This window comes from Aliihoeflea sp. 2WW, assembly GCF_000497755.1.
GTDB lineage: Bacteria > Pseudomonadota > Alphaproteobacteria > Rhizobiales > Rhizobiaceae > Aliihoeflea.
In genome coordinates this window covers 1-57,671 of sequence record NZ_AYOD01000029.1, presented here as the reverse complement: position 1 = coordinate 57,671, position 57,671 = coordinate 1, and the positions used below count along the sequence as shown (strand labels likewise).

The 57,671-nt window shown below is 65.1% G+C and carries 47 protein-coding genes (1 of these 47 running past the window's edge); 38 read left to right on the top strand and 9 right to left on the bottom strand.

What is annotated here, in order from left to right; all coding sequences use genetic code 11:
* From ALII_RS0113590 to ALII_RS0113555, 7 genes are all read left to right on the top strand, one after another.
* On the top strand, positions 1-379 hold the 3' portion of the coding sequence (locus ALII_RS0113590; RefSeq protein ID WP_024587857.1) for a GntR family transcriptional regulator. The gene continues 320 nt to the left of window position 1, outside the view; the window shows 379 of its 699 coding nt (coding positions 321-699); the start codon falls outside the window, past its left edge; the stop codon is at positions 377-379.
* A gap of 40 nt (positions 380-419) precedes the next feature.
* Positions 420-1,397 (top strand): TRAP transporter substrate-binding protein, encoded by a 978-nt coding sequence (locus tag ALII_RS0113585; protein WP_024587856.1) that lies wholly within the window; start codon positions 420-422, stop codon positions 1,395-1,397.
* 66 nt (positions 1,398-1,463) lie between these two features.
* Positions 1,464-1,970, top strand: coding sequence for a TRAP transporter small permease (locus ALII_RS0113580; RefSeq protein ID WP_024587855.1), 507 nt, complete (start codon positions 1,464-1,466; stop codon positions 1,968-1,970).
* Between the two features lies 1 nt (position 1,971).
* On the top strand, positions 1,972-3,252 hold the full coding sequence (locus ALII_RS0113575; RefSeq protein ID WP_024587854.1) for a TRAP transporter large permease: 1,281 nt from the start codon (positions 1,972-1,974) through the stop codon (positions 3,250-3,252).
* A 17-nt stretch (positions 3,253-3,269) separates the two neighbouring features.
* On the top strand, positions 3,270-4,328 hold the full coding sequence (locus ALII_RS0113570; RefSeq protein WP_029660527.1) for an L-idonate 5-dehydrogenase: 1,059 nt from the start codon (positions 3,270-3,272) through the stop codon (positions 4,326-4,328).
* Positions 4,329-4,915: 587 nt separating this feature from the next.
* A complete protein-coding gene (locus ALII_RS0113560) occupies positions 4,916-9,523 on the top strand; it encodes a MupA/Atu3671 family FMN-dependent luciferase-like monooxygenase (RefSeq protein WP_024587851.1) in 4,608 nt (1,535 codons plus the stop codon).
* Positions 9,524-10,246 carry a 4'-phosphopantetheinyl transferase superfamily protein gene (locus tag ALII_RS0113555; RefSeq protein WP_081718997.1) on the top strand — a complete coding sequence of 241 codons (723 nt, stop codon included), beginning with the start codon at positions 9,524-9,526 and terminating at the stop codon, positions 10,244-10,246. It begins immediately after the preceding gene.
* On the opposite strand, the gene ALII_RS0113550 is transcribed toward ALII_RS0113555, so the two are convergent.
* Complete coding sequence (locus ALII_RS0113550) at positions 10,240-11,679, bottom strand: undecaprenyl-phosphate glucose phosphotransferase (RefSeq protein WP_024587849.1); 1,440 nt, start codon at positions 11,677-11,679, stop codon at positions 10,240-10,242. The two genes, ALII_RS0113555 and ALII_RS0113550, sit on opposite strands and share 7 nt — an antisense overlap.
* 343 nt (positions 11,680-12,022) lie before the next feature.
* On the opposite strand from ALII_RS0113550, the gene ALII_RS0113545 reads away from it, so the two are divergent.
* Positions 12,023-12,877 carry a glycosyltransferase gene (locus tag ALII_RS0113545; protein ID WP_024587848.1) on the top strand — a complete coding sequence of 285 codons (855 nt, stop codon included), beginning with the start codon at positions 12,023-12,025 and terminating at the stop codon, positions 12,875-12,877.
* Positions 12,878-13,003: 126 nt separating this feature from the next.
* Positions 13,004-13,792, top strand: coding sequence for a WecB/TagA/CpsF family glycosyltransferase (locus ALII_RS0113540; protein ID WP_024587847.1), 789 nt, complete (start codon positions 13,004-13,006; stop codon positions 13,790-13,792).
* Positions 13,793-13,802: 10 nt separating this feature from the next.
* Here ALII_RS0113540 and ALII_RS0113535 read toward each other — a convergent pair whose 3' ends face one another.
* The 3 genes from ALII_RS0113535 to ALII_RS0113525 are packed head-to-tail and all read right to left on the bottom strand — an operon-like array spanning position 13,803 to position 16,076.
* A complete protein-coding gene (locus tag ALII_RS0113535; protein ID WP_244437436.1) occupies positions 13,803-14,810 on the bottom strand; it encodes a glycosyltransferase in 1,008 nt (335 codons plus the stop codon).
* 4 nt (positions 14,811-14,814) lie between these two features.
* Entirely contained in the window at positions 14,815-15,768 is a 954-nt protein-coding gene (locus tag ALII_RS0113530) for a glycosyltransferase family 2 protein (protein ID WP_024587845.1), read from the bottom strand.
* Positions 15,765-16,076: a hypothetical protein gene (locus tag ALII_RS0113525; protein WP_024587844.1), complete on the bottom strand. Its 312-nt coding sequence runs from the start codon at positions 16,074-16,076 to the stop codon at positions 15,765-15,767. Before ALII_RS0113525 ends, ALII_RS0113530 begins: the two co-directional genes overlap by 4 nt.
* Before the next feature lie 215 nt (positions 16,077-16,291).
* Between ALII_RS0113525 and ALII_RS0113520 the strand changes: the two genes are divergently transcribed.
* The 10 genes from ALII_RS0113520 to ALII_RS0113475 all read left to right on the top strand — a co-directional run bounded on the left by ALII_RS0113520 (position 16,292) and on the right by ALII_RS0113475 (position 33,760).
* Positions 16,292-17,206, top strand: coding sequence for a hypothetical protein (locus ALII_RS0113520; protein ID WP_024587843.1), 915 nt, complete (start codon positions 16,292-16,294; stop codon positions 17,204-17,206).
* Positions 17,196-19,292 (top strand): hypothetical protein, encoded by a 2,097-nt coding sequence (locus ALII_RS0113515; RefSeq protein ID WP_024587842.1) that lies wholly within the window; start codon positions 17,196-17,198, stop codon positions 19,290-19,292. The genes ALII_RS0113520 and ALII_RS0113515 overlap by 11 nt, the downstream gene beginning before the upstream one ends.
* A complete protein-coding gene (locus ALII_RS0113510; RefSeq protein ID WP_035449926.1) occupies positions 19,289-20,539 on the top strand; it encodes a polysaccharide biosynthesis/export family protein in 1,251 nt (416 codons plus the stop codon). Before ALII_RS0113515 ends, ALII_RS0113510 begins: the two co-directional genes overlap by 4 nt.
* Positions 20,540-20,580: 41 nt before the next feature.
* Positions 20,581-22,176 (top strand): hypothetical protein, encoded by a 1,596-nt coding sequence (locus tag ALII_RS0113505; protein WP_024587840.1) that lies wholly within the window; start codon positions 20,581-20,583, stop codon positions 22,174-22,176.
* Positions 22,164-22,955 (top strand): hypothetical protein, encoded by a 792-nt coding sequence (locus ALII_RS0113500; RefSeq protein ID WP_024587839.1) that lies wholly within the window; start codon positions 22,164-22,166, stop codon positions 22,953-22,955. Before ALII_RS0113505 ends, ALII_RS0113500 begins: the two co-directional genes overlap by 13 nt.
* Positions 22,956-23,085: 130 nt before the next feature.
* Positions 23,086-23,958 (top strand): AAA family ATPase, encoded by an 873-nt coding sequence (locus tag ALII_RS0113495; protein WP_024587838.1) that lies wholly within the window; start codon positions 23,086-23,088, stop codon positions 23,956-23,958.
* 115 nt (positions 23,959-24,073) lie between these two features.
* On the top strand, positions 24,074-24,310 hold the full coding sequence (locus ALII_RS0113490; RefSeq protein WP_024587837.1) for a hypothetical protein: 237 nt from the start codon (positions 24,074-24,076) through the stop codon (positions 24,308-24,310).
* Between the two features lie 218 nt (positions 24,311-24,528).
* Positions 24,529-25,710: a Gfo/Idh/MocA family oxidoreductase gene (locus ALII_RS0113485; RefSeq protein WP_024587836.1), complete on the top strand. Its 1,182-nt coding sequence runs from the start codon at positions 24,529-24,531 to the stop codon at positions 25,708-25,710.
* 180 nt (positions 25,711-25,890) lie between these two features.
* Positions 25,891-27,198, top strand: coding sequence for a glycosyltransferase family 4 protein (locus ALII_RS0113480; protein WP_024587835.1), 1,308 nt, complete (start codon positions 25,891-25,893; stop codon positions 27,196-27,198).
* A gap of 139 nt (positions 27,199-27,337) precedes the next feature.
* Positions 27,338-33,760 carry a type I polyketide synthase gene (locus ALII_RS0113475; protein WP_024587834.1) on the top strand — a complete coding sequence of 2,141 codons (6,423 nt, stop codon included), beginning with the start codon at positions 27,338-27,340 and terminating at the stop codon, positions 33,758-33,760.
* A gap of 14 nt (positions 33,761-33,774) precedes the next feature.
* On the opposite strand, the gene ALII_RS0113470 is transcribed toward ALII_RS0113475, so the two are convergent.
* Complete coding sequence (locus ALII_RS0113470; RefSeq protein WP_210163446.1) at positions 33,775-35,031, bottom strand: glycosyltransferase family 4 protein; 1,257 nt, start codon at positions 35,029-35,031, stop codon at positions 33,775-33,777.
* Between the two features lie 846 nt (positions 35,032-35,877).
* Here ALII_RS0113470 and ALII_RS22990 point away from each other — a divergent pair.
* Positions 35,878-36,498, top strand: a complete 621-nt coding sequence (locus ALII_RS22990) for a glycosyltransferase family 4 protein (protein ID WP_210163445.1) — start codon at positions 35,878-35,880, stop codon at positions 36,496-36,498.
* Between the two features lie 33 nt (positions 36,499-36,531).
* On the opposite strand, the gene ALII_RS0113460 is transcribed toward ALII_RS22990, so the two are convergent.
* Positions 36,532-37,920, bottom strand: coding sequence for a membrane protein (locus ALII_RS0113460; protein ID WP_024587831.1), 1,389 nt, complete (start codon positions 37,918-37,920; stop codon positions 36,532-36,534).
* Positions 37,921-38,184: 264 nt separating this feature from the next.
* Between ALII_RS0113460 and ALII_RS0113455 the strand changes: the two genes are divergently transcribed.
* Positions 38,185-38,568 (top strand): hypothetical protein, encoded by a 384-nt coding sequence (locus ALII_RS0113455; protein ID WP_024587830.1) that lies wholly within the window; start codon positions 38,185-38,187, stop codon positions 38,566-38,568.
* Positions 38,569-38,575: 7 nt separating this feature from the next.
* On the opposite strand, the gene ALII_RS0113450 is transcribed toward ALII_RS0113455, so the two are convergent.
* Positions 38,576-39,943 carry an oligosaccharide flippase family protein gene (locus ALII_RS0113450; RefSeq protein WP_024587829.1) on the bottom strand — a complete coding sequence of 456 codons (1,368 nt, stop codon included), beginning with the start codon at positions 39,941-39,943 and terminating at the stop codon, positions 38,576-38,578.
* 182 nt (positions 39,944-40,125) lie between these two features.
* Positions 40,126-41,037 carry a LysR family transcriptional regulator gene (locus ALII_RS0113445; RefSeq protein ID WP_024587828.1) on the bottom strand — a complete coding sequence of 304 codons (912 nt, stop codon included), beginning with the start codon at positions 41,035-41,037 and terminating at the stop codon, positions 40,126-40,128.
* Between the two features lie 152 nt (positions 41,038-41,189).
* Between ALII_RS0113445 and ALII_RS0113440 the strand changes: the two genes are divergently transcribed.
* The 5 genes from ALII_RS0113440 to ALII_RS0113420 are packed head-to-tail and all read left to right on the top strand — an operon-like array spanning position 41,190 to position 45,451.
* On the top strand, positions 41,190-41,969 hold the full coding sequence (locus ALII_RS0113440) for a 5-oxoprolinase subunit PxpA (protein WP_024587827.1): 780 nt from the start codon (positions 41,190-41,192) through the stop codon (positions 41,967-41,969).
* A gap of 12 nt (positions 41,970-41,981) precedes the next feature.
* Entirely contained in the window at positions 41,982-42,224 is a 243-nt protein-coding gene (locus tag ALII_RS0113435; protein WP_024587826.1) for an acetyl-CoA carboxylase, read from the top strand.
* A gap of 5 nt (positions 42,225-42,229) precedes the next feature.
* Complete coding sequence (locus ALII_RS0113430; RefSeq protein ID WP_024587825.1) at positions 42,230-43,618, top strand: acetyl-CoA carboxylase biotin carboxylase subunit; 1,389 nt, start codon at positions 42,230-42,232, stop codon at positions 43,616-43,618.
* A complete protein-coding gene (locus tag ALII_RS0113425) occupies positions 43,615-44,490 on the top strand; it encodes an allophanate hydrolase subunit 1 (RefSeq protein ID WP_024587824.1) in 876 nt (291 codons plus the stop codon). The genes ALII_RS0113430 and ALII_RS0113425 overlap by 4 nt, the downstream gene beginning before the upstream one ends.
* Positions 44,480-45,451 carry a biotin-dependent carboxyltransferase family protein gene (locus ALII_RS0113420; RefSeq protein WP_024587823.1) on the top strand — a complete coding sequence of 324 codons (972 nt, stop codon included), beginning with the start codon at positions 44,480-44,482 and terminating at the stop codon, positions 45,449-45,451. Before ALII_RS0113425 ends, ALII_RS0113420 begins: the two co-directional genes overlap by 11 nt.
* Here the strand turns inward: ALII_RS0113420 and ALII_RS0113415 are convergent.
* On the bottom strand, positions 45,448-46,446 hold the full coding sequence (locus tag ALII_RS0113415; protein WP_051375892.1) for a GntR family transcriptional regulator: 999 nt from the start codon (positions 46,444-46,446) through the stop codon (positions 45,448-45,450). The two genes, ALII_RS0113420 and ALII_RS0113415, sit on opposite strands and share 4 nt — an antisense overlap.
* A 335-nt stretch (positions 46,447-46,781) precedes the next feature.
* Here ALII_RS0113415 and ALII_RS0113410 point away from each other — a divergent pair, with 335 nt between their 5' ends.
* The 12 genes from ALII_RS0113410 to ALII_RS0113355 all read left to right on the top strand — a co-directional run bounded on the left by ALII_RS0113410 (position 46,782) and on the right by ALII_RS0113355 (position 57,611).
* Positions 46,782-47,855 carry an ABC transporter ATP-binding protein gene (locus ALII_RS0113410; RefSeq protein WP_024587821.1) on the top strand — a complete coding sequence of 358 codons (1,074 nt, stop codon included), beginning with the start codon at positions 46,782-46,784 and terminating at the stop codon, positions 47,853-47,855.
* Positions 47,855-48,784 carry an ABC transporter permease gene (locus tag ALII_RS0113405; RefSeq protein ID WP_024587820.1) on the top strand — a complete coding sequence of 310 codons (930 nt, stop codon included), beginning with the start codon at positions 47,855-47,857 and terminating at the stop codon, positions 48,782-48,784. The genes ALII_RS0113410 and ALII_RS0113405 overlap by 1 nt, the downstream gene beginning before the upstream one ends.
* 4 nt (positions 48,785-48,788) lie before the next feature.
* Positions 48,789-49,634, top strand: a complete 846-nt coding sequence (locus ALII_RS0113400; RefSeq protein WP_024587819.1) for an ABC transporter permease — start codon at positions 48,789-48,791, stop codon at positions 49,632-49,634.
* Positions 49,631-50,368 carry a glucose 1-dehydrogenase gene (locus ALII_RS0113395; RefSeq protein ID WP_024587818.1) on the top strand — a complete coding sequence of 246 codons (738 nt, stop codon included), beginning with the start codon at positions 49,631-49,633 and terminating at the stop codon, positions 50,366-50,368. The genes ALII_RS0113400 and ALII_RS0113395 overlap by 4 nt, the downstream gene beginning before the upstream one ends.
* Positions 50,369-50,387: 19 nt before the next feature.
* Positions 50,388-51,158, top strand: a complete 771-nt coding sequence (locus tag ALII_RS0113390) for an SDR family NAD(P)-dependent oxidoreductase (protein ID WP_024587817.1) — start codon at positions 50,388-50,390, stop codon at positions 51,156-51,158.
* 32 nt (positions 51,159-51,190) lie between these two features.
* Positions 51,191-52,417, top strand: a complete 1,227-nt coding sequence (locus tag ALII_RS0113385) for an extracellular solute-binding protein (RefSeq protein ID WP_024587816.1) — start codon at positions 51,191-51,193, stop codon at positions 52,415-52,417.
* Positions 52,418-52,489: 72 nt separating this feature from the next.
* Positions 52,490-53,581: an ABC transporter ATP-binding protein gene (locus tag ALII_RS0113380; protein ID WP_024587815.1), complete on the top strand. Its 1,092-nt coding sequence runs from the start codon at positions 52,490-52,492 to the stop codon at positions 53,579-53,581.
* A gap of 36 nt (positions 53,582-53,617) precedes the next feature.
* Entirely contained in the window at positions 53,618-54,499 is an 882-nt protein-coding gene (locus ALII_RS0113375) for a polysaccharide deacetylase (protein WP_024587814.1), read from the top strand.
* A gap of 22 nt (positions 54,500-54,521) precedes the next feature.
* Positions 54,522-54,848 (top strand): hypothetical protein, encoded by a 327-nt coding sequence (locus ALII_RS0113370; RefSeq protein ID WP_024587813.1) that lies wholly within the window; start codon positions 54,522-54,524, stop codon positions 54,846-54,848.
* Positions 54,845-55,888, top strand: a complete 1,044-nt coding sequence (locus ALII_RS0113365) for a GTP-binding protein (protein WP_024587812.1) — start codon at positions 54,845-54,847, stop codon at positions 55,886-55,888. The genes ALII_RS0113370 and ALII_RS0113365 overlap by 4 nt, the downstream gene beginning before the upstream one ends.
* 8 nt (positions 55,889-55,896) lie before the next feature.
* Positions 55,897-57,144 carry an extracellular solute-binding protein gene (locus tag ALII_RS0113360; RefSeq protein WP_024587811.1) on the top strand — a complete coding sequence of 416 codons (1,248 nt, stop codon included), beginning with the start codon at positions 55,897-55,899 and terminating at the stop codon, positions 57,142-57,144.
* 20 nt (positions 57,145-57,164) lie between these two features.
* Positions 57,165-57,611 carry a GNAT family N-acetyltransferase gene (locus tag ALII_RS0113355; protein WP_024587810.1) on the top strand — a complete coding sequence of 149 codons (447 nt, stop codon included), beginning with the start codon at positions 57,165-57,167 and terminating at the stop codon, positions 57,609-57,611.
* Positions 57,612-57,671: the final 60 nt, after the last annotated feature.

The window sequence follows — 57,671 nt, the reverse complement described above, 5'->3', positions numbered from 1 at the left end:
CGAACGCTGCGATGCGGCGATCGAGACGGAACTGAAGCGCCAGATCGCGGCGCAGAAAAACGTCGCCGAAGACGATTCCGACGCCTTCGTGAAGCTCGACGAGCATTTCCACCGGACGCTCGCCGACATGGCCGGCAAATCCTATGCGTGGCGCGTCGTCGAGGAAGTGAAGGCGCAGATGGACCGCGTGCGGTATCTCAGCGTCGAGAAACTGCATGTGCGCCTCCTGATCGAGCAGCACGAAGCCATCGTCGCCGCCGTCACCGCCCGCGACGTGGCCGGCGCCGATGCGGCAATGCGCACGCATCTGCGCGAAATCCTGAAATCGCTGCCCGAAGTGGCGCGGGCGCGGCCCGACCTCTTCGGTGCGGTGCGATGAGCGAACAGCGAACATCCAACAATCCAAAGGGAGGATCGACATGACCTTGAAGACGACCATGAAATCGCTTGCAGCCGGCCTTGCGCTGGCCGCACTCGCCACGTCCGGCGCGCTGTCGCAGGAACTGACGCTCAAGCTCGGCCATCTCGCCAACGAGCAGAACTCCTGGCACAAGGCGTCCGTCAAGTTCGGCGAGGAATTGTCGGCGCTGACGGACGGACGCATCGCCGTCGAGGTGTTCCCGAACGATTCGCTCGGCCGCGAGATGGACCTCATCAACGGCATGCAGCTCGGCACCGTCGAGATGACCATCACCGGCGAAAGCCTCCAGAACTGGGCGCCGATGGCAGCCCTTCTGGCCGTACCCTATGCCTATACGACGCTCGAACAGATGGACGAAGTCGCCAGCGGCGAGATCGGCGACCAGATCGAGGCGCAGGTCATCGAACGTGCCCAGGTGCGTCCGATCGCCTATTTCGCACGTGGTCCGCGCAACCTGACCTCGAACCGCGAGATCAAGGCGCCGTCCGACCTCAACGGCTTCCGCATGCGCGTGCCGAACGTGCCGCTCTTCGTCGACACCTGGTCCGCGCTCGGCGCCGCGCCGACGCCGATGGCCTTTTCCGAGGTCTTCACCTCGCTTCAGAACGGCACCATCGAGGGCCAGGAGAACCCGCTGGCGCTGATCCAGTCGGCTTCCTTCAACGAGGTCCAGAGCCACGTCAACCTGACCGAGCATGTCCGTTCGTGGATCTATCTCACCATTTCCGAGCAGGTGTGGAGCCAGCTTTCGGAAGAGGATCAGGGCCATGTCATGACGGCCGCAGCCGCGGCGCAGGAATTCGAGCGCGAGCAGTTTCTGGCCGACGAGCAGGCGATCCGCGACGATCTGGAGACGAAGGGCATGACCTTCGTCGAGGTCGACGCGGACGCCTTCGCCGAAGCCGCGCGCGAGCCGGTCATCAACTCGGTCGACGAAAGCATCCGTCCGATCGTCGAAGACCTGTTCAGCCGCTAATTGCGCAACGAAACGGGCGCGGCTCCTCGCGGGCCGCGCCCTGTCACCGAAACGAGGCGATCGCCCATGAGAGCCGTCAGTACCTTCATCGCCGGATTGAGCCTTGTGTGCCGCATCGCGCTCGGGTCGGTCTTCGCGATCCTGATCGTGACCGTCGCGATCCAGGTCTTCACCCGCACCTTTTCGGCCAGTTCGCCGATCTGGACGGAAGAGTTGTCGCGTTTCGCGCTGCTCTATCTTGCGGCGTTCGGCGTCGGGCTTTCGTATCGCAGCGGCGATCTCGTCAATGTGGACATCCTTCAGGAAGCCGTCTCTGAACGCAAAGCCTGGTGGATGCGCTTCGTTTCCGCCATCGCGACGGCTGGTCTCGCCTTGCTGATGATCGCACCCGCCTGGCGCTTCACCACCATCGGCGCGATGCAGACCTCGCCCAGCCTGCGCTGGTCGATGGACCTCGTCCACGCCAGCGTTCTCGTCCTTGCCGTCACCCTGTTCGTCTTCGCGCTCCTGCGGGTCATCGGCATGCTCGTCGGTGTCGATGACGGGCGCACCCAGTTCGCCGAGGAGGAATAGCGTGGATCTGTTCTGGCTGTTTGGAACGTTTCTGATAACGCTCGCGCTGGGCGTGCCGGTTGCCGTCTGCCTCGGCCTGTCGTCTCTGGCCTACATCGTCGCCGCCGGCCTGCCGCTCGTCGTCATCCCGCAGCGCATGTATGCCGGCATCGATGTGTTCGTCCTGCTTTGCATTCCCGGCTTCATCCTTGCCGGCAACCTGATGAATGGCGGCGGCATCACCGAGCGCATCATCCGCTTCGCCAATGCGATGGTCGGCTGGATGCGCGGCGGGCTCGGCATGACGAACGTGGCCGGCTCGATGCTGTTCGGCGGCATTTCGGGAACCGCCGTCGCCGATGCGGCCTCGCTCGGCTCGGTGCTGATCCCGGGCATGAAGAAATCGGGCTACCCGGCCGATTTTTCCGCTGCCATCACCGCCGCCTCCTCGACGGTCGGACCGATGATCCCGCCAAGCGTGCCGATGATCATCGTCGGCGCTCTTTCGGGCATCTCGGTCGGACAGATGTTCCTGGCCGGCGCCATCCCGGGCATCCTGCTTGGCGTCGGCATGATGATCACCTGCTACATCATCTCCGTGCGCCGTAACTTTCCGCGGCAGGAATGGAAGGGCCTTCGCGAACTCGGCCTCTCCTTCTTCGGTGCCTTCTGGGCGCTCGCCATGACGGCGCTGATCGTGGGCGGCCTCATGACCGGCATCGCGACGCCGACGGAAACCGCGATCGTCGCGGCGATCTACGCGTTCGTCGTCGGTGCGTTCATCTACCGCGAACTGCCGATCAAGCGGGTTCCGAAGATCCTGATCGACAGCGCCGTTTCCTCGGCCGGCATCCTCGCGCTCGTCGGCTTCGCCAACGTGTTCGGTTCGATCCTGTCGGCCGAGCGCATCCCGCAGATGATCGTGTCCGCGGTGCTGTCGATCACCGACAACAAATATCTCATCATCATCCTGATCAACGTGCTTCTCCTGTTCGTGGGCATGTTCATGGAGACCATCGCGGCGCTGATCATCCTGTTCGTGCCGCTCCTGACGCTCGCGACCGCGGTCGGAATCGATCCCTTGCATTTCGCGACCTTCGCCGTGCTCAACCTGATGCTCGGGCTGACGACGCCGCCGGTGGGCGTGTGCCTGTTCATCTGCGCGAACATCGCCCGCCTGCCGCTTCTGCCGGTGGTCAAGGCGATCATGCCCTTCCTGCTCGCCAACATCATCGTGCTGATGCTCGTCTCGTTCATTCCGCCGCTGGCGACATGGCTGCCGACGACGCTGATGGCGCGCTGATTCCAGGATCGTATTCGATGAAGACACGAATCTGCCGTCTCCATGCCAAGGGCGATCTGCGGATCGAGGAAATCGACGTCCGCGAGCCCGGCCCCGGCGAGGTTCTGATCGCGATGGGGGCGGGCGGCATCTGCGGTTCCGACCTTCATTACTACCAAGATGGCGGCTTCGGTCCGATCCGCGTCAAGGAGCCGATCATCCTCGGCCATGAGGTCGCCGGAACGGTTCGTGCGACGGGGCCGGATGTCGAAGAGCTGCATGTCGGTGATCGCGTGGCGGTCAATCCCAGCCGCCCGTGCAACCAGTGCCGCTATTGCCGCGAAGGCCTGCAACAGCATTGCCTGACAATGCGCTTCTTCGGCTCGGCGCTGCGCTATCCGCACGAGCAGGGCGGTTTCCGCGACCTGATGGTGGTCGATGCCTTGCAGTGCGTGCGGATCGAAAATCCTGAAATCTCGCTGGGCGAGGCGGCCTGCGCCGAACCGCTCGCGGTCTGCCTCCATGCCCTGAACCGCGCCGGCATGTCGGCGGGCAACCTTGCCGGAAAGTCGGTGCTCGTCACCGGAGCCGGTCCCATCGGCGCGCTGGTCGTGGCGGCGCTGCGCCATGCGGGCGCGGGCCACATCGTCGTCACCGACCTGCAGGACATGGCGCTCGAGACCGCCCGCCGGATGGGCGCCGACGAAACCATCAATGTCGGGACCGAAGTCGAGCGCCTCGACGCCTATGGCGCGGGCAAAGGCACGTTCGACGTCGTATTCGAATGTTCGGCCGCCGGCCCGGCTATCCGCTCCGCCATCGCCGCCACCCGTCCGCAGGGCACGCTGGTCGAAGTCGGCGTCGCCGGCGACGTCGCCGTGCCGCTCAACCTGCTCGTCGGCAAGGAAATCGCCTTTGTCGGAACGCATCGCTTCGTCGGCGAATACGCGCAGGCCGTCGGCCTGATCGCTTCGCGCCGCATCGACGTGCGCCCGATCATCTCCGCAACGCACGATCTCGACGACGCCGCGACGGCTTTCGCAATGGCTGCGGACCGCACGCGCTTCACGAAAGTCCAGCTTTCCTTCGACGACTGACGGCCAATGACTTGCTGATTTCCACACAAGTCTAGACTGTTGTGTCAGACTGGCAAAATCTCCACTACACGGACATTTTCTACTGGGAGCACCGTCTGCCAGTTAGTTATGGCGCTCTCTATCGAGATGGCCGAGCGTACTTCGAGACGTATATGATTTACAACTGCCGAATCATTCTGGAGATGATGCTCTCTACCAGTATCGAGAACAGGACAAGTGCGGCAGTGGTTTTCGCGCTGATCGAAAAAATGTGGCCCGAGACACTGGAAGCACCAATATTCAGCGGATCGAAGTTCTTGGACACCAGCCGATACCGCACCGCTCAGGCGACGATTAGATCGGCGAACGAGCAGGTGTAATTAATGTCCGTTGTACGACAGATCTGATGACGTAAGCGAGCTTGCGTCATCGCGACTTCGTCTCGGCTCCAAGCGACCTGTCGTGCCTGGTCATCGTGTCGACGATCACTTGAGTAGATCATAATCAATCATACGATTGATGGAAATGTATTGGCCCCTTCGTCATAAATGTTGGTGTCGCTTCTTGGGAGTGACTTGAAGCATCGGGCGTCGGGGGTTCGTCAGCCAATGTCGAAATTCGCAGCCGTACTTGTCGGCGATGAGTCGCTGCTCGTTCAATGCGGCGAGGTTCTCGTTCAGCGTGGCCATTCGATATCGATGGTCGTGACCCAGGCGCCCGCAATTGCGGATTGGGCGCGCTCCCGGAATCTCGATGTCGGTGCTTGGGGCGACGATCTGGCGGCCAGCCTTCGTCCGGTCGCGTTCGACTGGCTCTTCAGCATCGCCAATCTGCGTCTCGTCCCTGAAGACGTCCTGCGCGTCGCGCGGGCAGGTGCGGTGAACTTCCATGACGGCCCGCTGCCGCGCTATGCCGGCCTGAACACGCCGTCCTGGGCAATCCTCGAAGGAGCGCAAAGCCATGGCGTGACCTGGCACGCCATGACGGGCGGGATCGACGAGGGCGATATCCTTGCCACACGCAGCTTCGAAATCGATGCCGACGAAACCGTCCTCACCCTCAACGCGAAATGTTTCGAAGCCGGCATCGCAAGCTTTGCCGAGCTGATCACCTCGATCGAGAATTCGACGCTGGATCATCGGCCGCTGCAGCGTGAGGGCCGGGTGCTCTATCGCCGGAGCGCACGGCCCGCGGGGGCGGGGCTTTTGAACCTCAGCCGCAGTTCGGCGGAACTTTCGCGCATCTGCCGGGCGCTCGATTTCGGCGTGCGCTACGCAAACCCGCTCGTCGTCCCGAAGGTCGCAACGCCCGACGGCATCCATGCGGTCGAGCGTCTTGCCATCCTTGACGAAGGGCAGGGCGCCCGCGCGCCCGGAACCGTGATCGCCGTCGACGCCGAGGGCATCGTGGTGGCGACAGGCGACCGGCCGGTGCGGATCGAGGGTCGGTCCCTGGATGGCGGGAAGCGGCTCGGCGAAGGGCTCGTCTCGGGGCAGGTCCTCCCCGCCGCGGGCGCGGACTTCCTCCATGCGGTCGACGAGATCGTCGCCCAGGTGGTTCCGCATGAGGCGCATTGGGTCTCGGCGCTCGCCAGCGTGGTCGATCTCGATCCGCAATGGACCGGGGAAGTCAGCGCCACGCCGCAGACGATCACGCTGCATCTGCCGGAGAGCGCCACGCTCGCCGATATGATGGCCATCATCCCCGCCTTCCTGGCGCGCCTGTTCGCAAAGTCGCGATATACCGTTGCCTATGGCAATGACACGTCGCGCGGACTGGCGCGAACAAGCCGGGGGCTGGTCGCCGACAGCGTGCCCGTCGACATGGCCTGCGATCTCGACCTCTCGCCCGCCGAACTTCGCGACCGTCTCGCACATGGCTTCGAGCGGGCACGTTCCAAGATCTGCTTCCTGACCGACATCTTCATGCGTCGCCCCGATCTGCCTCGGCCTTCCTTGTCGATCGGCATCGTGGAGACCGCCGATCCGAACGGTGCGCCCGCGATTGCGGGATGCGCGATCACTTTCGTCATCGGACCGGACGGCCAGGCGCGGGCAGTCTGCGATTCCGGACGCATTTCTCCGGCAAAAGCGCAGGACCTGACGGACCGGCTCGCGATCTTCGCGAAGGCCTTCGTCGATGGCGGTCGCAGCGTCGGTGAGATGCCGGTCGCCTCCGCTGCGGAATTGCAGCGCCTTCTGGTCCATTTCAACGAGACCACGCTGGAATTCGATCGCGATGCCTGCGTTCACGACCAGTTCGCCAGGCAGGCAAGGCTGACGCCGGACGCCGTTGCGGTGGCCTTCCTTGATCGCTCGGTCACATATGCCCAGCTCGACCGCGCGGCCAACAGCGTCGCGGCGGCGCTGGTCGATCGAGGCGTCGGCCCCGACGTCCCCGTCGGTCTTCACGTCCGGCGATCGATCGAACTCGTCATCGGGGCGCTGGCGATCCTGAAGGCCGGCGGCGCCTATGTTCCGCTCGACCCCGACTTCCCCGAGGACCGGCTGTCGCTCATGGTCGCGGATAGCGGTGCGAAGATCGTGCTCACCGAGCGCGCGCTTGCGCCCGTCGCGACGTCACCCGGCGTCCTTTCGCTCGACATTGCCGAGCTTGTCGCCGGCGGAAAGTCGCTGCCGGCGCGGCCATCCGTCTGCGCGGACAATCTCGCCTATATCATCTACACGTCCGGTTCGACGGGTCGTCCCAAGGGGGTGATGATCGAGCATCGCAACGTCGTCAATTTCTTCGCCGGAATGGACGATCGCATCCCGATTCCCGCCGGCGAGCAGCCCGTCTGGCTGGCCGTGACCAGCCTCTCCTTCGACATTTCCGTGCTCGAGCTGTTCTGGACCCTGTCGCGTGGGTTCAAGGTGGTGATCCATGCCAGCGAGATCCATCGCGCGCACCGCATGGCGGCTTCCCCTGCGCCGCGGTCGACGCCCGGCGCTCGGCCGATTGATTTCGGGCTGTTCTACTGGGGCAATGATGACGGCGTCGGGCCGGCGAAATATCGCCTTCTGCTCGAAGGCGCCAAATTCGCGGATGCGCATGGTTTCCAGTCGATCTGGACGCCGGAGCGTCATTTTCATGCGTTCGGAGGGCCATATCCCAATCCGGCCGTGACCGGAGCTGCCGTGGCGGCGGTCACCTCCAATCTCGAAATCCGCGCGGGAAGCTGCGTCCTGCCGCTGCACCACCCGATCCGCATCGCCGAAGAATGGGCGGTCGTCGACAATCTGTCGAACGGCCGCGTTGCACTCGCCTTTGCGTCGGGCTGGATGCCGGAGGACTTCGTGCTGCGCCCGGAAAACGCACCGCCGGGCAACAAGAACGCTTTGCTGCGGGACATAGAGACCGTCCGGTGCCTGTGGCGCGGCGACGCCGTCGATTTCCCGCTGGGCGATAAATCCGTCTCCGTCGTCACGCAGCCGCGTCCCATGCAGGCGGAGCTTCCGGTCTGGCTGACGACGGCCGGCAATCCGGCGAGCTACCGCGAAGCGGCCGAACTCGGCGCGAATGTTCTGACGCATCTGCTCGGCCAGTCGATCGACGAGCTCGCGGAGAAGATCGCCGTCTACCGCGCGACACTGGCGCAGGCCGGCCGCGATCCGGCTGCGCACAAGGTCACGCTGATGCTGCACACCCTCGTCGGCGAGGACCGCGAGGAGGTTCGCGAGCGTGCGCGCGAGCCGATGAAGAACTATCTGCGCAGCGCGGCGGCGCTGATCAAGCAATATGCCTGGGCGTTTCCCGCCTTCAAGAAGCCTGCGGGCGCGGCCAACGCGATGGATATCGACCTGCGCGACCTCGCCGAAGACGAAATGGACGCCATCCTCGAATTCGCCTTCCTTCGCTATTTCGAGGACAGCGGCCTGTTCGGCACGATCGAGGACTGCCAGGCGCGCATCGCGCAGCTTACCGCGATCGGCGTCGACGAAGTCGCCTGCCTGATCGATTTCGGCGTCGAAACGGACATCGTGCTGGCGGGTCTGCGCCCGCTCGCCGAGCTCGTCGCCGCCTGCCGTGACGGCGTCGGGGAGACGGCGCCTGGAAGCGGTTTCGCGCACGAAGTGGCGCTGCATGGCGTCACCCATCTGCAATGCACGCCGTCGATGGCGCGGATGTTTCTGGCGGATGCGGACAATCGACGTGCCATGGGAAACATCGCGCATCTGATGATCGGCGGCGAGCCTCTTCCGGGGACGTTGCTGGCTGAACTCAGTTCGGCGACCGGCGCCACGATCGAGAACATGTATGGTCCGACGGAGACGACCATCTGGTCGTCCACCGTGGCGGCGGAGCCGACGGAGGGCGTCGTGCCCATCGGCAGGCCGATCGCCAACACGCAGTTCTACGTCCTCGATGCGCTCGGCCATCCGGTTCCGGCGGGCATGGCGGGCGAGCTGCATATTGGCGGCGACGGCGTCGCGCGGGGATATCTCGGTCGTCCCGACCTGACGGCCGAGCGGTTCATCGCGAACCCGTTCGGCGGCGGCCGGCTCTACCGAACCGGCGACCTGGTCGCATTCGAGCCCGATGGCCAGACCCTGCGCTTCCTTGGCCGCAGCGACCATCAGGTCAAGGTCAGGGGCTACCGGATCGAACTCGGCGAGATCGAGGCGCGCATCCAGTCCTTCGCCGGCGTCGCCGAGGCGGTGGTGATCGCGCAGCAGGCGGACGAGGGCGACACGCGCATCGTCGGCTATCTGCGTGTTTCCGCCCCCGTGGATCAGGCGCGTCTGCGCGCCCACCTTGCGCAGGCGCTGCCTGACTACATGGTGCCCTCGCGTTTCGTCGAGCTCGAGCGCTTCCCCTTGACGCCCAATGCGAAGGTCGACCGCGGGCGGCTGCCGCAGGTCGAGGAACGCTCCGCGCCGGCCGTCGAAGCGATTCACTTCCCACCCAAGGACGATCGCGAGCGCGCCATCGCCGATGCGTTCGCGCGGGTCCTCTGTGTCGAGCGGGTTGGGCTGGCCGACAATTTCTTCGCGCTCGGCGGCCATTCGCTGCTCGCGGTTCAGGTCCACCGCGACCTGAAGGCATCGATCGCGCCGGAACTGACCATCACCGATCTCTTCCGGTTTCCCACCGTCGGCGCACTTGCCGCGCATCTTGCCAACCGCAATTCGTCGAACGAGAGATTGAGTTCGGTCGCAGACCGGGCCGCATTGCGGCGGGCGCGGATGCAGCAGGGCGTCGGCGCGCGGGTCTGAATGGCTATGGGCGAGCCCCAGATCATCTGCGGCCCAGCGACAGCGGTGCTCGAGACGGGCGGATTGTTCGACGTCGATGTGGCGATCGCGACCGCGCAGGTCGGCGCGCGCATGGAACGTCTTTTCCCGGCCGAGCGGCTGTTCATCGCTTCCGCCGCGCCCGCGCGCAGGGCCGAATTCGCTTCCGGGAGGCACTGCGCACGCAGCGCACTCGCCCGCTTGGGCATTCCGCCGACAGCCATTCCCAGCGGACCATCCCGCGAGCCGGTGTGGCCTGAATTCACGGTCGGCTCGATCAGTCACAGCGGCTCGATCTGCCTTGCCGTTGCCGCCTTGCGCTCACGTGGCTATGCGGGGATCGGCGTCGATATCGAACAGGCGGGCGAACTCGACGAGACGCTCCTCGACATTATCTGCACGCCGGACGAGTTGAGGGCGATGGACGCCATGTCGCGGCAGCAGGCGCGGGCGTACGCGAAAATGCTCTTCAGCATCAAGGAAAGCGTCTTCAAGTGCCAGTTTCCCATGACGGGCGTCTGGCTGGAGTTCACCGATGTCGAGGTCGACATCGGCCCCGACGCCCGTTCCTACGAGGCCGCTTTGAAGCGGCAGGCCGGGCCTTTGCGGCAAGGTCATCGGATCGGGGGGCGGGTGCGCGCGACGGCGGATTTCCTGATCAGCTCGGCCTGGCTTCGGAGCGCCCCCCCGGCTGTCCGTCAGTAGGCGCGTGAGCGGTCGGCGAGCGCGACCAGCGTCAGCGCGACGATCTTGATGTCGAGCCAGAGCGACCAGTTGTGGATGTACCACAGATCGTGCTCCACCCGCGCCTTCATGCTGTCGATCGTCGGCGTTTCGCCGCGAAATCCGTTGATCTGCGCCCATCCGGTTATGCCGGGCTTCACGTTGCGGCGAAAGGCGTATCGGGCGATCAGCGCATCGTAGCTGTCGTCGTGGACGACGGCGTGCGGTCGCGGGCCGACGACGGACATCTGGCCGAGAAGCACATTCCAGAGCTGCGGGATCTCATCGATGCTGGTCGACCGGATGAACGCGCCGACCCGCGTCAGGCGTGCGTCGTTGCGCGTCGCCTGGACGACGGTCTCGCCGTCCTCGAGCACGGTCATGCTGCGAAACTTGACGATGCCGAAGGTGGCGTCGTTGCAGCCGCGACGGCGCTGGATGAAGAAGACGGGCCCGGCGCTGTCCAGCTTGATCGCGATTGCGGTGATGATGAAGATCGGGAACAGCGTGACCAACGCGCAGGCCGCGAAGACGACGTCGAAACTGCGCTTCAGGACATGTTGGGTCGCGGACAAGGGCGCGTGCTGGACCTCCACCGCCGCGAGACGGCCGATCCGTGTCGCTGGATGGCGGATCATGTCCGCGATCATCGGATCGAGCGCGACTTTCACCGGCATCGGCATCATCCGCAGTTCGCCCAGAAGATCGCGGATCGACGACAGGTCGGCACTCTCCCACGCGACGAGAACTTCGTCGGCGCTGCGCGCGATCCTGGTGTTGATCACTTCCATCCACTGGCCGACAGACTGGTTCTTGGGCAGCGTCAGGACGTTGGTGAGGATGACGCCGCTGTCGGCGATCTGTTCGCGCAGGCGTGCGCTCGGATAGTCCGCCGCGCAGATGAGCACGATGCGTCGCGCCCGCAGCACGCCGCGCGCGGTGGCCTTGGGAATCCACTGCGCCCAGAACACGCGGGAGAGCACGATGAAGAGCGGGCACACGACCACGAACAGCAGCGTCGTGCCGCGCGAGAACTGGTCGCCGATCTTGAAGAGAAAACTCAACAGCGCGAGAAATCCAAGGGAGATCAATCCGTAGAGTGCGATCCGCAGAATCTGCTTTTGAACCCGCATCAGTTCGTTCGGGCGATAGGCTCCTTTCGAGGCAAAAAGCGTGACGAAGGTAGCCGCCAGCAGGATGCCGGCGCCGAGATGCTTGGACAAAATGTCGGCGCGTTCGAATTCGTAGAGCTGGCTGTAGACGAGAGAGCAGGCCTCGGCGGTGAGGACGATGATCACGACGTCCAGAGCCGCCGCGAAATAGACGATCATGCCCAGATCGGGCCGACCGGCCTCGTCGGAGGCCTTGTCCCCTATCGCTGCCCGATTGGAGTAGGCAGCATAGTGATTGTCCATCGCTTCCAACTCCGACTGCAACGCTTACGCGATCCATAAAGTCAATTTAACCGATTTTTCATTGTATTTTCTTCGCGCGTAACCGAGAAAATCGGTCTAGTGGGCGATATCGATAGAATTAGAACCCGGCGTTGCTGAATGCGTAAAGCGTTGGCGCCTGTCGTGAAATCGTGCATCGTGCCGAAAACTTCACCGGCGCCGCCAAAGGCGCCATCTCGAAATCAAGAGCGCGACTCTACTTCAGGCGGGCGGCGAGGTGGAGAACCGGCAGGCGGGGCAAGCGGGGTCCCTTCTGCCATCCGGATCGAGGGACAGTCCGCATGGACAATGTGAAGTGATTGGGATGGACCATCGCGACGCCTCGCACGGATTGAGCGTCATCGTTCCGGCCAGCAATGAAGCGGCCGTGATCGGCGGCCTTCTCGGTTCGTTGCTCGATTCCGTGCAGACGCCGCGTCCCGTCGAAATCATCGTCGTCGCGAACGGTTGCCGGGACGACACGGTCGCCGCTGCGCAACGCTTTGCAGACCGGGCCAAGACCAGAGGCTGGTTTTTCGCCGTCATCGACGTCGCGCAGGGCGGCAAGCTGAATGCTCTCAACGTCGGCGACGACCATGCCGCCCATGCAAACCGCATCTATCTCGACGCCGATGTCATCGTCAGTCCCGGGCTGATCGAGGCTGTTGCCGATGCGCTCGACCGGCCGGACCCCGTCTATGCGTGCGGGGCGCTGGTCGTCGCCAGGCCATCGAGCCTCGTCACGCGCCGCTATGCGCGTTTCTGGACGCGGCTTCCCTTCGTTGCCGATGGTGCGCCCGGATGCGGGATGTTCGCCGTCAATGCGGCCGGACGCGCATTGTGGGGCCGTTTCCCGGACATCATTTCCGACGATACCTTCGTTCGTCTGCATTTTTCGCCGGAGCGCCGCGTGGAGGTGCCCGAATCCTATGTCTGGCCGATGGTCGAGGGATTTCGCAATCTCGTTCGCGTCAGGCGGCGGCAGGATCGCGGCGTGGAGGAAGTTGCACGGCTCTACCCCGCACTGCTTGCCAATGAGAAGAAGTCGGCGCTCGGGGCGGGCAGGCTGGCGCGGCTCGCGATGCGCGATCCTGTGGGTTTTCTCGTCTATGCCACCGTCTCGCTGGCCGTTCGCATTCCCGTCGGCGCAGGCAGGCCCCGTTGGGAGCGGGGCCGCTAAGAAGATCGGCCGTACCTTCGGGGCAATAGGGGTTTTGATCGATATCTAGAACAAATTGTCAGCTTACGAAGCTTTGCGGCGAGCGGCGATACTTGGAAACGACTAGGTTTGTTTCGAGGGATCGCCATGACGGTGACGGATCTGCCGCACGATGTGCTTTGGCCACCGCCGACGCGGTCGGAGTTTCTCGGCATGCCCTTCGATCGGGTGACCTTCGCGGACGTGCTCGCCTCGATGTCCGCCCGGCGACCCGGCCAGCCATTGCGCTATGTGGTCACGCCCAATGTCGACCATGTCGTGAAGCTGTCGCGGGAAAGGAAGCTCGCCTTCATCTACGACGATGCCTGGCTTTGCCTTTGCGACAGCAAGCCCATCTGGGCGATGTCGCGCTATCTGCGCGGCGATTTCGGCCACGTCACGGGGTCCGACCTGACGGCGCGGATGTTTGGATCGGTCCTGCGTCCCGGCGACGAGGTCGCGCTTGTCGCGGGCAGCGAGGAAATCGCCAAGGGCATGGCGAACCGCTATCCCGATCTGCGGTTTCGCATCCACGTGCCTCCGGCCGGGATCGCGGCCAATCGCGATGCGCTCGAGGCCTGCGTGGATTTCCTTGCCGCGCAGCAATCGCGCTTTGCCTTCATCGCGATCGGCGCGCCGCAATCCGAGTTCATCGCCCATGCCTGGTCAAGGCGGCCCGGCGCGACGGGCACCGCGCTTTGCGTGGGGGCCTCGCTCGAATTCATGCTCGATCTGAAGCAACGCGCGCCGCAATGGATGCGCGGTCTCGGGCTCGAATGGCTGCACCGGCTGGTCAGCGAACCGCGCCGTCTGTGGCGGCGCTATGTCCTCGCCGTCGTTCCGCTGGCAGTGCTCGTTCTCACCGACATCCGCCGCAGCATCACGCAGCGCGCCTGACGGTCGCCCGCTACTTGTATTCGATGAGCGCGGTATCGCGGCGGCGCAGACGGCTGGAATAGAACATCGCGATGCCCTGAAGCTCGGCGAGCTTACCGACGACGAGCAGGCCGGCGCGTGCCAGGCCCTCGCGCGTATAGTTTCGTTCGCGAAGCACCAGACGTGCCCATTGCAGCGGATAGGCAAGAAGGCCGGCGAGGACCCATTGCCCGGCAAAGGGCGCCACCAGGATGAGAGCTGGTGCCAGCCCGCCCCAGAACAGTGCCCGCCGCACATTTCGTCGCCAGAGGCCGTGCTCGGACGTCCGGTGCATCGCCTCGATCTGCGCGAATGCGTGACCGCCCCTGACGGTCCGCCGCCACCATTGCGAGAAATGAAGGATGTTGGCGTCGTGCGAGGTCATCTCGGCGGCGATGCGCCAGATCCGCCAGCCATTTTCCCTTAGTCGGACGCAAAGTTCGGGCTCCTCGCCGGCGATCAGGTGAGCGGCAAACCCGCCGACCTCGTCGAAGGCTTCGACGCGCGCCAGGAAGTCGCCGCCGCATTCCTCGATCTCGCCCAGCGGACCGTCCCATTCGCGGTCGCACATCGCATTGTAGACGCTCGTCTGGGGACGGCGTTCGCGGCGGCGGCCGCAGACGAGCGCGACGGCGGGATTGAGCAGCAGGAACCCGACGGCAGTGCAGATCCAGTCGGGGTCGAGCAGGCAATCGCCGTCGACGAACTGGACGAACGCCGTTTCGGGCGCTTCGCGCATCAATTGCCGATAGCCCAGATTGCGCGCCTTGGCGGCGGAGAACCGGTCGCCGCGCTCCATCTTCACGACCCTCGCGCCCATGCGTTCGGCACGCGCGACGCTGCCATCCGTGGACCCGGAATCGACATAGACGGTCTTGCGGATCAATCCCTGCAGCGATGCCAGGCATCCGACGAGCCGATGGCCCTCGTTGCGCCCGATCACGACGATGCCGATCCGCTCCATGGCGGCAGGGTGCTGTATCGTGCTGCAGTCAGACATCGCTCTACCCGCTCGCCAGCCAACTGTGCTTCACGAAATCGCTCATCAGGCGCGGCTCCGGGGCGGGGCGTCGCGTGAGGACCTGCCGCAGGCGAAAACCGGACTGGCCGGCCAGCCATGCGAGGTCCGCCAGCAGCGCGTAGGCGCGGCCGTGATGCTTGACGAAGTAACGCCGGCGCGACCGGAACCAGTAGGAGGGGCGGCGATCGCGAACAGGATCGCGCCGCGTCACGCCCGTCGACTGGCCGACGAGATGGACGACACGGCTTTCGGGCACGTGCCAGCAGGAATAGCCGGCCTTTGCCGCACGCAGGCAGAAATCGAGTTCCTCGTAATAGAGGAAATAGGCTTCGTCGAGCAGGCCGATTTCCTCGATCACCGCGCGCTTGACCATCAGGCTGGCGCCGGAAACCCAGTCGACTTGCGTTGGGTGGTCCGGCATGCGAGGGGCGACGCGCCACCGTTCGAGTAGCCGGGTGACGAGACCGATGCAGATCGACGATTCGAGTTCGCTGGCAGCGCCCGGAAACCGAAACGCGCAGGCTTGCGGCGTGCCGTCCGGGTCCTCCAGACGCGATCCCGCGATGCCGGCTTCGGGATGGGTATCGAGGAAGGTGACCAGTTTCGCCACGGCTCCGGGCCGGACCCAGGTGTCCGGGTTCAAGAGCAGATAGAGCCGCGACGGACCGAACGCCTCGTCGGCTGCCGCGATGGCCTTGTTGTTGCCGAAAGCAAACCCGCCGTTGCGGGCATGCGCGACCAGCGTCACCCGCTCGCCCCATCCGCGTTCGGCGATCGCCTCGCGCAGGCGTGCCGCATCGCCTGCGGGTGACGCATTGTCGGCCACGACGATCCGGGTCCGCGCCGGCAAAGCGGGGTCGGCGACGAGCGAGGCGATGCAGTCGATCGTCAGGTCGAGGGCGTTGTAGTTGACGACGATGATGGCAAGGTCGTTCATGAGGACAGCCCGATCGCCTCGATGGCCGGCGCGATCCGCCGGCGCGTGGCGGGCAGGTGGAAGAGGAACCGATCGGGGCGATAGGCCATCGGCACGGGTTCGAGCGACACCCGTTCAAGCCCGGGCCGTGCCGAAAGCGGAACCCAGCTCGGGCCAGGCAGCGCGGTCGTGAGAGGCATGATCGCAGTGACGTGGTCGAAATTGGCCGCCCAGAGGCGAAGCCCGTCGCAGGCCTGGTCCTCCAGGTGGAGTACGCCATCGATCATCGCCAGCGGGACCGGTGCGTAGATCAGCAATCTGCCGGCCATGCGTCTGCTTCCCTGAAACCCAACCAAATAGATCGTCTCGTATTTCAAATCTACTCGGCAACAATAGTAAAAAAACAAAACTACGCAAATGCAAATACAAATAGTCTAATCGGTCTAGATCGAATTAGAACATGTATGCTTCCGATGATTTGCTTCAACTTCCTGAGGAAGGGCAATGCGTTCCGGGTCGAATGAGTTCAGGGGGTGGGTGACGAATGTCGAGGCTGTTCAATCCCGCTGCGGCCGGACTGCTCGTCCTTGCAGCGTTCGGATTCAACGAAAGCAGCGTCGGATCGGCCGAAATCGATGCGCTCTACGCGCGCGGAACCGAGGCACCCGCCGGTGCGCTGCGCGTCTTCCATCTCGGGCACAGCCTGGTGGGGCGCGACATGCCGGCCATGGTCGCCCAGCTTGCAGGCGCGGACCATCGCTACGAAAGCCAGCTCGGCTGGGGCACCACGATGAAGGAGCATTGGGAGCCCGGCACCTCGATCAAGGGGTTCGAGCTCGAGAATGGCCACCCCAGATACCGCCCCGCCCGCGAGGCCGTCGCGAGCGGCGACTACGATGCGTTCGTCTTGACCGAGATGGTCGAGATAAAGGACGCGGTGCGCTATTTCGACAGCTCCGCCTATATGAAGCGCTGGGCCGAAGCGGGCTGGAAGGCCAATCCGCAGGCGCGCATCTACCTTTATGAAACCTGGCATCCGCTGGACGACCCGGAAGGATGGCTGCAACGGATCGACCGCGACCTGTCGCGCTATTGGGAAGGCCGAATCCTCGTCCCCGCTCTGCGCGATCGTGCGATCCATGTCATCCCGGCCGGCCAGGTGCTCGGCAGGTTCGTCCGCGAGGTCGAGGCGCGTGGCGGCGTCGGCAATGTCGCGGACCGCTCCGCGCTCTTCACCGACGGCATCCATCTGAGCGATCTGGGCACCTATCTCGTCGCGCTCACCCATGTCGCGGTGCTCTACCATCGCGATCCGCTCGGCCTGCCGCACGAATTGCAGCGGGCCGATGGCAGTGCGGCGAACGCACCGGACGCGGAGGCCGCGCGCCTGATGCAGGAGATCGTCTGGGAGGTCGTCACCTCCTATCCCAAGACGGGGGTGCGCGCGCATGAGCTTTAGCCTCGTCAGCCTCCTGTTCATCGGCCACAGCCTTTTGGGCGCAGCGCTTGCCGCCGTCGAGCCCGGTTCCGTCATGCACGCCGCGCCTGCATCGACGCGGGCGGCGACCGGCATCGAAAATCCCTCGGTCGGTATCGGCCTTTCCGGTGTGGTCGACTGGTCGACCCAGCAGCCCTTCGTGGACGTGATGAAGACGGCCCGGCCCTGGACCGGTCATCTGCCGGGCGCATGGGGCGGATGGACACATGACGACCTGAAGAGCCGTGGCTATCTCGACGATGACGGCTGGCTGCGCGCGGTTCCCGACGAACTCGATGCCGTGGCGACATTGGTCCTGACCGCGCAGCCTGCCGAAGCGGTTTCGACGGCCGGGCGATACCGCCTGACCTATCGCGGCCGCGGCCGGATCGAAGTGACGGGGGCAGCCGATGTCAAGCGGCGCGCGGCGGGCGAGATCTGGTTTGCGACCGATCCGGCCAGCGAACATGTGATCGTGACGATCCACGAGACCGATCCGGCGCGCAACGGCGATTACATTCGCGACATCGCCATCGTGCGCGACGACAGGATCAGGCTGCACGAGACCGGTGCGGTGTTCAATCCCGACTGGCTGCGCCGGATCGAGGATTTCCGCGTGCTGCGCTTCATGGACTGGATGGCGACGAACGGCTCGCGCCAGCAGCACTGGCAGGATCGTCCGAGGCCGTCGGAATATACTTATACCCGCATCGGGGTGCCGATCGAAATCATGGTCGCGCTTGCCAACGAGATTGCAGCCGATCCCTGGTTCAACATCCCGCACATGGCCGATGACGATTATGTCGAGCGCTTCGCCGCGATGGTTCGCGACACGCTCGACCCGGCGCTGAAGGCGCATCTGGAATATTCCAACGAAGTTTGGAACTTCCAGTTCGAGCAGGCCCGCTGGGCCGAGGCGCAGGGACGCGCACGCTGGAACCGGGAATCGACCTGGGTCGAATTCTACGCCATGCGCGCCAGCGAGATCGCCGGCATCTGGACCGCCGCCTTCGGCGATGAGGTGGACGAGCGGCTCTTGAAGATCATCGCGACGCAGACCGGATGGCTCGGCCTTGAAGCGGCGATCCTCGACGCGCCATCCTGGGTCGGCGAAGACCCGGCGGCGAACAGGCCGCCCGCCGACCAGTTCGACGCCTATGCCGTGACGGGCTATGTCGGCGGCGGCCTCGTCTCCGACGCCAAGGCGCCGGCCGTTCGCGACTGGCTCGCGCGCAGCCTCGCCGCCGCCGAAGCCGGTGCGGCGCAGCTTTCGGGCAGCGCGCGCGACGCGTATGTCGAGGCGCACAAATACGACCTCGCGACCCGCCTTGCCGCGATCGAGTTGCGCGACGGTTCGATGACCGGCAACGCCGATGACACGCTCGACAGGCTGCTGAACGACGTGCTGCCCTATCATGCCGCCGTCGCGCGGGCGCGCGGCCTCGATCTCATCATGTATGAGGGCGGCACGCATGTCGTCGGCCATGGCGCGCAGGTCGATGACGACGCCATCACGGCCTTCCTCACCCATTTCAACTACACGCCCGAAATGGGCGACATCCATACCGACCTTCTCGCCGGATGGCGCCGGGCCGGCGGAACCCTGTTCAATGCCTTCGTCGACGTCGCCGCACCGACGAAATGGGGCAGTTGGGGCGGCCTGCGGCACCTCGACGACGACAATCCGCGATGGCGAGCGTTGACGGATTTCAACGCGCAGACCCCCGCATGGTGGGCGCAGCGACCGGCCGGCACCTTTGCGCAGGGCGTCCACCTCGACGTCGCCCACGGTGCGGTCGAACTCGTCGGCACGCAAAAGTCCGACATCCTGATCGGCGGCAAAGACGACGAGATCATCGTATCGGGCGGCGGAAGCGACCGGATTCACGGCGGCGGCGGACATGATGTCGTCGTCCTTCCCGGAACGCCCGGCGACTACGCGTTCACAAGAGTCGGCGACCGGCTGATCGCGTCGGGCGCAGGAGGCGTCGCGACCCTCGTCGGGATCGCCGAACTGCATTTTTCCGGCGATGCGACCGCCATCATGGCTTTGGGAGAAATCCATTGAGAACCATCGGCCTCATCAAAACAGGGCGCGCGGCGCGGGCGATGGCGTTCGCCGCCGGCGCTCTCGTCACCGGCATCGCGACAGGCGCTGCAAATGCGCAGGAGGCCTACGAATTGCGGCCGGGCGACGTGCTGGAATTCTGGGTCGCGCAGGACGAACAGCTCAATCGCGACGTCACGATCGGCCCCGACGGGCGGTTGTCGCTGCCGATGGTCGGGCACCTGGCGGCAGAGGGAATGACGCTGGACGAACTGGAACAGGAGGCGGCCGACCGCCTGCGCCGCTTCTACACCGAAGACCTCGACCTGACGATCATGCTGCAGCCGCATCCCTCGCATATGCCCTCCGTCTTCGTGGCGGGCGAGGTGACGCAGCCGGGCGTCTTTCCCTACCGTCCCGGAATGATGGTTCTGCATGCGATCACCCTTGCCGGCGGTCCCTATCGGACCGCGCTGGCGGTCAGCGACGTCGATCGCGCCATCCTGCTGCGCAGCGAGATCGAAGCCGGCCGCAAGTCGGTCGTCGAATTGAATTTCGCGGTCGCCAGGCTGGAGGCCGAGCTTGCCGGTGCGGACGAGATCGCGGTTCCGGCCGATCTCGAGCCGGGGCTCGATGCCGCGCAGGTCGCCGAGATCCAGCGCCGTGAGCAGGCCCTTCTTCAGCTCAGGCGCCTCGAACGCACGTCCTTCGCCACGACGTCGGACCAGCTCCGGCAGACGAGCGAGCGCAACCTCGAAGCCGTCCGCCAGCAGCAGGCCACCGTCGTGCGTCGCAAGGAACTCCTGGAGACGCGGCTCGCCTCGGCGACGACGCTCGTCGATCGCGGACATATGCAGCGCTCGCAACTGCTGGAGCAGCAAGGCGATCTGGCGCTTCTCGACGCCACGGCGGCCGAGATGGATGCGCAACTGGCCGCTGCCGAAGCAAGCCTTATCACCGAACAGGGTCGCGCGGCCGACGGCACGCGCGAGCGCCAGGTCGAGATCGTAACCGAACTCAACGACACGCGGCGGCAACTCGAAGCGCTGGTCGCACGCCTTGCCGACAATCGCCGCGCACTGGCGGTCTACGAGGCCGAAGGCGCAAGCAATGCCGAGGAGGTCCCGGTGACCTACAGGATCATCAGGACGACGGATCAGGGCGCCACGGAGATCGAAGCGGAGCGCTCGACGATCATCCAGCCCGGCGATCTGGTGGAAGTGGTCAAGGGTGCCGCAGGGAGCCGGGTTGCCGGTTCGATGGATTGAAGGAAGGGCGCGCGTTCGCTGAACGTGAGCAGGGGATCAACATGGGCAGCGATTTTCGACTCATCCACTACTATCTCGACCTCGCACTGCGCCGGCCGCTGATCTGGCTGATGCCGGCATTGGTCGTGCTCGCGATCGGCGTGACCTACGTCGTCAACATGCCGAAGACCTACTACTCCGAAGCGGTGATCGTCGTCGGGTCGCAGGCCATCCCCTCGAGTCTCGTCCAGTCGACCGTTGCGAACGAGCGGCTTCAGTTCATCGAGCAACGTGTGCTGGCACGCGAGAACCTCCTGAAGCTGGTGGACAGGTTCGACCTGTTTCCAGCGCTGGCCGGCGAGATTTCGAAAACCCAGCTCGCGAAACTGGTCCGCAGCCAGATCGTCATCACCATGCGGGCGTCGGAGGCCTCCGAGCAATATGCGGCAAGTTCGGTCTTCGGCATCGGCGTCAATGCCACGGCTCCCGATCTCGCCGCCGATATGGCGGCCGAGATCGCCGCGATGATCACCGAGGAGAACCGCAGGGCGCGGATGTCGCGGGCGACCGAAGCGACCGCCTTCCTGGAACGCGAGGTTGCTACGCTGAAGTCTCGGGTCAGCGAGTTCGATGCGCGTCTGGCCGATTTCGTCCGTAACCACGAAAACGCCCTGCCGTCGCGACTGAGCCTGCATCTTGGCGATATACGCGAGGGTCAAAGCGAACTTGCCGAAGTCACCCAATCGCTTGCGGAAGCGCAATCGGCGCTCGAACTCCTGCGGGTCGAGCTTGCGCTCGCGGCGTCGAGCGAGAACACGCCGCTGCGCGAGCAGCACAGCGAGTTGCGCACGCTGCAGGCGACGCTCGTCGCGCGCTCGTCGGTCCTGTCTCCCGAGCATCACGAGATCAGGTCGCTGAAGTCGCGTGTCGCGGCTCTGAAAAACGACATTGCCGCGGGCGCCGCCATCGACGAGCCGGCCAATGCCGACGCGGTCGCCTCGCCCGAAGCCCAGCTCATCGCCAGGCGCATCCAGTTCGCCGAGCAGCAGATGGCACTGCTCGAAGAGCGCCAGGCCGAGCTGACCGCGCGCCTGGGCGAAATCCGCCAGATCGTCGCGGAAATGCCCAATGTCGAGGCCGAGTTCACCTTGCTGGAAAGCGAGCGTGCGAGCGCCCAGCGCAATCTCGACGACATGTCCGGCCGGCTCAACGTCGCCCGCCTGGGCCAGCGCCTCGAGACGGACCAGCAGGACGAGCAGATCCAGATCCTGGAAGCACCGGAAGCGCCGCTCTATGCCTCCGGCTCGTCACGGCGGGAGTATATGCTCGCGGTGATCGGTGCCGCTTTGGCGCTCGGCATGGGATGCCTTTATGCCGCCGACACGTTCGACCCGAAGGTCCGGGGCGCGTTCGACGTTGCCGGAGCCGCCGGCGACGTGCCGATGGTGATGATCGATACATGGAAGACGCCTGCCCAGCGTCGTCGCAACACGGTGATCGCCACGCTCGCCATCGTCGCGCTTCTCGCTGCGGGGGGCCTTCTGCTGGCCCGGTACGGATGGCCGCCGGACGGGCTCGACTGGTCGTGGATCGGGGTCGAGGCAATGGCCCCGATGGCGCCGGCTCTTATGGCGGGAGGACAGTCATGGAAGGCGTAGTCGAGGCGCTCAACAGGGCGCGCACGCTCTCGTTCGGCGACATCCGGACGCGTGAGGGCCATCATCCCGACCGCGTTCACAGGGACGATATGTTCGTCGATCCGTTTCGGGGCAACGACCTGCCTGCCGTGAAGCTTTCGTCGCGGCGTCTCAAGAACCAGCGGGTCGTCGCCTTCGATCCCAAGGACCGACAGACGCGAGCCTTCGACCTTCTTCGCAACGGCTTGCTGGCGCCGGTCGCGCCCGATGCCACGCGCATCATTTCGGTCGCCTCGCCGACGCATGGCTGCGGAACGTCCGTGGTCGCCGCGAACCTCGCCTTCGCCATCGCGCGCAAACGGCAGTGGCGGGTGCTTCTCGCCACGCTCGACGGCATGTCGCCTGCATTCGAGCGGCTCGGCCTATGTGTTCCTGAGGTCCATTCATCGGACGCTTCGGGGATCGAAGTCGGCAAGGTCGAGGTCGATGACGTCCTCGTCCATGTCGGCAGTTTCGCGCATATCGCCATCCGTGAGGGTTGCACCGCCGCCCGGCATGCGCTGGTTTCGGCATGGCTCGACGACGTCAGGCACGATTGCGGGCCGACAATCGTCGTCCTCGACCTGCCGCCGCTCCTGACCAATGACGACAGCCAGGCCATCGCGGCGCGATCCGACATCGCGCTCCTCGTTCTGGGTGTCGGTTCCTCCACCGTTGCCGATCTGGAGGCGTGTCGCGGGTCGCTGACGGCCACGCCGCATCAGATCGTTCTCAACAAGGCGCGCCGTCACGGTCTCTAGAGATGCGGGGGGCTGCCAGCTTGCCGACCCCGCCCGGCTTGGGGCAGGGTAGGTTCTCGCTGCATGCTCGGTGGTGCTGGTAAACGGCCGGGAATGGGCGGCTCGGGTGACAAGGTCAGGATGGCGGTCGATGTTTGAAGCGCATTTCGGTCTCCGGGAGAAACCGTTCTCGATCCTTCCGGACCCGAAGTTTCTCTATCTCGGCAGCCGCCACCGGATGGCCTATTCGATGCTCGAATATGGCGTGATCGACAATGCCGGTTTCACCGTCATCACTGGGGATATCGGGTCGGGCAAGACGTCGCTCGTGCGCAAGCTGATCGGCGACATTCCCGACGGCGTGACGATGGCGCTCATCAGCAACACGTCGAGCAATGCCGGCCGGCTGATCGACTGGATCATGATGGCGTTCGGGTTGCCGTTCGAGGACCGGTCCTATCCGCGGCTCTATCAGGAGTTCCAGCAATTCCTCGTCGAGCAGCGCAGGAACGACCGGCGTTGCGTGCTCATCATCGACGAGGCGCAGAATCTCGACTCGGCGCGGCTCGAAGAACTGCGGATGCTGTCCAACGTGAATGTCGAGCGAATGCTGCTTCAACTGGTCGTCGTCGGCCAGCCGGAGCTTCGCGACCTGTTGCGGGCGCCCGAAATGCGTCAGTTCGCGCAGCGCATCGCGTCGGATTTTCACCTGCTGCCGCTGTCGCCCGACGATGCCGCGCGCTATTTCGCCCACAGGCTGACGGTCGCGGGCGGGCGGACGCGGCTTTTCACCAGGCCGGCGACCGAACTGATCTACGCCTATGCCGGCGGCGTTCCCCGCGCGATGAACATCGTTGCCGACCGCTGCCTCGTCTATGCGTTCGGCGAGGGCGTGAGTTTCGTCGGCCAGCGGATCGTCAGGAAGGTCACCGACGACATGGACCGTTACGGTTCGTTCACGCTGGCCGCCGTCCAGCCCGATCTGCACGACCCCGGAGTCGCGCAGACGATTAAAAGTCTCTAAACGATTCCGCGACATTGTCGGGAAGATGCGCAACCATGCGCCCCGGCATCCGATTCGCAGGAGTTGTTCCGATGAACATGTCCGAACCGGCCATGCAACGCGGTGAGACCCGATCGTGCTTGCCGCGCTGATCGTCTTTCTCGCGGGCGTCGCCCTGGGAACGCGCTTCACGGTGTTCGCGCTCATCCCCTTCGGGGTCATGATCGCCTTGTTCTGCATTGCGCTCGGATATGTCTGGCGCGATCCCGCGACCGCGCTGTTCGCATGGTTCGGCCTCGTGGTCGCGATCAATGTCGGCTTCCTCGTCGGAAGGGTCTGCCGCTCGTTCATTCGCGGCCATATGCTCGGCTGACCGGCCGCGATCCTAGATTGATTTAGCTAATGGCATGCGCGTGCGCGCTGCAACATGATGCAACGCTCATGTAGTTCAGCCGCCACCCGGAGCATCGGGACGACGTTCGAACCCGGTCCGATACCCCGGTGCCACGTTCATAGCCTGGATTATCCGCGAACTCGATTACGCTCGGCGATCCGGCATCAATCCGCGACCATGGTCGCGAAGGTATCGCGATGGTCAAGATCGGTATCGTCGGAACGGGTTACGTCGCGGATCTCTACATGCAGTCTTTCGCAGTTCTTCCTGCGGTCGCGATCATCGGCGCGACCGATGCCGAGCCCGATCGCAGGGCGCGTTTCGCAAGACACTGGAACGTCGCGGCCCTCGACGACGTCGACGCCCTGATCGCCGCCGTGGGTGCAGGCGGGCTGATCCTCAACCTCACCAACCCGTCCGCGCATTTCGAGATCAGCCTCAGGTGCCTCGAGGCCGGCGTCCATGTCTATTCGGAAAAGCCGCTGGCGCTGGAACTCGTCGAGGCCCAACATCTGTGCGACGTCGCCAGGGAGAAGGGCCTCCTGATCGCGTCCGCCCCCTGCAGCGTCTTGGGAGAGAGCGCGCAGCTCATGGCGGCGGCGGTGCGCGCTGCGGTGCCGGGCCGCATCCGGCTTGTCTATGCCGAACTCGACGACGACTACGTCTCGCAGGCCCCCTACGACAGGTGGTCGAGCCGGTCGGGCATTCCCTGGCCGTCCCGGGACGAGTTCGAGGTGGGCTGCACGATCGAGCATGCCGGCTACTACCTGACCTGGCTCATCGCCATGTTCGGCAGTGTCGAAAGCCTTGTCGCGGTCTCGGCCTGTTTGGCGCCCGACCAGATGGCGGTCGACCGACCCGCGCCTGATTTCTCCGTCGCGACACTCTTCTTCGAATCCGGCGTGGTCGCTCGGCTCACCTGTTCCATTCTCGCCCCCCACAATCACGGCCTCGTCGTCATCGGCGACAAGGGCGTGCTCGAAGTCGACGATTGCTGGGACAATGCCGGACCGGTGCGGTTCCGCCGCCGTTTTCCGTTCCGCCGCAAGCTGGTGACCTCGCCCATTTCGCAGCGACTTCGATTCCCCGCACCGACGCATCCCAAGCTGCCGAGGTTCGGCGCGGCGTCCATGAATTTCGGCCTCGGTCCCCTCGATCTGGCGGAGGCGATAGCCGGCAACCACGCGCCGCGGCTGACCGCCGAATTCGCGCTGCACGTCACCGAAGTAACGCTAGCCATTCATGCCGCCGGCAATTCATCGGGCATCAAGAAGATGGAGACGAGGTGTTCCCCGGTCGCCCCAATGCCCTGGGCGACGCACCTTCGCCGCCGGCCGCGATGGCCCGTCGGGCGTCGGCCTGAAGCCGATGTTGCATGAGATTTCAATAATATAGATCGAATTTACTAGAAGCAATCAGCGCACGTATACTGCACTGTTTCATCAGAAACATAATTCTTGATTGCGGAACTGAACGCGCTGCGGCCGGAAGTCTGATTGGCCGGTTGTCGTCTTCCGCGGATCAGAGGGCAGGGGTGCGACCCCCGATAGGGTCAGATTGTGAAAATTGCGTATCTGGTAAACACGTATCCGCTTGGCAGTTCCACCTTCGTCCGCCGCGAGTTGCAGGCGGTCGAGCGGGCGGGAGTGGCCGTCAAGCGCTTCGCGCTCCGGGTGGACGGTTCGCTCGTCGACCCGGCCGACGTCGAGGAGCGGGAGAAGACCGAATACATCCTCGCGCAGCCCTGGTGGCGCCTTGCCGCGACGGCCTTGGCCACCCTTGTCCGCGCGCCCGCCCGGACGCTGTCGGCGCTCGCGCTGACCGTTCGCCTGGCACGCGGATCGCGGGCCGGGTATGGGCGTCATCTGGCCTATCTCGTCGAAGCCTGCCATCTCGCCCGGCGCTGCCGGGACTTGCGCATCCAGCATGTCCACGCGCATTTCGGCACGAACTCCGCGGCGATCGCCATGCTCGCCAATGCGCTTGGCGGTGCCGGCTACAGTTTCACCGTCCATGGCCCGGAAGAGTTCGACATGCCGCACGCGCTCTCGCTCGGCGACAAGATCGAACGGGCGGCCTTCGTCGTCGCCATCAGCTCCTTCGGTCGAAGCCAGCTCTATCGTTGGAGCCGTTCCGGCGACTGGAACAAGATCGCGATCGTCCATTGCGGCATCGATCCGTCCATGTTCCGAAAGCCCGCCCCGCTCGTCGGCGCCCGTCGGCTCGTCACCGTCGGTCGACTGGTCGAGCAGAAGGGCCAGTTGCTCCTCATCGAGGCCATGGCGCGCGCAGCAAGAACCCATCCCGATCTTCATCTGACGATCGTCGGCGACGGGGTGATGCGCGGCGAGATCGAGGCGGCCATCCGTCGCGCCGGGCTCCAGGCTAACGTCACGCTTGCCGGATGGCTGGACGAGAAGGCGGTGCGGGGGGCGCTGGACGCTGCCGACGCGCTCGTCCTTCCCAGTTTCGCCGAGGGACTTCCGGTCGTTCTGATGGAGGCGATGGCCGCCGCGCGGCCGGTGATCGCGACGCGGATCGCAGGCATTCCCGAACTCGTTCGCGATGGCGCGCATGGATGGCTGGTCACGCCGGGCGACGTGGTCTCGCTGACCGATGCGATCGAACAGTTCGCGACGACCCGTCCCGAGCGGCTGGCAGAGATGGGCCGGGCGGGGCGGGCGCGCGCGCTCGAACGCCACGACATCGACCGTTGCGCCGCGCAACTGGTCGATCTCATGGGCGGGGTCGTGCAGACGGGCGTTGTCGTCAGGGATCGATTTCCCTCTCCGGTCTCGCCGCCAATGCGGCCGGCAGGACACGGCGTGGCGCGGCACATGGCCGGTGCGCAGCGGCGCGGCCGTTGAGCAGTCGGCGTGCGCATCGGCGGCATGCCAAGCATAACCGAATGATTTATTGAAGAAGAACTGTGACGACCGGTAAATTTGCTTCGAGAGTGCGGGTCGTCGCCCGGGCGCGTCCTGCAGACCCAGTAGGGATGCCCAGATGAACGTCTATTCGCCGCCAGCCGCGATCTCGCCGAACGACATTGCCGTCGTGGGGATGTCGCTGCGCGCGCCGGGGGCAGGCGATGTCGAGAGCTTCTGGTCGAACATCCGCAACGGCGTCGAATCCGTCCGCGACCTGACGGCCGAGGAAGTCGCGTCCGCCGCCGCCGACGGCGCACCGGTCGACGATCCGCATTATGTGCGCCGGACTGCGGACGTGGCCGACATGGAGATGTTCGACGCGGATTTCTTCGGCCTCAGTCCGAAGGAAGCGGCGATCATGGACCCCCAGCACCGCCAGTTTCTGGAGTGCGCGTGGGAGGCGATGGAGGATGCGGGGCACACGCCGGACACGATCCCGGGGCCCGTCGGCGTCTTTGCCGGCTGCGGCATGGGCAGCTATTTCTATTTCAACGTCTGCAGCAACCGGCAGCTCGTCGAGCAGGTCGGCATGTTCCTGCTGCGCCACAACGGCAACGACAAGGATTTCCTGGCGACGCGCGTCTCCTTCTCCTTCGACCTGCGCGGGCCGAGCGTCAACGTCCAGACCGCCTGTTCGACCTCGCTGGTCGCCGCGCATTATGCCTGCCAGAGCCTGATTTCGGGCGAGTGCGACATGGCGCTTGCCGGCGGCGTCACCATCGAGTTCCCGCATCGGCGCGGCTATCTCTTCCAGGAAGGCGAAATCCTGTCGCCGGACGGGCATTGCCGGCCGTTCGACCATCGCGCTGCCGGCACGGTCTTCGGCAGCGGAGCAGGCGTCATCGTCCTGCGCCGCCTTGCCGACGCCATTGCCGATGGCGACCGCATCCACGCCGTCATCAAGGGCTCGGCCGTCAATAATGACGGCGCCGGCAAGGCCGGGTATCTCGCGCCCAGCGTCAACGGCCAGGCCGAAGCCATCATCGAGGCACAGGGGCTTGCCGGCATCGACGCCGAGACGATCGACTATGTCGAGTGCCACGGCACCGGCACCGCGCTCGGCGATCCGATCGAGATCGAGGCGCTGACGCAGGCCTTTCGCCAGAACACCGATCGGCGGGGTTTTTGCGCGGTCGGCTCGGTCAAGTCCAATATCGGCCATCTCGACACGGCGGCCGGCGTCGTCAGCCTGATCAAGGTCGCGCTTTCGCTGAAGCACGGCGAAATCCCGCCCTCGCTCGGCTTCGAGGCGCCCAACCCCGCCATCCCGTTCGACGCCAGCCCGTTCTTCGTCAATTCCAGCCTGCGACCCTGGCCGATGGCCGGCCGGCCGCGGCGTGCGGCGGTCAATTCGCTGGGCGTCGGGGGCACCAACGCGCACATGATCCTCGAGGAAGCGCCGCATCGGCCGATCGACCCGCACGGCGAGCGAGCGGACGAAAAGGCCATGCTGATCACGCTGTCGGCGAAGCAGCCGAAGGCACTGGACGACATGGTCGCGCGGCTCGGCGCAGCTCTCGCCTCGCAGCCGGGACTGGCGCTTCGTGATGCCGTTCACACGCTTCATGCCGGCCGCCGGCAGTTCGAGCATCGCCGCGTCGTCGCCGTGCGCGACCGCGATGACGCCGTGCAGTCCCTGACGCAGTCCGACGCCAGCCACGGCTTCACCCACAGGCGCGTCGACGGTGCGGGAGAAGTCGTGTTTCTGTTTCCGGGGGGAGGTGCTCAGCATCCAGGCATGGCGCGCGATCTTTACGAGCGCGATACGGATTTCCGGGCGCATGTGGACGAGGGGCTTGGCTATCTGCCCGCAGAGGCGGCAGCCGAAATTCGCGAGATCTGGCTTGGAAGGTCGCTGGCGCGCGATGACGCCCGGCAGCGTTTCCTGCTTCCCTCGCGCCAGTTGCCGGCGATCCTGATCGTCGAGGTGGCGCTTGCGCGGTTGTGGATGCAGCGCGGCATTCGCCCGTCGGCCCTGATCGGGCATTCGATGGGCGAGAATGCCGCCGCCTGCATCGCCGGCGTCCTCAGCTACCGGGATGCCGTCGGGCTCGTGCATCTGCGCGGCCGGCTGTTCGACACGGTCGAGCCCGGCGGTATGCTGTCGGTGTCGGCCGATGCCGAGACCGTGCGAAATCTCATCTTGCCGGAACTCGACCTCGCCTCGGTCAACGCGCCGCAGCTTTGCGTCGTGTCTGGTCGCAATGCCGATTTGCAGCGGTTCGGCGATCTGCTTGCCGCGCAGAACATCGACGCGACGCGCGTGCCGATCGACATCGCGGCCCATTCGCGGATGCTCGACGGCATCCTTGCGTCGTTCGAGGCGTATCTCCGTGGAATTTCGCTTCGTGCGCCTACCATCCCGATCATTTCGAACCGCGACGGACTGACGCTTTCCGCTGCGGACGCGACCGACCCTGCCTACTGGACCGCCCATCTGCGGGCGACGGTCGAATTCGCCAAAGGGCTGTCGACGCTCGCCGCCGATGACCGGCGCATCTATGTCGAGGTCGGTCCCGGCCGGACGATGTCGTCGCTTGCGAAAGGGCAGGGAACGATCGACGCCAACCGCGTCATCAATTCGTTGCCGCATCCCGATGACAAATGCGACGACCATCTCCATTTCCTCGCGGCTTTGGGAAGAAGCTGGGCCGTCGGGCTGAACCCGGACCTTTCCGATCTGGTGACGCGACCCGGCGCGCGCCGGGTGAGCCTGCCGACCTATCCGTTCCAGCGCCGCCGTTATTTCATCGAGCCCGCGCGCGAAGTCGTCGACAGCACGCGGCGCGATCTCCCGCTCGAGAAGATCGCGAACATCGAGGATTGGGGCTACAGGCGCGACTGGAAGCGCTCCGTTCCGGACTGTTCGCCAGATGCTGCGAAGGACGCGTCCTCATGGCTGGTCTTCCTCGACGAAGCCGGGCATGGCGAGAGGCTGGCAGCGAGGCTGCGGGGGCTCGGCCACACGGTGGCAACGGTGGCGCTCGGCGATGCGTTTGCGGTTCGCGGCAGGGACGAATTCGTGCTGTGCCCGGAAGACGGGCGGGCCGGATATGACGCGCTCGTCAGCGCCCTTGGCGAGCGCGGCGACTTTCCGAGGCGCATCGTCCATCTCTGGCTTTTGACGCAAAGCCGATCGTTCCGGCCGGGGTCGAGCTTCTTCCAGCGCAATCAGGAATGCGGCTTCTACAGCCTCCTGCACCTCGCGCAGGCGATGACCGATGCCGACGAAGGACACGATCTGCATCTGACGGTCGCGACAAACGGGCTCCAGCGTGTCGCTGACGAGCCGGTTCCATTCCCCGAAAAGGCGACCATTCTCGGCCCCGCCCTCGTGATCCCGCGCGAACTGGAGGGCTCGTCTGTTCGCGTCGTAGACTTCGCCGTCGCCGAAGGGGCCGAGCAAGGCCGGACATGGCGCCGCCGTGCGCCCGTCGCCTCCCTCGTCGACGATCAGCTCTGGGACGAAATTTTCGCCCAACCTTCGAGCGAAGCGGTGGCATGGCGCGGCGACAGGCGCTGGACGCAGTGCACGACCCGGCTGCCGCTGAAGCCGGCTCTGGCGAGCGCGGCGGGCCTGCGGCAGGACGGCGTCTATCTCTTCACCGGCGGCCTCGCCGACCTGTCGCTTGCCCTTGCCCGTTCGCTCGCGGACGAACTTCACGCGCGCCTCGCGCTCGTCGGCCGCACGGAGCTGCCCGCCCGCGCCGAGTGGCCGCTCTGGAAGCGTGTCCTTCCGCGCGACAACCGCATCCGGCGTGCGATCGATGCCATCGAAGACCTCGAGACACGGGGCGCGCAGGTTGCCTATTTCAAGGCGGATGTCGCCGACCCGGAGGCGATGGCTTCGGTCATCAGGAACGCCAGGGAAAGGTTCGGGCGCATCGACGGCGTTTTTCACGCGGCAGGCGTCGTCGACGACGCGCTGATGCAGGCGAAGACGAGCGAGAGCATCGACGGCGTCCTCGCACCGAAGCTCTACGGCACGGCCGTCCTCGACGAAGTTCTGGCGCGCGAGCCGGTCGATCTCGTCGTCCTCTTCTCATCGACGAGCACCGATACGGCGCCGGCCGGTCAGGTCGACTACATCGCCGCCAACGCCTATCTCAACGCCTATGCCGAATCGCGCGCGGGCGACGGCAACCGGCGCACAGTCGCACTGCATTGGGGGGTCTGGAACGAAGTCGGCATGGCAGCCCGCGCCGTCGCCGGCTCGCCCCAGCGCGCCGGCGAAACGATCCTAGCGCAGCGTCCCGACGATCCGTTTTTCGAGCGCTGGGTCGAGGACGAGGCGGGCATCGCCTGGCTCGAAACGTCCATCGCACCGGCTTCGCACTGGATGCTCGACGAGCACCGGCTGACGTCCGGCCAGCCCATCCTGCCCGGAACCGCCTATGTCGACATCATCCTTCGTGCCGCGGTCGCCTACGGGCTTCCGGCCACCGGCCACCTGACCGATCTGGTCTTCCTGCGACCCCTGATCGTGCCGGACGGCGAGACGCGCACGCTGAGGGTCGGGTTCAGGCCGGCCGGCGACGGTTTTCAGGTCAGCGTCCTTGCGTCCGGCAAGCATGCCGAAGCGCATTACGATCCGCGTCCGCGGGGATCGCGCCGACCGATATCGATCGTGGAACTCGAGCGGCGATGCACGGACAGGCGCGTTGCCTCCGAGGGCTCGTCGCTTCGGGCAATCCAGGAGGGGCATGTCAGCTTCGGGCCGCGCTGGGGCGTCCTGCGCCGTCTCGCGCTCGGGCCGGATGCGGCCATCGCGCAGATCGAACTCGCGCCGCGCTTTCGAAATGATCTCGAGGCCGGCAGCATCGCGCATCCCGCCCTCCTCGACATCGCGACGGGATGTGCGATGGAGCTCGTCCCCGATTACGATCCGGACGAGACGCTCTGGGCGCCGGCGAGCTACGGCGCGCTGACACTCCGCCGTCCCCTGCCGGGCAAATTCACCAGCATCGTGCGCCTTGCCGACAGTGCCGATCTCGGCGCAGGCTACGCCGCCTTCGACATCACCATCGTCGATGCGGACGGTGTGGCTGTGCTGGAGGTCGACGATTTCGTGGTCAAGAAGCTCGACAGCGATCTCGGCTTTGCCGACCATGCCGAAAAGGTCGAGCCGGCGGCGCGCACACACGTCGCGCCTGCTGCCGCAACGCCGCTCGCGGCACAGGTTCGCGCCGGCATCACACCGGCCGAGGGGTTCGATGCGCTCGTTCGCGCGCTGGCTGCCAAAGTCGTCCAGCCGATCGTCAGTTCGATCGATCTCGATCTCCTGCGCGAGCGGGCGGCAAAGCCGGCAGTGCCGCAGAAAGCCGAGGCGAATCTATTCGATCGCCCCGAACTCGACGAAGCCTATGTCGCGCCGCGCAACGACATCGAAGCGACGCTCGCAGCGTTCTGGCGCGAATTGCTGGGCGTCGAGCGCGTCGGCATCCATGACAGCTTCTTCGACATCGGCGGCCACTCGCTGATCGCGGTGCGCCTGTTCCGCATGATCCGCAACCGCTTCGGCGTCGACCTGCCGATGTCGGTCCTGTTCGAGGCGCCGACGATCGCGGCCTGTGCCGCGCTTCTGGCAACGCATGGCGTGGCGGAGGCCGGAGAGGCGCATCCGATACCTGCGGCGCCTCCAACCAGCGCGACGCATCTCGTTGCCCTACGGGTGGATGGCAAGCAGCGATCGGCGACGCCGCTTTTCATCTGCGCCGGCATGTTCGGCAATGTCCTCAACCTGCGCCAGCTCGCGCTGCATGTCGGACGCGACCGGCCCGTCTATGCGTTGCAGGCACGCGGCCTCTTCGGCGGCGCGGAGCCGCACGAGACCTTCGAGGAAATGGCCCGCGACTACATCGCGGAAATGCGGACCGTGCAACCGTCTGGACCCTATCTCCTGGCCGGCTTTTCCGGCGGCGGCATAACGGCCTACGAGATGGCGGGGCAACTCGTCGCCGAGGGCGAGGAGGTCGCGCGCCTCATCATGCTCGACACCCCCCTCCCGACCCAACCCGCCTTGTCGCGGCGCGATCGCGCGTCGATGAAGATCCAGGACATCCGGCGCCACGGCCTCGGCTTCGTGCGACAGTGGGTGGGCAACAAGATCGACTGGGCCGCCAAGCAAAGGCAATTGGCCGGGCAAGGCGACCACGCGTCATCGTCGCAAGACTTCCACAACGGCTCCATCGAGGCAGCCTTTTATCGTGCGCTCCAGAGATATGAGCCCGGCCCCTATGATGGCGCAGTGGCTCTTTATCGGCCGCGTCCCTCGGTATACTACACGTTGAGCGGGGGACGCCGGTTGCAGTCCGGCCGCAACCTCATCCGAGACGATAATGGCTGGAGCCCCCTTGTGCCGGATCTGGCGGTGACCGAAGTGCCGGGCGACCACGATTCGATGGTTCTCGAACCGTGCGTGCGCGTGCTCGCAGACCGTATGCGTGCGGAACTTTCGAAAGACCGGTCACAGATCCACCAGCCGATCGCCGCCGAATAGGCGTTGCCCGCCGCTCAGTCCGTCGCGTGCTGCATGGCGGGCAACAGATCGTCCGGTTTGGTGGATCGTCCGAGCACCCAGTCGTAGACTTGCAGAATCTGGCGGGCCTTTCGGTCCCAGGTGAAATGGCTTCGGACCCGATCCCGCGCGTTCAGCCCGATGGTCGAAGCCAGATCGGGATTTTCCGCCAGACGTTCGAGTTCGGATCGAAACCGCTCGACGATTTCCCTTCGGGTGCCGATGGGCACCTTGATGCCGGTTTCGTCGGTGACGATTTCGCCGGGGCCGGCATAGTCGACGATCAGAGGCGCAAGCCCCAGCGCCATCGCTTCCATGACCGCGCCGCCGCCGAATTCACGGATCGACGGGAATGCGAACAGCGTACATTGCGAGGCAACCGTCCGCACATCGGCGTGCGCCATCCAGCCGTGAAATGTCACCGCATCCGATGCTCCATTGCGAATGACCAAGTTTTTCAACCCGCTCAGCAACGGACCGTCGCCGATCATGTCCAGGCGAAGACGCCCGGCCAGGAGCAGCGGCATGGCAGCTTCGAGAAGGATATCGGGGCCCTTGTAGGGCACCATCCTTCCGATGAAACAGCCTCGCAACGGCACCGAGAGAGGGGGCTTTGGCGAGGACGCCCAGTTCGTGTCGATCGCGTTTTCCGGCAGGTAGATGCACTTTTCCCGGAACCGGAGCGGTATCTCGCTTTCGGTATGCCTGGAGCCGACAATGATGGCGGCGGAATTTGCAAGGGTGCTGCTGCGTCCGGGCGCCAGCTTGTAGAGGCTGCGGACGTAGGAGAGCACTTCGCGCTCGCGTCGGCGCTCGCTGTCGAAGCCCTTCGGCCACGGCACGCCACCGTTGAGCGGGCCCAGAACGAACGGCGTACCGGCTCGGGCGCAGCGCCGGGCGAGGGGGCTGGGAATCGTCGGGCTCAACGGCGTCACCCGATGCACGACATCATATCTGCCGGCTTTGATGTCCTTGCCGAAAGATTGCCAGACCAGGTGCTCGAAATAGGGATAGGACAATGCCGCGAAGGCCTGCAGCGTCGTCCAGCCCTTTCCCTCGCCCATCCGCAGCAGACTGCCGATCTTCCAGAGCGGGCGGGCGACGGCTTCGGAATCGATGGCCGTGAAATCGACGTTTTCGAGAAGACCTGCCCGCAGAAAAGCGTCGCGGTTCCTGACCTGCGTGACGATGTGGACATCGGCAACCTGGCGAAGCGCCTTGCAGAGGGACCATCCCACGAGCGGCACGCTCACCCATTCCGGATTGGCCGCTTCAGCAATGACGAGCAGCTTGAGACGCGATGACATGGTCTTGGGTCTAATTTCCCGCGTGAAAACCCAGTAAGACGGACACAAAAACTTCGCCGCCGCAACTAACACTTATTGTATATTGCGTCCGGTGGCGGGGCAGGCTGGAATAACGTCCTGCCCGCCGGTTTTCAGCGGGGTTCGATCATTGGGTTGGCGATGGACGATCTCGTACAAGCACGCTGGTCGACATTGGCGGGAAAGGCGAGACGCGACCTCAGGCTCGGCTATTTCGTGCCGGAATTTCCCTCCCAGACGCACGCCTTCTTTTGGCGCGAAGTGCAGGGATTGCGCGCTGATGGCCTCGATGTGCGCCTGATCTCGACACGGCGGCCCAAGCATGGCTCGCCGCATTCCTTTGCGGCTGCGGCAATCAGTGAGACGCGATACCTCTTTCCACCCAGGTGGGGAGCCGCGCTTGGCCGATTGCTGTCCCAGCCGCGGCGAACCCTCGAAGCGCTTCGCTACGTGCTCAGTCTCGCCGAGGCTTCGCCGCGCGAGCGGCTTCGCACGATTGCGTTGATCCCCTCGGCTGCGGACCTTGTCGAGTTCTGTCGTAGCGAAGGCATCTCCCATGTCCACGTCCATTCCTTTGCGAATGCGCTCCACATCGCGGCAATAGCCAAAATCCTCGGGGGCTCGGCTTACAGTGCGACCCTGCACGGAGACTTGTCGGTTTACGGGACCGACCATGCTCGCAAGCTTGAGCGCGCCGCATTCGCCAGTTGCGTCACAAGACCTCTCGCGACGCAACTGGCAACGGTCAGCCGCGGCGACGTGCCCGTCATAACGATGGGCGTCGACATCGATCGATTTCGGCCTCTGGAGTCGAAGACCACCGTGCCGGATGCAGCGATCCGTGCCGTCAGCGTGGCGCGCCTCAATCGGGCCAAGGGCCATGAGTATTTCCTCGAAGCCATGGCGCGCCTTGTCGCGGACGGCATCGATCTGCGCTATACGATTGCCGGCGAAGGATCGTATCGCGCCTCGATAGAGGAGGTCGTTCGCCGCTTGAACCTCGGCGATCGCGTGACGTTGCTGGGTGCAATCTCTGAAGAACGCGTCCTTGCGCTTCTTGGCGAATCCGACTTTCTGGTGCTGAGCAGTTTCGGCTATGGCGAGGCGGCGCCGGTCGCGGTCATGGAGGCCATGGCGTGTGGGCTGCCGGTGATCTGTTCTCGCATCGGCGGCACGGCCGACATGATCGAGGACGGTAAGGACGGACTGCTCGTCGCACAACAGGATGTCGATGGGCTGGAAAGGGCCGCGCGGATACTCGCCACCGATCCGCTCGAGCGCGAGCGTCTGGCTCGTGCGGCGCGGCAGACTGCCTGCAGAAAGTTCGACTATCGCGTGACCGCGGCACAACTGGCGGGCGTCATTCGCACTTCCCTCGCGGCGGCGCGGTCCTGATCGATCACGGCTTTGCCTGAAGGCGCGTCGGCACTATGCCGGCCGCGAGGCCATCTGCGGCTGGCGCGTGATCTGGCGCGCGGGCACACGCGCCAGTTTCTCGGCATAGCCCAGCAGCGCGCCCGTCAGCAGCCAGGTCAGAGGCGTCAGGGTGGCGTTTGGTATGAGATCGATCATGTTGAAGGCGAGCATCAACGCAAGCGCACCAAGATAGGGTGTTTCCGTGATGTCCGGCAGGGAACGCACCTTGCGCCTCAGCATGAGCAGCGGCGATGCGAGCAGCCCGAACTGGGCGATGAACGCGAACCAGCCGCCGATGCCGATGACGATGATCCATAGACCGTCGGAAATGGACACGGGGAAGCCCGTCGCGTCGTCGTGGATCATGTTGCGGTTCCAGGCACCCCAGCCGAAATAGGGCTTCTCCTTCGCGCGCTCCAGAAGCGCTTCCTCGTTGTCGAAACGGAACTGCAGCGACTGCATTCTTTGTTCGTCGACGCGAGCCGCCTGTTCCAGCATCGCTTCCACAGGCACGAGATTGGCACCCCGCAGAACCGGGTAGGCGATCACGAGAACGGCCAGGAGGGCGGCCACGCGCAATTGGGTGCGCCGGCTCGCCAGGAAAACCAGCGGCACGATTGCGACGGCCAGCACGAGCGGTCCGAGGCTGCGGCAGAAAATCAGCACGATGGCGAGATAGATGGTCGCGAAGAGATAGCGCATCCTGTTCTGCGGATCGGCCGCCCGCAAGGCGGCAACGGCCGCTGCCAGCGCGGTCACGGCGAAGAATGCGACCCACAGGCCGTGCTGCAGGAAGACGATGGGACGGAATCCGCCGAACCTGAAGGTCTGGTCGAAGCCGTGCTGGAAGAAACCATAGATCTTCACGTTGAGCTGCGGGCTCATCCGAACTTCGTAGAGCATCGGTATCGAGTAGATCAGCCCGCCGATCAGGAGCGCCCGGACGATCTCCCTTTGCGCGGCGGGTCCGGCAAGGACGTCCCGTGCGAGCAGGAAGGGAAGCAGCATCATGAACTGGTAGGCGCCGCTCGAAACGATGTCCCATGGCGTCAGGCCCGGCAGCCCGCCGACCGTGAAGAGCACCGGCTCCCGATTGGTCAGCACCGTCCCGATCGGGCTGAACAGGATCATGAGAACCAGGATTTTGCCGAGCATCGTGGCCGGAAGAATCCGCACCCGCCGCCCCATCACGGTCAGGCACATGGCGGCCGCAAGCGACGGGATCGTGTGCTTGTCGAGAGCGGGCAGGGCAGGCAGGTCGATGACGACGGCTGGCGGAAGGATCAGGTAGCCGCCCAGAACGGACCAGATCAGCGCGCGCTCCAGCGGCATCCGGCGGAACATCGCGATGACGACGAGCGGCCATACTCCAAGCATCATGAACGCGAAAGCATTCGGCATCGACCGCGCCCCGATTTACCCCGTAATTCTCGCCGGAGACTTGGTGCGACCGAGTCTTGATGCCGACGATGTTCTGCCCGAAATCATGCTCGTCAAAATATAAGCATGAGGGATCACCATAGAGTGCGCCAAGCATCGCTTGAAGTAGGTAATCTTGACTAGAGATCGGTGCCGCGACTTCGGCTAGCATGGTGCCGAGTTCATGCTGGTGGCCCGTCGACAGGCCTGTCCGGCAGGCGTGTTTCGATGGGGTTTGGGGGGGTAATGTTCCATCGTCGGCTTTCCATTTTGTCGTTCCGCATGCGCTCGCCCTTGCGCGATGCAGAGACGGACCGATCGAGAAGCGAAAGGCTGATCCGTTTCGTCGACGAGATCGCCGCCGAGGTGACGGCGGAGCGCAGCGGCCTTGCCGTGCGGTATCGTGAAGCCTGCATCTCCGCAGGCTTCGCCTCCGATGCGGCCGGAACGACGGTCAGCGTCGAGCGCGAGGAACGACTTGCCGAACTGTCCGCGACCATCATCGCGTGCGAGCGCCGCCTGACGACGCTCGGCCGGCATCTCCAGTTGCTCGCGGAGGCGAAGGCCGACATCGGTCAGATGATGCCCGAGATCGCTCGCACGGAGCCGACCTCCATCAGCGGCGACTGAGCGCGCCTTACGATCCGCGCCATGACCAAAGGGTCGCGATCGCATCCTGGTTGACCCACAACGCCGACGCGGCGAAGGCAAGCCCGATGCCGGCGAAAACGGCATCGTGCAGCGGGTCCCAGGCGCCGTGCCGGCGCGCCAGCCAGACGATCGCGAAATGCGTGGCGAAGGCGGCGAGTGCCTGGCCGGCCAGCGCTCCGATCAGGCCGGCCTGTTCGAAGCCGATCATCAGCCCGCCGATCTGCAGCGCCGCGCGCACGACGAAGACGGCGAAATAGCTGCGCGAGTCTCCCGCTGCCAGCGCGGACTGGTCGTAGGTCAGCCCGACGAGCTGGACGATTTGGATGCAGGCGATGATGACGACGATGCCGCCGGCCGCCGCATAGCGCGGATCGTAGAGCAGATCGACGAGCACCGCGCCGCTGAACGCCATCACCGCCAGCATTGCCAACACGCCCGCCGTCAGGGTGAAGCGCATCCAGCGTAACCGGGTGAAGTTTTCGGGCGATGCCTGTGGTGGGCGTTCGCGATAAAGCGGGATGAGAATGCGCGCGATGACCGCGCCTCCCAGGAGAAGCGGGAAGCTCGCCAGGAAATAGCCGATATTGTAGATGCCGAGGCGTTCGATCGAGAGATACTTGCCCAATATGAGCTTGTCGCCCTGGAGGACCAGGAAGCCGAGTGCGGTGCTAAAGAAGATCCATTTTCCGAAATGGACCAGTTCGTGAACGGACTCCCGCTCCCAGCGCAGGCGGTTCGTCTTTCCGGGCAGGAGAAGATGGGCGAAGATCAGGAACGTTCCGGCCGCGATCACACCGCCGATGACGAGCGCCCATACGGAGCGCATGTACCAGGTGAGCGCGACCATGATGACGAGCGCGATGACCTGGTTGAGAAGCTCGATCGCCGTGATGCGGCCTAAGAGCAGGTGACGGTTGGCCGTGATCAGGCGGGTCGGGTTGAAGCCGGAAATGACGAGGGCTAGCCCGGCGACGGGCAGGAGCTGCGCCAGCGCCGGTTCGCCGTAAAAGCGCGCGAGCGGCAGGGCGAGGATGCAGGTCCCCAGCCACATACACACCCCGCGCACGACCTGGATCGTCCAGGCGGTGTTGAGGAAATCCTCGTCGTCGCCGCGCTTGTTCTGCAGGATCGAGGGCCCGAGCCCGACATCCGAGAACATCGCCAGCCCGGCGATGAAGACGCTCACGAGAGCCATCAGGCCGAAGGCTTCTGGGAATAGCAGCCGCGTCAGAACGAGGTTCGAGGCGAGCCGCAGCACCTGCGCGACGGCAAAGCCGGAGGCGGTCCAGCCTGCTCCGCGCACGACGCGCGCGACGAGGTCGTTGCTTCTCAAGAGCCGGGCGATGCCGTTCATCACGCGCTCGCCGTCGCGCCGAGGCATGGCCGCCGCATGCAGATGGCTGGAAAAACCGTGAAGCCCATATCCCCCAACCAGGCCGAACCCCTTTTACCACCTCCGGTACAATGCCGCGCCGCCGCGCAATGCGAAAGGGCAAAAGCCGCGCGTCATTCGATTGCGTCGATCGTCGAAGGGCTTTAGCGCGCTGGCGTGATCGGCCGGTTGAACGCCTGCTGGAAGTAGGTGCGCAGGGCGCGCATCGGATCGGAAAAGGTCGCGTCCCGGTGCCAGGCGAGGCCGACTTTCATCGGCGGCATCGGGTCGGAGAGCACCATCGTCTCCAGCCGCTCGCCTTCCAGCGACCAGGGCCGGTAGACCATGTCGGAGAGGATCGCGACGCCTTCTCCGCCGGCCACCATCGAGCGCACCGCCTCGACCGACGATGTCCGCAGCGTCACGCGCGGGCGATAGAGCGACTGGCTCCAGTATTTCATCGCCGTCTGCGCGGCCTCGTCCACCGTCAGCATGATGTAGGCCTCCTCCGCCACCTCCTTTAGGCCGACATCGGCGCGCGACAGGAAGCGGTGACGCGAGGACAGCCACAGCCGGCGTGGCGAACTCATCATAGTTTCGGTGGCGATTGACGGGTTGGTGATGTTCGAGGTCAGCGCGAGCGCGATGTCGTAACGCCGGTCGGTCAGCCCCTCTTCGATCGCCTCGCGGTTGAGCTCGAAAAGATGGATGTCGAGGCCCGGATAGGAGCGTTTCAGCCGCTGGATGTGGTGCGGCAGGAAGTAGCCCATCACCGTATAGGTCGCCGCCACCGTCAGCTTCCCCTCGACCGCGTTCGACGGCAGATTGAGGTTGCTGGCCTCCTGCACCTTGCGCAGGATTTCGTAGGCGTGGAACAGGAATTCCCGCCCCGCCGCCGTCAGATCCATGCCGAGCGGCGTGCGGTTGAAGAGGTCGAGCCCGACATGGCGCTCGAGGTCGCGGATCGCGGTCGTCACGGCCGATTGCGAGATCGAGAGCGCGATCGCCGCCTGCGAAATCTGGCCGAGTTCGGCGGTCGCGACGAAATAGCGGATTTGGCGAAGGCTGAACGACATGTGGCATCCGTTCGGTGAAGGGAGGTATCTGAATAATTGAAGATGACGCTTCGGAAAATAGAAATTCCCAAGCATGGAATCAGGCGATAGCGTTTGGTCGTGGAACAGCCGCCAGACCCGGAACGGGCGCGCGGCGCAACGGGAGAGCCGGAATGGCGCTGTCGGCGGTCGACATCAATTGCGACATGGGCGAGGGCTACGGGCCTTGGCAGCTTGGCGACACGTCCGACGACGTCCTGATGGGCCTCATCAGCTCGGCAAACATCGCCGCCGGCTTCCATGCGGGCGACCCCAATCTCATCGATCGCACCGTTCGGCTCGCTGCCGAGCATGGCGTCGGCGTCGGCGCACATCCGGGCTATCGCGACCTGCAGGGCTTCGGGCGCCGGCGCATCGATGGCAGCGCGGCCGAACTCGTCAACGACATCATCTACCAGGTCGGCGCGCTCAAGGAATTCGCCAAGCGCCATGGCGTCCGGCTCCAGCACGTCAAGCCGCACGGCGCGCTCTACATGGAGCTTGCCGGCAACGACGAACTCTCCGACGCCTTCATCGCCTATATGCGCAAGGTCGAGCCCGACACGCCGATCTTCTGCATGGGCATGTCGCGCACCTATGAGCTTGCCCGCCAGGCCGGCCATCCGGTCGCGCGCGAATTTTTCGCCGACCGCGACTATGGCGACGACGGCGCGATCGTCTTCACCCGCCGCGTCGGCCGGCTCGACCCCGAGGCGATCGCGGCCAAGGTCGTGAAGGCCTGCCAGACAGGCAAGGTGACGACGGTCACCGGCAACGAGGTCGACATCGCTTTCGAGACCATCTGTTTTCATTCCGACACGCCGGGGTCGGCGGACATCGCCCGCACCATGCGTTCGCGGCTGACCGAGGCCGGCATCAAGATCGTGCCGCTTTCCCAACTCCTCAACCGATAGCAAGGACATTCCATGAGCAAGCTGGAGATCAAGGCACCGATGCCGGGCACGTTCTACCGCAAGCCGTCGCCCGACAGCCCCGCCTTCAAGTCGGATGGCGACGACATCGCCGCCGGCGACGTGGTCGGACTGATCGAGGTGATGAAGAGCTTTCACGAGGTGAAGGCCGAGGCCGCCGGCAAGGCGATCCGCTTCCTGCTCGAGGATTCCGATGCGATCATGGCCGGGCAGACCATCGCCGAGATCGACGGCTGACCGGCATGGCGATCCGCTCCCTCCTGATTGCCAATCGCGGCGAGATTGCCGTGCGCATCGTGCGCGCCGCGCAGTCGCTCGGCATCCGCGCGGTGCAGGCGCACAGCGCGGCAGACGCGGAATCGCTGGCCGTGCGCATGGCCGACGACAGTGTCCTGATCGGCCCGCCACCTGCGGCGAAGTCCTATCTGAACATCGAGGCGATCATCGCGGCAGCTAGGCAAAAGGGCGTCGACGCCATCCATCCGGGCTACGGCTTTCTGGCCGAGAACGCGGATTTCGCCCAAGCCGTCGTCGATGCCGGCATGATCTTCGTCGGACCCGATGCCGCCGCCATCCGCCTGCTCGGCGACAAGGTCGCCGCGCGCAAGGTGGCGAAGGAGGCAGGCGTGCCGACTGTGCCGGGCAGCGACGGCCGCGTCGCCGATATGGACGAGGCGCGAGCGCTGGTTGAAGAGATCGGCTTTCCGATCATGATCAAGGCGGCGGCCGGCGGCGGTGGGCGCGGCATCCGCATCGTCGACTCGTTCGCCGAGTTCGAAAAGCAGTTCCCGCAGGCCGCTTCCGAAGCCGCGGCAGCGTTCGGCGATGGCGGGCTCTACATCGAGAAGGTCATCACCAAGGCGCGTCATGTCGAGGTGCAGATTCTCGGCGACGGGACCGATGTCATCCATTGCTTCGAGCGCGAATGCTCGCTCCAACGCCGCCGCCAGAAGGTCTGGGAAGAAGCGCCCGCTTTCGGCCTGTCGCCCGAAATCCGCGAGAAGCTGACGGCAAGCGCCGTCGCGCTCGGAAAGCAGGTCGGCTACAAGGGCGCCGGCACGGTCGAATATCTTTATGACGGCGACACGCACGACTTCTACTTCATCGAGGTCAACACCCGCATCCAGGTCGAGCATCCCGTCACCGAGATGATTACCGGCATCGACCTCGTCGCCGAGATGATCAAGATCGCAGGCGGCGCGCCGCTCTCGATCCGGCAGCAGGACGTCGCGATCAACGGCCACGCCATCGAATGCCGCATCAATGCCGAAGACCCGGCGGCGAATTTCATGCCCAACCCGGGCACTGTCGACCGGCTGTCCGTGCCGGAGGGCGATGGCACCCGCTTCGATACGATGCTCTATGAGGGCTATACGGTCCCGCCATTCTACGATTCCCTCCTCGGCAAGATGATCGTCCACGCGCCCGACCGCGCATCGGCCATCGCGCGGATGGGCGAGGCACTCTCGAAGCTCGAGATCGGCGGCATCAAGACGACCGTGCCGCTCCACGCCGCGCTTGCGCAGAACGCCGACGTGCGCGCCGGCCGGTTCGATACGAAATGGCTGGAGCCCTGGCTCGCCGGCAATCCCTTGCGACCCGAAACGACCAAAGCGGAGCATGCTCAATGAAGACACGCTACACATTCGGCGGCGACGAGCACCTGTTCGTCGAGGTGGACGAGGAGATGTCCCTCGACGCCTTCTTCAAGAGCCTGTCGATGACGCGCATCATCGCCGAGCGCAAGATCGCCGGCGTCACCGAAATCTGTCCGGCCAACGCGTCCTTCCAGGTGAAGTTCGACCCCGACATCGTGTCGCCGCAAGCGCTGCTCGACGAGGTCAAGTCGATCGAGAGCCTTGCCGAGCATTCCGATCCGGTGATCGAGACGCGCATCATCGAGATCCCCGTCTTCTACCAGGACCCTTGGACGCACGAGACCTTGATGCGCTTTCGCGAGCGCCATCAGGATCCGAAGTCGAGCGATCTCGAATATGCCGCGCGCATCAACGGTTATGACAGCGTCGAGGCGTTCATCGGCGCACATTCCGGCTCGCCCTGGTTCGTGTCGATGGTCGGCTTCGTCGCCGGCCTGCCCTTCATGTTCCAGATGGTCGAGCGCGAGCGGCAGATCCAGGTGCCGAAATATCTGCGCCCGCGCACCGACACGCCCAAGCTCACCGTCGGCTATGGCGGCTGCTTTTCCTGCATCTATTCGGTGCGCGGCGCCGGCGGCTACCAGATGTTCGGCATCACCCCGATGCCGATCTTCGATCCGGACCAGAAGACCAGCTACCTCTCCGACTTCATGGTCTTCTTCCGGCCGGGCGACATCGTGAAGTTCAGGCCGATCGACCGGGTTGAGTACGACCGCACGGTCGAGGCCGTCGCCAACAACAGTTTCCGGCCGAAGATCAGGGACGTCAGTTTTGACCTGCGCGCCTTCAACGCCGACATTCGCGGCTACAACGCCAAGCTGGAGGGCATGATCAATGGCGGTTAAGGTCATCAATCCGGGCCTCCTGACCAGCGTTCAGGACCTTGGTCGGCCCGGCTATTTCCATCTGGGTATCCCGACCTCCGGCGCGATGGATTCCTACGCGATGCGCGCCGCGAACCTTCTCGTCGGCAATGATGAGGGCGCGGCGGGGCTCGAAGCCGTCTTCGTCGGGCCGAAGCTCGAATTCACGCAGGACAGCGTCGTCGCCGTCACCGGCGCAGAGATGCCGGTTCGCATCGACGGGCAGGAGCAGCCGGGCTGGAGCGCCATTCCCGTCAAGGCCGGGCAGACGCTCTCCTTCGACTATCTCAAATCCGGCGCGCGCATCTATATCGCGATCGCTGGCGGCATCGACGTGCCGGTGGCGCTCGGCAGCCGCTCGACCTATCCGATCGGCGCGCTCGGCGGCTTCAAGGGGAGGGCCATCGCGGCCGGCGACGAACTGCCGGTCGGCAAGGCGCGCAAAGCGGTGAACGGCGCGAGCGTGCCCGAAAACCTTCGCCGCAAGTCGGCGATGCCGGTCGAACTGCGCATCGTTCCCGGTCTCTACGACCACCGCGTCACCAAAAGCTCGCTCGATCGCTTCTTCGACGAGGAGTGGAAGGTCGCGCCGGAGGCCGACCGCATGGGCTATCGCTTCAAGGGCGGCACGCCGCTCGAATTCGTCGAGCGCGAGCAGCCCTTCGGAGCGGGCTCCGATCCGTCCAATATCGTCGACAGTTGCTATCCCTATGGCTCCGTGCAGGTGCCGGGCGGCACCGAGCCGATCATCCTCCACCGCGACGCGGTGTCGGGCGGCGGCTACTTCATGATCGGAACGGTCATCTCGGCCGACATGGACCTGATCGGCCAGTTGCAGCCCAACACGCCGTCACGCTTCCGGCGCGTGACGATGGAAGACGCGATGCAGGCCCGGCACGAGGAGGCGGCGCGGCTCGACAAACTGCGCGCCCATCTGGGCTAAGCGGGGATCAGATAGGGCGCGATATGGCCGGGCTGCGGCAGCACGGCGACGAGCTTGAGTTGCGCGATCGTGCGGTCGCGCGACTTCGACAGATGGCTTTCGAGCATTTCGGCCGCCGAGGCGGTCGAGCCGACGATGATGAGTTCGCCGATCATCCGGATTTCGCGGATGGCGAGCGCATCGCCGAAGAGCCCGAGGCCGAACAGGGCGTTCTGCGAGGCCTGCAGCGTCTTCATGTTGGCCGAGATGAGTTGACGCAGATCCTCGTTGGGAGTGGACAGGATGGCCAGATCGACGAATTCATTGACGAGGCGGAACCAGGTGTCGGGCCGCACCAGCCGTCCTTCCGCCTCGGCCGCGGCCATGGACCGGCAGATGCGCTCCAGCGCGATCCGGTCGATGAATGGTGCGGCCGAGCGTAGCGCGGCGACTTCGAGGATGATGCGCAGCTCGAACTTGTTCTTGATCGATTGCGCCGTCAGCGGCGCCACGATCCAGCGCGAGGTCGAGCTCTTGGTGACGAGCCCGCGCTCCTGCAGCCGCCCCAGCACGTCGCGGATGACCGTGCGGCTCACGTCGAAATGGGCGGCCAGGTCGCTTTCCACGATGCGGAACTGGCCGAAGACGAGGCAGGCCGACACGTCGGCCTCGACCTGGTCGTGAATCCGTTTCCAGTTCGGCCGGTTGAGGGTTTCGTCATGCGCCTCGTCGACGACCAGATGGATGGATTTCAAATCGCTGCGGATCGGCGCCGTGTCGTCGTCGGGCGGGCCGACGACATAGCCGCGCCCGTCGAAGCGACGGATCGCGCCTTCCTCCTCGAGCAGGCCGAGCGCGCGCTTGACCGAGCTGCGCGAGATCTTCAGCCGCTCGGCGAGGGGGCCTTCGAGCAGCACCTGGCCCCGGTCCAGCCGGCCGGTCTCGATGTTCACGCGGATGGTGTCGGCCGCCGTCAGGAACAGCGGTGCCCGGCCTGGCGCCTTGGGGGGAATCATCTCGCTCCGGCTCATCTCGATACGCCTCGCTTTTGGAGACAGTTGCGACCCGGTTCAATCGGGAAATTGGCTAACGTGATTTAGTAACGTACACGAAGATCATTTTTTGAGCGCATCCGGCCAGATTGCGCCCAACCTGTGAGCAGGCTGCAATTTGACCGTGCAGTCTGGCCCGAACGCCTGCGTATCAGCGCATGGTGGGGCTTCACGCGCTTGTGTGCCGGCATTTCCCGAACGTCAAAAAAACACGATATCGGCTCTTGCGAGAGCCAATGTAAATGTGTTTGTATACATAATCAATTTAGAAAGCGTGGGAACGCTCGGGGAGTTTGCCGATGCTGGCACTGAATTCGGTATCGCGGCGATATGGCGAGACGGTCGCGCTCGACCGGCTGAGCGTCGCCGTGCCGGCCGACAGCTATGTCTCCGTCCTCGGCGCGAGCGGCAGCGGCAAGACAACGCTCCTGCGCATCATCGCCGGCTTCGAGGAGCCGGATGCCGGCACCGTCACGCTCGATGACAAGCGCCTCGACGGCGTGCCCCCGCATCGCCGCGACATCGGCTTCGTGTTCCAGAATTTCGCGCTCTTCCCGCATCTGAGCGTCGGCGACAACATCGCCTATGGCCTGCGCTACCGCGAACATGCGCCGATCACCGACGCCGGCGAAGTCGCGCACCGGGTCAACGACATCATCCGCCTCGTCGGCCTCGAGGGTCTTGCCTCGCGCAAGGTCTCGGCCATTTCCGGCGGCCAGCGCCAGCGCGTCGCGCTTGCCCGCACGCTCGTCACCGAGCCGCGCATCGTGCTTCTCGACGAGCCGCTCGGCGCGCTCGACGCGAACCTGCGCGAGCGCATGTGCGACGAGCTGCGCCACATCCGCCAGCGCCTGAAGGTGACGTTCCTGCATGTCACCGGCAGCGAGACGGAGGCGCTCTTGATGGGCGACATCGTCGCCGTCCTATCGCGCGGCACGATCGCCCAGTTCGCGCCCGCTTCGACGCTCTTCTCCGCGCCGCGCAGCGCCGATGTCGCGCGCCATCTCAACGCCTACAACATCCTCTCCGGCACGATGGAGGGCGGCCGTTTCCGCTCGCCCGCCGCCGCATTCCCGCTGCCCGCGCCGTCCTCGGCGCGCGACGGCACGCCGGTCGAGGTCGCGCTGCGCTTCGACCGCATCAGCGTGCGCCCGGCGGATACGGCCGGCGACGCCGTGCTGCGCGCACGCTTCATCACCAGCGAATTCACTGGCTCGAGCGTCCTCTCCTTCTTCCGCACCGAGGACGGCCAGCTCGTCCAGGTCGTCTCGCACCTCTCCGGCCCGGTGCCCGAAACCTACGCCAAGGACGAGGTCTACAGCCTCGCCTTCGATCCGGCCGAGATCGTTCCGTTCTTCGAAAGGGCCGCCTGATGGAAATCGCCGACAACAGGCCTGCCGCCTCCGGCTTTGCCGAAAGCCAGGGCAGTTCCTCGCCGGCGCAAAAGCGCGAGCGCGAGGAGCGCCGGCGCGCGCTCTTCCTCGTCACGCCGGGCATTGCCTGGATGACGCTCTTCATGGTGCTGCCGCTCGTGATGGTCGTCTACGTCTCGTTCTGGACGCAGACCACCTTCACCGTCGAGCCGACGCTCACCATCGAGAGCTGGCAGCGCTTCCTGTCGAGCTCGACCTATCTGTCGGCCACATGGACCACGGTTCGCATCTGGGCGATCGTGCTCGTCTCGACGCTCCTGATCGGCTATCCGGTCGCGCTCTTCATCGGCCTTTTCGTGCGCAACCAGACGCTTCAGACGGCGCTTCTCGTCATCTGCGTCATCCCGTTCTGGACCTCGTTCCTGATCCGCGTCATCGCCTGGCGGCCGATGCTGGGCACCGAGGGCGCGATCAACATGATCCTGATCAATCTCGGCATCATCGACACGCCGCTGACGACGCTGCTCTTTTCCGAGTTCGCCGTTCTCGTCGGCATGACGCAGATCTACTGCGTCTTCATGGTCGGGCCGATCACCTTCATGCTGTCGCGCATCGACCCATCGATCATCGAGGCCGCGCGTGATCTCGGCGCGGGCTTCGGCAGGATCTTCTTCAAGATCATCCTGCCGCTTTCCTTGCCTGGCGTCGTCGTCGGCGCAATCTTCGTCTCGGTCATGGTGCTCGGCGAATTCGCCACCGCCGCCTCGCTGTCGGGCCGCAAGGTCAACCTTCTCGGCAACATCATCGTCAGCCAGGTCGGCTCGCTCAAATGGGCCTTCGCCTCGGTTGCCGGCGTCATCTTGACCATCATCATCGCCATCGTCATCACGGTCATGCTGCGCGTGGTCAATCTCAGGAAGGAGATGTAGGCCGATGGAATCGCGCGTCCTGAAACCCGTCCTCGCCGTCTACTGCGCCGCCTTCATCCTGTTCCTCTACGGCCCGATGATCGTGCTCGCGATCCTGTCGTTCCAGGGTGCCGGTGGCGGGCCGCAGTTCCCGATCATCGAATGGTCGACCTACTGGTACCAGCACCTTCTCGGCCTCACCCCGCCCGGCCGCATCACGCAGCTTCCCATCGGCGACGCCCTGTTGCGTTCGCTCACGCTCGCCTTCATGACCACGATCGTCTCGACGGTGCTCGGCGTCATGACGGCGCAGGGGTTTCGCACGCGCTTCAAGGGCTCGGGAATCGTCTTCTACCTCGTCATTCTCGGCATGATCGTGCCGGGCGTGCTCGTCGGTCTCGGCATGGCGCTGTTCTCCAACATGGCCGGCGTGGCGCGCGCCTGGTGGGGCACGGCCTTCGTACTGCACGTCGTCTACACCTTCCCTTTCGCCTTCCTCGTCATGCTGGCGATCTTGAACCGCTTCGACCGCAGCGTGGAGGAAGCGTCGCTGTCGCTCGGCGTCTCGCCGGCGCAGACCTTCCGGCGAGTGACCTTCCCGATGATCTTCCCCGGCGTGCTCTCGGCGATGCTGTTCTCGTTCACGCTTTCCTATGACGAGTTCTCGCGCACGCTCTTCACCTCGGGTCGCGAGCTGACGCTGCCGCTGACGATCTACGGCACGTTCTCGGTCGAGATCTATCCGAACATCTTCGCCTTCGGCGTCCTGACGACGCTGTTCTCCTTCACGCTCCTTGCCATCTACGCGCTCCTGATGCTGCGCGCCGTGCGCAAGGGCCAGGCCTTCAAGGGTCAGGAGGCGGAGGCATGAGCGGCAAGACCGCACTCGTCACCGGCGCCGGATCGGGCATCGGCGCGGGCATCGCAACGCGGCTCGCCGCCGAGGGCTATCGGGTCGCCGTCAATGACCTGAAACCCGAGGCCTGCGCGAAGACCGTCGATGCGATCGCAAAGGCCGGGGGCACGGCCGAGGCATTTCCCGCCGACATCTCCGATCCGGCAGCCGTGACCGGGCTGGTCGCCGACGTCACGTCGCGTCTCGGTCCGGTCGCGCTTCTCGTCAACAATGCCGGCCACGGCCATCAGGCCGCATTCCTTGACATCTCGCTCGCCGAGTTCGAGCGCATGTTCGCCGTCCATGTGCGCGGCACGTTCCTGATGTGCCAGGCGGTGCTGCCGTCGATGCTCGAAGCGGGCGAGGGCGTCATCGTCAACGTCGCCTCGCAGCTCGGCCAGGTCGGCGGCGTCGAGCTCGTCCACTATGCCGGCGCCAAGGGCGCGATCATCGCGATGACCAAGTCGCTCGCCCGCGAGGTCGCGAAGAAAGGCGTGCGCGTCAACGCGATCGCGCCCGGCCCGATCAACACGCCGCTGGTCGAGGCACTTTCCGACGACTGGAAGAAAGCCAAGGCGGCCGAATTGCCGCTCGGCCGCTTCGGCGAGACGCATGAGGTGGCCGGAGCCGTCGCCTTCCTCGCCTCGCCCGACGGCGCGCTGTTCGTCGGCCAGACGCTCGGGCCGAATTCCGGCGACGTGATGCTTTGAGAGCCAGGAAAGAATCCGCATGACCAAGCCAGCCACCCCGCGCACCATCCTCGTCACCGGAGGCGGCATCGGCATCGGCCGCGCCGCCGCGCTCGCCTTCGCGCGCACGGGCGATCATGTCGTGGTGACGGACGTTCTCGAGAAGGAAGGTCAGGCGGTCGCCGACGAGATCAAGGCATCCGGCGGCTCAGCCGAATACACCCGGCTGGACGTACGCTCGACCGACGAAGCCGAAGCGCTCGTCGCCCGCATCGATGCGGAGCGCGGCGGGGTCGACGTCATCGTCGCCAATGCCGGCATCGCGCACCGCGTCCCGCTCGCCGACCTCACCGACGCCAAGTGGGATGAGACCTTCGACATCGATTTGAAGGGCATGATCCGCGTCATCCGTCCCGCTTTGCCGTCGATGCGCGCGAATAAATCCGGCGCCATCGTCTGCCTCTCCTCGATCATGGGCGTCGCCTATGGCTGGGACGAACACGTCCACTATTCCGCCGCCAAGGCTGGCGTCGTCGGTCTCGTGCGCGGCCTTGCCGTCGAGCTTGCGGGGGAGGGCATCCGCGTCAACGGCGTCGCGCCCGGCTACATCCGCACCGCGCAGCTTTTGTCGGAGAAGCACTCGCTCGGGCCGGAGGGCGCCGAGAAAGCGGCTGCCTTCATCCCGATGGGCCGGCTCGGCGAGCCGGACGACATCGCCGACGTCATTCATTTTCTCGCTTCCTCCGCGGCACGCTACCTGACGGGTCAGGTGATCGCGGTTGATGGAGGCCTCCTGGTGGGGCGCTACTGAAAATGGGCAATGAAAACAAAGGGAACAGTCAGATGAGAAAGCATCCAATGTTGAACAGACGCACGATGCTGAAGGGAGGCGCGGGGGCCATGGCGCTGGCCATGGGCGGGTTCGCGCCGTTCATCCGCCAGCAGGCCTACGCGCAGTCGCTCGCCGACCAGCAGCTTCGCACGATCGGGCTTTCGGTCACCGTGCAGGACCGCATCCTCGATTCCTTCAAGCAGGAGAGCGGCGTCGGCACCGCGACCGGCACCGCCTCGACCTTCCCCGACGCGCAGACGCGCATCCTGTCGGGCGCGGGCGACTATGATTGCTGGGAGGTGATCGCCGAGCGCCTGCCGGCCGTCATCGCCACCAACAATGTCGAGCCGATCCCGGTCGCCCAAATCCCCAACTGGAACTCGATCCGCGATACCTTCACCACCGAGAACGACAAGTGGGAGCGCAAGGCGCAGATCGTCGGCCAGATCTGGGCCGACGAGGGCCAGACCGAGCTCTACATGGTTCCCGCCGTCTATAATTTCGATTCCATCGGCTACAATCCCGATGTCGTCAGCGACGAGGAAGCCAATAGCTGGACCGCCCTCTTCGACGACAAGTGGAAGGGCAAGTCGGGCCTCAACGTCGATCCGCTGATCGCCTTCGGCCAGGCCATCATCGCGCTCAACACGCTCGGCGAACTGGAAGCCAAGAACCCCGGCAACCCGACCGTCGAGGAGATCGACGAGGCGACCGCCTTCCTCATCTCCAAGAAGAAGGGCGGCCAGTTCCGCGCGCTGTGGGGCGATTTCGGCGAGCTGGTCAACCTGATGGCGTCCGGCGAGATGGTCGTCTCCGACGCCTGGCAGCCGGCCGTGATGGCGGTCAAGGCGCAGGGGCGCCCGGCGAAATACGCGACGCCGAAGGAAGGCACCCGCGGCTGGACCATCGGTCCCTCGCTGATCGCCGGCTCGCCCAACCGCGAAGCCGTCATCGCCTATGCCAATTACTGGCTCTCCGGCCCGCCGGCCATCGCCGTGACGGAACAGGGCTATTACTCGCCGTCGACCAACATCAAGGAAGCGATGGACCCGGACAAATACGCCTTCTGGTACGAGGGCAAGCCTTGGGTCGGCGCTGCGGATCGCGGCATCAACGAGGGCGATCTGCGCGACGGCGGTTCGCTCGAGGAGCGTTCGGCCAACGTCGCCTACTGGCACCAGTGGCCGGACGAATACGACTATCTGATCCAGCGCTGGGACGAGTTCCTCAACGCCTGATTTCGCTTTCCCGCGCGCCGGATCGCCCGGCGCGCGGGGCCTCCTCATCCAAAGTCGCATCGGAAATCGGGCATGTACGATCTCGAACTCAATGGCGTCGGCAAGACCTATTCGGACGGCACCGTCGCGGTCGCCGATTTCGATCTTCGCGTCGGCAAGGGCGAGTTCGTCGCCTTTCTGGGGCCATCCGGCTGCGGCAAGTCGACGACGTTGCGCATGATCGCCGGCTTCGAGGAGATCACCAATGGCGACATCCTGATCAAGGGCAAGAACGTCTCGTCGATCCCGCCGGAACGCCGCCCGACCTCGATGATCTTCCAGAACTACGCGCTCTTCCCGCATATGAGCGTGCGCCAGAACATCGGTTTCGGCCTCGACGTCAAACACCTGTCCAGGACCGAGAAGGACGGCAAGGTCGACCGCATCATGGACATGTTCGGCCTGACGCCGTTCGCCGACCGCAAGGCCGACAAGCTCTCCGGCGGCCAGCGCCAGCGCATCGCGCTCGCGCGCGGCCTCGTCGTCGAACCCGACATCCTGCTTCTGGACGAGCCGCTCGGCGCGCTCGACGCCAATCTGCGCCGCGTCATCCAGAACGAGCTGAAGCTCCTGCAACGCGAACTCGGCATCACCTTCGTCTTCGTCACCCATGCCCAGTCCGAGGCGCTCGGCCTGTCCGACCGCATCGTCGTGATGAATCGCGGCCGGGTCGAGCAGATCGGCACGCCGCACGAGGTCTATGCCAATCCGAAGACCGAATTCGTCGCCCGCTTCATCGGCTCCAACGCCATCATCGAGGGCCAGAACCTTTCCATTGCCGACGGCATCGGCGCGGTCGATACCGCCTTCGGGCGCATGCGCGGCCGGCCTGCCGAGACCGTTCGTACGGGCGAGGGCGTGCTGGTCGCGATCCCGGCCGAGGCGATGCGGATTTCACGGCGCGGCGCCGCCGACGCCCTGCCTGCCGAAAACCGTCTCAACGGTACGATCGCGATGCGCCACGCGGTCGGCAGCGTCCAGCATTTTCAGATCGACCTCGATGGGCGCCAGCGCGTCGACGTCGAGACCAGCACCGACAATCGCGACCTGATGCAGCTTGCCGTGGGCGACGCAGTCACGGTCGACTGTCCATCCGAAAACGTCACCCTGGTCGCCAGGGGATGAACGCAAAACGCTCAATCAATCCAAGGGAGATCGGCAATGGCTAAGGAAATTCTGGTCGGCTTCGGCATCGACGTCGATGCCGTGGCGGGGTGGCTAGGCTCATACGGCGGCGAGGATTCGCCCGACGACATCTCGCGCGGGATGTTCGCCGGCGAGGTCGGTTCGCCCCGCCTTTTGAAGATGTTCGAACGCTGGGGCATCAAGACGACCTGGTTCATCCCCGGTCACTCGGCCGAGACCTTCTGGGACGAGATGAAGGCCGTCGCCGATGCCGGTCACGAGATCGGCATCCATGGCTACAGCCACGAGAACCCGATCGCGATGACGCCGGAGCAGGAGGAGCAGGTTCTCGATAAATGTATCGAGCTGATCACCAAGCTCTCGGGACAGCGGCCGACCGGCTATGTCGCGCCGTGGTGGGAGTTCTCCAACGTCACCAACGAGCTGCTTTTGAAGAAGGGTATCAAGTACGACCACTCGCTGATGCACAACGACTTCACGCCTTACTATGTGCGCGTCGGCGACAAGTGGACCAAGATCGACTACTCCGCCAAGCCCTCCGACTGGATGCAGCCGCTGACGCGCGGCGAGGAAACCGACCTGATCGAGATCCCGGCGAACTGGTATCTCGATGATCTCCCGCCGATGATGTTCATCAAGAAGGCGCCCAACAGCCACGGCTTCGTCAATCCGCGGCATATCGAGGAGATGTGGCGCGACCAGTTCGACTGGGTCTATCGCGAGATGGACTACGCCGTCTTCCCGATCACCATCCATCCGGATGTGTCCGGTCGCCCGCAGGTGCTGCTGATGCTCGAACGCCTCTACGAATACATCAAGGGCCACGAGGGCGTGCGCTTCGTCACCATGAACGAGATGGCCGACGATTTCGCCAAGCGCCATCCACGCAAGAAATAGGCGCCAACGGGAGGAGCCGGTCATGTGCTCGCTGTGCGGCATATTGGGATGCGACGACCACTGGACGAGCGCCGTCGCTCGTCCAGGCGTCTACACGCGCAACACCGACCGGCTCTCGCGGCGGCGCGAGGCGGCTGACCGGATGAAGTTCGCCAACGCCGTCCTTTCGCCGCGCCGCATCAGCGTCTCCGAATGGCAGGGCACGTCCTACGTCCTGTCGAACCCGACCGGCCGCACGCAGATCTTCGACAGCCTCGCCCATCTATGGCCCGAGGCCGAGGCGATGGCCGGCCGCGAATTCGATCCGCTCGATCCAGTCTATCTGGAGCAGTTGAAGGCGTTGTCATGAAGGATGCCACGCCGATCAACCTTCTCACCGGCTTTCTCGGCTCGGGCAAGACGACGCTCCTCCAGCGCCTCCTCACCGACCCGGCCATGGCCAGCGCCGCCGTCCTCATCAACGAGTTCGGCGAAGTCGGGCTCGACCATCACCTCCTCGACCGCATCGACGACAATGTCGTCCTGATGAAGTCGGGCTGCATCTGCTGCACCGTGCGCGGCGAGATCGCCGACGCACTGCTCGGCCTTCATTCGCAGCGCGCGCGCGGTGAAATCCCTTGGTTCGACCGCGTCGTCATCGAGACGACCGGCCTCGCCGATCCATTCCCCGCGCTCTCCACGATCCAGTCGCACCCCGTCCTGCGCAGCCATTTCTCCATCGCCAATGTCGTGACCACGGTCGACGCCGTGAACGGCCAGAAGCAGCTTGCCGACCGTCTCGAAGCCGTTCGCCAGATCGGCGCGGCCGATGTCGTCGTCATCACCAAGACCGACCTCGCCGACGAGGCCCGTACCGCCGACCTGCGCGCCGCGCTCGCGCGCCTCAACCCCACCGCGCGCCAGGTCATCGCCACTGACGCCGCCTCGGGCGACTTCATAGCATCGAGCACCGCTCTGCGCACCGAGGGCTGGGAAGACCATGTGGCGCACGACCACGACCATCATCACCATCACCACCACGACACAGCCGACGCGAAAATCCGCTCCTTCGCCATCACCGTCGATGGCCCCGTCGACTGGACCGCATTCGGCGTCTGGCTCACCATGCTACTGAACCGCCACGGCGACCGCATCTTCCGCGTCAAGGGCATTCTCAACGTCGCCGGCGAGGACCGGCCCGTCGCGGTCCACGGCGTCCAGCGCCTCGTCCATGCGCCGGTCCACATGAGCGGCTGGCCGGATGCGAGCCGGCAGTCGCGCATCGTCTTCATCGTCGACGATCTCGACCCGGCGCGGATCGAAGCCTCGTTCCATGTGTTCAACAGGCTGTCGGAAAAAGTGCTGTCGCATCGCGCAAGCGGTTGCCTCGAAGGTGCAACCCCGCGATAGGAGACCGGATGACCCTTGAGGACCATGAAGCCATCGCGGCGCCGGCCGTCCACATCGCCACGCCGCAGACCTTGCGCGTGCTGTGCACCGAGATCACGCCGTTCCGCCAGTTGCAGGCCCGCGCCCAGCGCGATCTCGGTTTCGAGCTCGCCTTCGAGCAGCACGACTTCGTCACCGCGCAGCGCCTCGCCGCCACCGAGCCCGATCGCTACGACATCTACGACCAGTGTTTCCACAATCTCGATATCGTCTGGCACTGGCGAGCCATCAAGCCGATCGAGATCGACCGCATCGATCTGTGGCCGCGCGTCAACGATCTGACCAAGAAGGGCTGCATCAACGCCGCAGCCCCCCTCGGCTTCGGCGATGCGCCCGTCACGCGGCTCTACGTGCAGCAGGACAACACGCTGTCCTCCGTGCCGACGCCCTATCTCTCGATGCTGCCGACGGTCCACAATTTCGATTCCTTCGGCATCAACGAAACCGCGACCGGCATCGACACCGACCGTGACGTCCATTCCTGGGCCGAGCTCCTGAACCCGCGCTGGCGCGGCCACGTCTCCATCGTCGACGAGCCGGCGATCGGCATCTTCGACCTCGCGCTCGCCTTCCGCGCCGCGCGCAAGATGGCGTTCAAGGAACTCGGCAACATGACCGTCGACGAGATCGACCAGTTGCTCGATTTCGCGCTTGCCCTGAAACGCAAAGGCCATTTCCACACCTTCTGGCGCACCGCGCCCGAGGCGACCGCCTTGATGGAAAGCGGCCACGTCTGGGCCGGGTCGATGTGGAGCCCGAGCGCCGTGGCGCTGAAGAGCCGGCACCTGCGCATCCGGCAGGCCGTCCCCGTCGAGGGCTACCGCGCCTGGCACGGCGGGCTGTGCCTCGCCCGGCACCTCACCGGCCACCGGCTCGACCAGGCCTATGCCTATCTCAACTGGTCGCTGTCCGGCTGGCCCGGCGCCGTCGTCGCGCGCCAGGGCTATTACATGTCGGTCACCGAGCCGGTGCGCGACCATCTCGAGCCGGAAGAATGGGACTACTGGTACGAGGGCAAGCCTGCGCGCCGCGTCCTCGCCGACCCCGAAGGCAAGCCCGCGATCCAGCTCGGCGCAGTCCGCTCAGGCGGTTCCTACTGGAGCCGCGCCTCGCATATCGCGCTCTGGAACACGACCATGGACGAGCACAACTACCTCGTGCGACGCTGGGCTGAACTCGTGCGCGAGCCGGCCGGCGGCCTGAGGCGCGCGTCCTGATCTTGAAGAAGGAATCCGCCTTGGCAGTCACCATCATCCGGCCCGAACCGCAGCACCGCGACGACTGGGACCGCCTCTACGCCGCCTACGCGCAATTCTACAAGGTCGAGCAGACCGCCGAGATGCGCGACCGCGTCTGGGGCTGGCTGCAATCGCCCGACGAGGAGGAGCAGGGCTTCCTCGCCGCCGACGAGACCGGCCGCATCGTCGGCCTCGCCCATTTCCGCCAGTTCACCCGCCCACTCTCGGCCACGCGCGGCGGCTTCCTCGACGATCTCTTCGTCGATCCGGAAGTACGCGGCTCCGGCGCCGCGCAAACGTTGATCGCCGCAATCTCCGATGAAGGCCGCAGTCGCGGCTGGACCGTCATCCGCTGGATCACCAAAGACGACAACTACCGCGCCCGCGCCGCTTACGACCGGCTGGCGAAGCGGACGGAGTGGCTGACCTACGACATCGCGCTGTAGAGGTTTTTGCGAAGGCGACCCCCACCCTTTATCCCTCCCCACAAGGGGGAGGGAGGGCAT

What these genes read in the sequence shown, in the direction of transcription:
- ALII_RS0113585 (WP_024587856.1), top strand. Translation starts at nt 420, where the DNA reads ATGACCTTGAAGACGACCATGAAATCGCTTGCAGCCGGCCTTGCGCTG.
- ALII_RS0113580 (WP_024587855.1), top strand. Translation starts at nt 1,464, where the DNA reads ATGAGAGCCGTCAGTACCTTCATCGCCGGATTGAGCCTTGTGTGCCGC.
- ALII_RS0113570 (WP_029660527.1), top strand. Translation starts at nt 3,270, where the DNA reads ATGAAGACACGAATCTGCCGTCTCCATGCCAAGGGCGATCTGCGGATC.
- ALII_RS0113560 (WP_024587851.1), top strand. Translation starts at nt 4,916, where the DNA reads ATGTCGAAATTCGCAGCCGTACTTGTCGGCGATGAGTCGCTGCTCGTT.
- ALII_RS0113555 (WP_081718997.1), top strand. Translation starts at nt 9,524, where the DNA reads ATGGCTATGGGCGAGCCCCAGATCATCTGCGGCCCAGCGACAGCGGTG.
- ALII_RS0113550 (WP_024587849.1), bottom strand. Translation starts at nt 11,679, where the DNA reads ATGGACAATCACTATGCTGCCTACTCCAATCGGGCAGCGATAGGGGAC.
- ALII_RS0113545 (WP_024587848.1), top strand. Translation starts at nt 12,023, where the DNA reads ATGGACCATCGCGACGCCTCGCACGGATTGAGCGTCATCGTTCCGGCC.
- ALII_RS0113540 (WP_024587847.1), top strand. Translation starts at nt 13,004, where the DNA reads ATGACGGTGACGGATCTGCCGCACGATGTGCTTTGGCCACCGCCGACG.
- ALII_RS0113535 (WP_244437436.1), bottom strand. Translation starts at nt 14,810, where the DNA reads ATGTCTGACTGCAGCACGATACAGCACCCTGCCGCCATGGAGCGGATC.
- ALII_RS0113530 (WP_024587845.1), bottom strand. Translation starts at nt 15,768, where the DNA reads ATGAACGACCTTGCCATCATCGTCGTCAACTACAACGCCCTCGACCTG.
- ALII_RS0113525 (WP_024587844.1), bottom strand. Translation starts at nt 16,076, where the DNA reads ATGGCCGGCAGATTGCTGATCTACGCACCGGTCCCGCTGGCGATGATC.
- ALII_RS0113520 (WP_024587843.1), top strand. Translation starts at nt 16,292, where the DNA reads ATGTCGAGGCTGTTCAATCCCGCTGCGGCCGGACTGCTCGTCCTTGCA.
- ALII_RS0113515 (WP_024587842.1), top strand. Translation starts at nt 17,196, where the DNA reads ATGAGCTTTAGCCTCGTCAGCCTCCTGTTCATCGGCCACAGCCTTTTG.
- ALII_RS0113505 (WP_024587840.1), top strand. Translation starts at nt 20,581, where the DNA reads ATGGGCAGCGATTTTCGACTCATCCACTACTATCTCGACCTCGCACTG.
- ALII_RS0113500 (WP_024587839.1), top strand. Translation starts at nt 22,164, where the DNA reads ATGGAAGGCGTAGTCGAGGCGCTCAACAGGGCGCGCACGCTCTCGTTC.
- ALII_RS0113495 (WP_024587838.1), top strand. Translation starts at nt 23,086, where the DNA reads ATGTTTGAAGCGCATTTCGGTCTCCGGGAGAAACCGTTCTCGATCCTT.
- ALII_RS0113485 (WP_024587836.1), top strand. Translation starts at nt 24,529, where the DNA reads ATGGTCAAGATCGGTATCGTCGGAACGGGTTACGTCGCGGATCTCTAC.
- ALII_RS0113475 (WP_024587834.1), top strand. Translation starts at nt 27,338, where the DNA reads ATGAACGTCTATTCGCCGCCAGCCGCGATCTCGCCGAACGACATTGCC.
- ALII_RS22990 (WP_210163445.1), top strand. Translation starts at nt 35,878, where the DNA reads ATGGGCGTCGACATCGATCGATTTCGGCCTCTGGAGTCGAAGACCACC.
- ALII_RS0113460 (WP_024587831.1), bottom strand. Translation starts at nt 37,920, where the DNA reads ATGCCGAATGCTTTCGCGTTCATGATGCTTGGAGTATGGCCGCTCGTC.
- ALII_RS0113455 (WP_024587830.1), top strand. Translation starts at nt 38,185, where the DNA reads ATGTTCCATCGTCGGCTTTCCATTTTGTCGTTCCGCATGCGCTCGCCC.
- ALII_RS0113450 (WP_024587829.1), bottom strand. Translation starts at nt 39,943, where the DNA reads ATGAACGGCATCGCCCGGCTCTTGAGAAGCAACGACCTCGTCGCGCGC.
- ALII_RS0113445 (WP_024587828.1), bottom strand. Translation starts at nt 41,037, where the DNA reads ATGTCGTTCAGCCTTCGCCAAATCCGCTATTTCGTCGCGACCGCCGAA.
- ALII_RS0113440 (WP_024587827.1), top strand. Translation starts at nt 41,190, where the DNA reads ATGGCGCTGTCGGCGGTCGACATCAATTGCGACATGGGCGAGGGCTAC.
- ALII_RS0113435 (WP_024587826.1), top strand. Translation starts at nt 41,982, where the DNA reads ATGAGCAAGCTGGAGATCAAGGCACCGATGCCGGGCACGTTCTACCGC.
- ALII_RS0113430 (WP_024587825.1), top strand. Translation starts at nt 42,230, where the DNA reads ATGGCGATCCGCTCCCTCCTGATTGCCAATCGCGGCGAGATTGCCGTG.
- ALII_RS0113425 (WP_024587824.1), top strand. Translation starts at nt 43,615, where the DNA reads ATGAAGACACGCTACACATTCGGCGGCGACGAGCACCTGTTCGTCGAG.
- ALII_RS0113420 (WP_024587823.1), top strand. Translation starts at nt 44,480, where the DNA reads ATGGCGGTTAAGGTCATCAATCCGGGCCTCCTGACCAGCGTTCAGGAC.
- ALII_RS0113415 (WP_051375892.1), bottom strand. Translation starts at nt 46,446, where the DNA reads ATGATTCCCCCCAAGGCGCCAGGCCGGGCACCGCTGTTCCTGACGGCG.
- ALII_RS0113410 (WP_024587821.1), top strand. Translation starts at nt 46,782, where the DNA reads ATGCTGGCACTGAATTCGGTATCGCGGCGATATGGCGAGACGGTCGCG.
- ALII_RS0113405 (WP_024587820.1), top strand. Translation starts at nt 47,855, where the DNA reads ATGGAAATCGCCGACAACAGGCCTGCCGCCTCCGGCTTTGCCGAAAGC.
- ALII_RS0113400 (WP_024587819.1), top strand. Translation starts at nt 48,789, where the DNA reads ATGGAATCGCGCGTCCTGAAACCCGTCCTCGCCGTCTACTGCGCCGCC.
- ALII_RS0113395 (WP_024587818.1), top strand. Translation starts at nt 49,631, where the DNA reads ATGAGCGGCAAGACCGCACTCGTCACCGGCGCCGGATCGGGCATCGGC.
- ALII_RS0113390 (WP_024587817.1), top strand. Translation starts at nt 50,388, where the DNA reads ATGACCAAGCCAGCCACCCCGCGCACCATCCTCGTCACCGGAGGCGGC.
- ALII_RS0113385 (WP_024587816.1), top strand. Translation starts at nt 51,191, where the DNA reads ATGAGAAAGCATCCAATGTTGAACAGACGCACGATGCTGAAGGGAGGC.
- ALII_RS0113380 (WP_024587815.1), top strand. Translation starts at nt 52,490, where the DNA reads ATGTACGATCTCGAACTCAATGGCGTCGGCAAGACCTATTCGGACGGC.
- ALII_RS0113375 (WP_024587814.1), top strand. Translation starts at nt 53,618, where the DNA reads ATGGCTAAGGAAATTCTGGTCGGCTTCGGCATCGACGTCGATGCCGTG.
- ALII_RS0113370 (WP_024587813.1), top strand. Translation starts at nt 54,522, where the DNA reads ATGTGCTCGCTGTGCGGCATATTGGGATGCGACGACCACTGGACGAGC.
- ALII_RS0113365 (WP_024587812.1), top strand. Translation starts at nt 54,845, where the DNA reads ATGAAGGATGCCACGCCGATCAACCTTCTCACCGGCTTTCTCGGCTCG.
- ALII_RS0113360 (WP_024587811.1), top strand. Translation starts at nt 55,897, where the DNA reads ATGACCCTTGAGGACCATGAAGCCATCGCGGCGCCGGCCGTCCACATC.